The organism is Blautia sp. DFI.3.45, assembly GCF_020593505.1.
Lineage (GTDB): Bacteria > Bacillota > Clostridia > Lachnospirales > Lachnospiraceae > Blautia_A > Blautia_A wexlerae.
In genome coordinates, this window is the sequence record NZ_JAJDMI010000006.1 from 57,672 (window position 1) to 115,342 (window position 57,671).

Sequence of the window (57,671 nt, forward strand, 5' to 3'; positions counted from 1 at the left end):
TCGGTGCAATTATGGATCTTTGCCAGGAACGAAGAGGGCAGTATCTGGGAATGGATTATATGGAAGAAACACGTGCGCTTCTGAAATATAAGCTGCCGTTAAATGAGATTATCTATGATTTCTTTGATGCCCTCAAATCTCGCTCCAGAGGTTATGCTTCTCTGGATTACGAGCTCTGCGGATATGAGCGCAGTGAGCTTGTGAAACTGGATATTCTGGTAAACAAAGAAGAGGTGGATGCTCTTTCCTTTATCGTGCATGCAGATACAGCCTATGAGAGAGGCCGTAAGATGTGCGAGAAATTAAAAGACGAGATTCCACGTCAGCTTTTTGAAATCCCGATCCAGGCAGCTGTCGGAAGCAAGATTATTGCTAGGGAGACAGTCAGAGCCATGCGTAAGGATGTACTTGCCAAATGTTACGGCGGTGATATTTCCCGTAAGAAGAAACTTCTGGAGAAACAGAAGGAAGGTAAGAAACGTATGCGTCAGGTAGGCAATGTGGAGATTCCGCAGAAAGCATTTATGAGTGTATTGAAACTGGATGATAAATAAAGTATGAATGGTAACTGTGAAGGTACTGAACAGTTATCTGTGAATAGTGCTCATCTCAACAGAAGGTTAAAATATTGAAGAAAATGATTAAGCGAAAAACAGTTATACTATGTATGTTATTGCTTGGAATTTCTGTCTCCGGATGTGGGAAAACCAGGGAGGCAGATGAAACGTCCTCCAAAGTGATCCAGATCAGTGTTGCACCGGAAGAGACAAGTCCCACTCCGGCACCGGATCAGGTAGATTCCGCCGCAGTTACCACAAATGGTAATCTGACAATGGTAAATACGTATCTGGCAGAGCAGGATGCAGCAGGTATCTCATCTGCGGAAAGTTCAGACAGCCAAAGTGATGCCGGCAGTACAGATAACAATGTCGGCTCATCAGATAACAATGAGCAGGACAGCAGTACATCAGATACTGAGGAATAGAAAACAGGTCATAACAGGAGCAGATTACAATGGAGAGAAGGAATATCACAGATTCTCCCATGGAAATCTATATCCACATTCCATTTTGCATAAAAAAATGTGATTACTGTGATTTCCTTTCCGGTCCGTCAGGTCCAAAGGAGCAGGCTGATTATGTAGATGCTCTGCTTGAAGAAATCAATGCAGCAGAAGAAGGAAAAGGAAGGAGTGTATCCTCTGTATTTATTGGAGGGGGCACTCCTTCTGTTTTGGATGAGAGATTCATAGGAGAAATTTTAAATCATATAAGACGAAATTTTCAGATTGGGGATCATGCTGAGATCACCATAGAAGTAAACCCGGGGACTGCAGACAGAAACAAACTGCAGGCATACAGAACATATGGAATCAACCGCCTGAGCATAGGCTTACAGTCGCCGGATGACAGAGAACTGAAGATCCTTGGAAGAATCCACAATTATGAGCAGTTTCTGGAGACTTACAGAAGTGCAAGAGAGGCAGGGTTCGACAATATCAATATTGATCTGATGAGTGCGATCCCGGATCAGACTTATGAAGGATGGATCCACAATCTTCGCACTGTTGCAGGACTGGATCCAGAACATATTTCCGCATACAGCCTAATCATTGAGGAGGGCACACCTTTTGCATCGCGGACGCTGAATTTGCCGGATGAAGATGCGGAGTACAATATGTATGAGGCAACAGCACAGATTCTGAGAGAATATGGCTTTGAGCAGTATGAGATTTCCAATTACGCAAAGAAAGGCAGAGAATGCAGGCATAACGTGGGTTATTGGATCCGACAGGATTATCTGGGGTTTGGCCTGGGAGCTTCCTCTCTTTATGGAAAGGAACGTTTTGCCAATACACAGGATATGAAAAAATATCTGGAAAACAGCAGAACTCCGGAAAAAATAAGAGAAAAAGAGCCACCCCTCACCAGAGAGGATGAGATGGCGGAGTTCATGTTTCTGGGACTTCGTATGACCAGAGGAATCTCAAAAGCTGAGTTTGAGCGGCAGTTTGGAAGTGAAATAGATGCAATATACGGGGATGTTCTGAGAAAATATAAGTCAATGGGACTGCTTTTGGAAGAAAACGGAAGGATTTTTCTGAGCAGAGAGGGAATTCATGTAAGCAATTCCGTTATGGCGGATTTTTTGCCGTAAACGCCTTGACGAACAAATGTTCCTGTATTATACTGATGCCATGAGGATTGCGGGGCAGCGAAACTGCGCACAATCCATGAATATCATAACATACGAAAAAGGTGTAACTGTCAAGGTAAGAAACAGTTATTATTTATAAATGAGAAACAGGAGGCCCACAATGGCAGCAGATACAACGAAGAAGCACTTTATCAGGATCAGAGGTGCCAATGTTAATAATCTTAAGAATTTAAGTGTGGATATTCCCAGAGACAAGTTTGTGGTATTTACAGGACTGAGTGGCTCCGGTAAATCTTCACTGGCTTTTGATACCATCTATGCAGAGGGACAGCGCCGTTATATGGAATCTCTCTCTTCCTATGCAAGACAGTTCCTGGGACAGATGGAGAAGCCGGATGTGGAGAACATCGAAGGTCTGCCGCCGGCCATTTCCATTGATCAGAAATCTACCAACCGCAATCCCCGTTCCACAGTAGGAACAGTGACAGAAATCTATGATTATTTCCGACTTCTGTATGCCAGAGTGGGAATCCCTCATTGTCCGAAGTGCGGAAGAGAGATTAAGAAGCAGACAGTTGACCAGATGGTAGACAGTATCATGTCTTTTCCGGAGAGAACGAAGATCCAGCTTCTGGCGCCTGTTGTGCGGGGGCGCAAGGGAACTCATGCAAAGCTTCTGGAGCAGGCAAAGCGAAGCGGATATGTACGTGTGCAGATTGACGGAAACCTGTATGAGCTTTCCGAGGAGATCAGTCTGGACAAGAATATCAAGCATAATATAGAGATTGTGGTAGACCGTCTGATCGTGAAGCCCGGGATTGAGAAGAGACTCTCAGATTCCATTGAGACAGTGCTGGATCTGGCAGAGGGCCTTCTGATGGTAGATACTATGGATGGAAATATCCACAATTTCAGCCAGAGTTTCTCCTGTCCTGACTGCGGTATCAGTGTGGATGAGATTGAACCGAGAAGCTTTTCTTTCAATAATCCTTTTGGTGCCTGCCCGGATTGTCTGGGACTTGGGTATAAAATGGAATTTGATATTGACCTGATGATCCCGGATAGATCTCTGAGTATCCTGGATGGTGCCATTGTGGTCACAGGGTGGCAGTCCTGCACAAATGAGGGAAGCTTTTCCAGGGCAATCCTGGATGCTCTTGCCAGAGAATATGATTTCAGCCTGGCAACACCTTTTGAGGAGTATCCAGAGAAGATACAGGACATTCTGATCAACGGAACTAATGGACATTCTGTAAAGGTTTACTATAAAGGGCAGCGCGGAGAGGGCGTTTACGATGTGGCGTTTCCGGGGCTGATCCGAAATGTGGAGCAGCGTTACAGAGAGACAGGCTCTGATGCCATGAAGCAGGAGTATGAATCTTTCATGCGCATTACTCCATGTAAAACCTGTAAAGGTCAGAGACTGAAGAAGGAATCACTGGCTGTGACTGTGGCGGATAAGAATATTTATGAGGTCACCAATCTTTCCATAGAGAAGCTGAAAGCCTTTCTGGCGGATATGCAGCTCTCCGAGCAGCAGCAGCTTATCGGCAGACAGATTCTGAAGGAAATCAGGGCAAGGGTAAGTTTCCTGTCAGATGTAGGACTGGATTATCTTTCATTGGGACGTGCGACAGGAACTCTTTCCGGCGGCGAGGCGCAGAGAATCCGTCTGGCTACCCAGATTGGTTCCGGGCTGGTAGGAGTTGCCTATATTCTGGATGAACCTAGTATCGGGCTTCACCAGAGGGATAATGACAGACTTCTTGGTTCTCTGATGAAACTGCGTGATCTTGGAAACAGCCTGATCGTTGTGGAGCATGATGAAGATACCATGCGTGCCGCAGACTGTATTGTAGATATAGGTCCCGGTGCAGGGGAGCATGGCGGACAACTGGTTGCCATGGGAACTGCAGAGGATCTGATGAAGAACGAGGATTCCATCACAGGAGCTTATCTGAGCGGAAAATTAAAAATCCCGGTACCTTTGGAGAGACGGAAGCCAACCGGTTTTCTTACTGTCAAGGGGGCGGCAGAGAATAATCTCAAGAATATCGATGTGAAGATACCTCTTGGGATCATGACCTGTATCACAGGAGTTTCGGGCTCAGGTAAGAGCTCTCTGATCAATGAGATTCTTTATAAACGCCTGGCAAGAGATCTGAACCGGGCAAGAGTGATTCCGGGAAAACATAAGGATATTCTGGGAACAGACCAACTGGATAAGGTTATCAATATTGACCAGTCACCTATTGGCCGTACTCCACGTTCCAATCCTGCGACTTATACCGGGGTATTTGACCAGATCAGAGATCTTTTTGCAGCAACAGCAGATGCCAAGGCAAAAGGATATAAGAAAGGACGATTCAGTTTTAATGTAAAGGGCGGAAGATGTGAGGCATGCAGCGGTGACGGTATTATCAAAATTGAGATGCATTTCCTTCCGGACGTATATGTACCATGCGAGGTCTGCAAAGGTAAGAGATATAACAGAGAAACCCTGGAAGTAAAGTATAAGGATAAGAATATTTACGATGTGCTGAATATGACGGTGGAGGAAGCACTGACTTTTTTTGAGAATGTTCCTTCTATTAAAAGAAAGATACAGACTCTTTATGATGTAGGACTTTCCTATATCCGGCTGGGACAGCCGTCCACAGAGCTTTCCGGAGGAGAGGCACAGAGGATCAAGCTTGCCACAGAGCTGAGCAAGCGCAGCACAGGTAAGACTATCTACATTCTGGATGAGCCTACCACAGGTCTGCATTTTGCGGATGTGCATAAGCTGGTGGAGATTCTGAAACGATTATCGGAGGGCGGTAATACAGTAGTTGTGATCGAGCATAATCTGGATGTGATTAAGACCGCAGATTATATCATTGATATCGGACCGGAGGGTGGAGACAAAGGAGGTACCGTAGTTGCTCAGGGAACTCCTGAGGAGGTGGCACAGTCACCGGTTTCCTATACCGGAAAATATGTAAAGAAATATCTGAAATAATCTTGAAATCATATTGCAGGACTTTCTTTTTAAATGGAAGTTGTATATAATAGAAGAGATTATTTATAGCAATTCTCGTAAATAATATATTTTGATCCGGCTTATCAGGATGTGAAGCCCTGTTGGACTGTTTTGATCGCATTATTTTATGGAGTTGTTATAACTAAACCGGATAAGTCCCCGGTAGAGACTGTAAAAAGTAATGATCAGTTGAAGGGGATGAGGAGAACGTAAGAACAGAAAGGGGATTTCCATGCCGACAAGTGATATTGGAATTGACCTGGGAACCAGGAACAGTCTGGCTTATTCTACAGGAAAGGGGCTTGTGCTAAATGAGCCTTCGATCGTAGTTTATGATAAAAATACAGAGAAGATACGTGCGATCGGTGAAGAAGCCCGTCTGATGGAAGGGCGCATTACTTCAGATATGGAGATCATCCGTCCCATCAGACAGGGCGTGATCGTTGATTATACAGTTACAGAGAAGATGTTGAAATACTTTATATCCAGAGCAATAGGAAGAAGAGCTTTCCGCAAGCCCAGGATCAGTATCTGTGTTCCCAGTGGAATTACAGAGATTGAGAAAAAGGCAGTGGAGGAAGCAACCTATCAGGCTGGTGCCAGAGATGTCTATATGGTGGAGGAACCTATAGCTGCGGCAATCGGAGCCGGTGTGGATGTGACCAAGCCCTTTGGAAATCTGGTCGTAGACATTGGAGCCGGAACTTCGGATGTTGCGGTTATCTCTCTTGCGGGGGTTGTGGTTTCCGCTTCTGTGAAAGTTGCAGGGGACACTTTTAATCAGGCTATACTGAACTATGTGAGAAAGAATCATGGACTTTTTATCGGAGAAGATATGGCAGAGAAGATCAAAATTCAGATTGGTACGGCTATAGAGGAATCAAATCCGAGAACAATGGAAGTAAAGGGGAGAAATGTGATCACCGGTCTGCCGAAGACAGTGACACTTACCTCAGAAGAAATACGTGTGGCGTTAAAGGATGCTACAAGCCAGATTGTGGAGACTGTTCATGGAATTCTGGAAAAGACACCGCCGGAACTGGCTGCGGATATTGTAGACAGAGGAATCGTACTTACAGGCGGCGGTGCCCTTCTTCATGGGATGGATACACTGATCGAGCAGAGAACCGGAGTAAGTACACTGACTGTGCAGGATGCAATGAGCGTGGTCGCAGTGGGAACCGGTAAGTATGCAGAGGTAATGGCACGTTTTGACGGATAAAGCAGGAGGTACTGCACAGTGCAGTGCCTTTTTGCGTTGTCAGAGGATCAAAGAAGCAGGAGGTGTGGAGAAAAGCACATGAGTGAAACTGTCACAGGATACATAGATCATGTTATTTTCAGAAATGAAGATAACGGATATACAGTTATGGTACTGAAAGGTACAAAAAAAGAGGAAGAGCTGACCTGCGTGGGAAGTTTCCCTGCGATCACACAGGGGGCATCTATTGAAGCAACCGGAGTATATATCCATCATCCGGTATATGGCAAACAGTTTCAGATCAGTTCTTTTACAGAGAAGATGCCGGAGGATACATATGGAATAGAACGTTATCTGGGTTCGGGCGCCATCAGGGGAATCGGTGCTGCACTGGCTGCCAGGATCGTGCGGAAGTTTGGAGATGATACACTCCGTATCGTAGAAGAAGAGCCGGAGCGGCTTGCAGAGGTAAAGGGGATCAGTGAGAAAAAAGCCCGGGAGATCGCTGCGCAGGTAAGTGAGAAGGCAGAGATGCGAAAAGTAATGATCTTTCTGCAGAAATATGGGATTTCCCTGAACCTGGGCGCAAAGATTTATCAGAAATATAAGGAATCTGTCTATACGATCCTTCAGGAGAATCCTTACAGACTTGCGGAAGATATTTCCGGTGTGGGATTTAAGATTGCTGATGAGATTGCTGCCAGAGTCGGTATTCACGCAGACTCAGATTACAGAATCCGCAGCGGAATGCTGTATACTCTTCTGCAGGCTTCGGGAGAAGGACATACTTATCTTCCGAGGGAACAGTTATTTACAAGATGTGCCAGACTTCTGGGAGTGGATGAATCTTATATGGAGAAACACCTTATGGATATGGTTATTGACAGGAAGCTGGTGCTGAAAGAAAAAAGCGGAGAAACTATCGTTTATCCGGCACAGTATTATTATCTGGAACTGAACACTGCCAGGATGCTTAATGAACTGAATATTGTGTGTCCTGAGGATAAAGAGCTTGTCAGGCACAGAATTGAGCTGATCGAGAAAGAGACAGGAACTGTTCTGGATGAAATGCAGAAGAGAGCAATCACTGAAGCAGCGGATCATGGACTCTTTATTCTTACAGGAGGCCCCGGTACAGGTAAAACGACAACGATCAATGCGATCATCCGCTTTTTTGAGGGAGAAGGTGCAGAGATTCGGCTGGCTGCACCTACCGGACGTGCTGCAAAGAGAATGACAGAGACTACCGGATATGAGGCGCAGACAATTCACCGTCTGCTGGAACTGAATGGAATGCCGGAGGAAGAGAGGGACGGGCATTCAGCTAAATTCGAGAGGAATGCACAGAATCCGCTGGAGGCAGATGTGATCATTATTGATGAAATGTCTATGGTGGATATCCATCTGATGCATTCTCTTCTTCTTGCAGTGGTAGCAGGAACCAGACTGATCCTTGTGGGGGATGAGAATCAGCTTCCGAGTGTAGGCCCGGGCAATGTGCTGAGAGATATTATCCGAAGCAGATGTTTCCCTGTAGTGGAACTGACTAAGATATTCAGACAGGCATCAGAGAGTGATATTGTTGTAAATGCTCATAAGATAAATAAGGGAGAACAGGTTCAGATCAATAATAAGAGCAGGGATTTCTTTTTTCTGAAGAGATATGATGCAGATATCATTATAAGAGTAGTGATCGCGCTGATCCAGGAGAAACTGCCGCGCTATGTAGATGCCAAACCCTTTGAGATACAGGTACTGACACCTATGAGAAAGGGACTTCTGGGAGTAGAGCGGCTGAATCAGATCCTGCAGAGATACCTGAATCCGCCGGAAGACGGGAAATCCGAGAGGGCAGTTGGAGACCGGCTGTTCCGCACAGGGGACAAGGTCATGCAGATCAGAAATAATTATCAGATGGAATGGGAAATCCGGGGACGATATGGGGTTGTCATTGAGAAAGGCGTGGGAGTATTTAACGGAGACACCGGAATCCTCAGGGAAATCAATGAATTTGCTGAGACAGCAGAAGTGGAATTTGAGGATGGACGTTTTGCAATGTACTCGTTCAAACAGCTGGAGGAACTGGAACTTGCATATGCTATTACAATCCACAAGTCTCAGGGATCTGAGTATCCGGCAGTCATACTTCCATTGCTTTCCGGACCACAGATGCTTTTAAACAGGAACCTTCTTTATACCGCAGTTACCAGAGCAAGAAAATGTGTGACGGTTGTGGGAAACGAGGAGACCTTTGCAGAGATGATACGCAATGAAAAACAGCAGAAGAGATACAGTGCACTGGATGAACGGATCAGAGAACTGAGTGAGACTACAGGGGATAATAATACAGATGGTGAAGAATGATATTGCAGACTGTGATCTGATGACTGAATAATAACAGAGAAAAAATTTATTCCGATAATATGAGAAAAACAGAAATACAGAGGATAGCAAAACAAAGAGTAAAATAGTGGAAGGAAATGGAAATGAAACGGTTTCTGAACATAGTTGCTGATATTTTTTACCCGAGATGCTGTCCGGTCTGTCAGAAAATACTGGCAGATCAGCGAAGGATGATCTGTCCGGAATGCGAGAAAGAACTTCGTCCGATTGGTCATCCCAGATGTTATAAATGTGGAAAACCCATAGAAACAGGGGAATACTGCAGAGACTGTCAGAAACACAGGCATATGTATGAACAGGGAAGAGGGATTTTTGTTTATGATGGCATAATGAGAAGATCTGTTACCAGATATAAGTACTATGGATGCAGAGAATACGGTGATTTTTATGCCAGAGCAATGTATCGATATGCACAGAAAGAATTGCGGGAATGGAAGCCGGATCTGATCGTGCCGGTTCCGGTACACAGGTCGAAGGAGCGGCAGAGAGGTTTTAATCAGGCTGCATATCTGGCGGAGAAACTCGGTCATTATACCGGGATTTCCACAGATGTCAATATTGTGCAGAAAGTTTTAAAGACAAAGTCGCAGAAAAAACTGAATGCTTTGCAGAGAAGAAAAAACCTGGAAAAAGCGTTCTGCGTGACCGGAGATGTCAGGGGAAAGAATATCCTGGTGATAGATGATGTGTATACAACAGGAAGTACGATCGATGCAATGGCCGGATGCCTGAAGAGAAAAGGTGCCGGAAATGTTTATTTTCTTACGGTTTGCATAGGCAGGAGATAAGAAAAAACACTTTTCATACATAATGATATATGTTACAATTAATCTGTATGATTATATGAATGATATCAGGTTGTTGCTGAGAACAGAGTGAACAGTAATAGCGGATTATAGCAAAAGGAAAAGCATACAGTAAGGAGTAATTTATGTTAAATGAAGAGAAGATAAAAATCATGAATAAACTTGCCATGTATGAACAGGGGGAAGGAAAGAAATATCTTCCGGTCAGCAGGTACTACCGTAGTGATTATATCGGACTTGCCATGATTAAGAATTTTTTCCTTGTTACGATTGGGTATTGCCTGATTCTGGCCGGTATCGCAGCATATTTTGCTGAATATCTGATAGATAATGTTCATAAGATGAACCTTGTTTCACTGGGCGTGGAAGTTATTCTGGGGTATGTGGCAGTGCTGGTACTGTTTTCTGTCCTGACATATATCCAATATACGGTGAAATACCACAAAGCAAAGAAAAGTGTGAAAAATTATTATGAAGAACTTACACAATTAAGTAAAATCTACGGTCGCGAAGATAAAAAATCTTCAGCCAGAGGAGTTACAGGAGGATATAAAAAATGACAGCATTACTCGAATTAAAACAGCGAATAAAGAATTTATACAGCCAGTATGAGATTTATATCCTGCCTGTCTTACGTTTCGTTCTGGCAATGGTTTATTTCATATGGATCAATACCAATATGGGATATATGAAGCAGATCGATAATATATTTATTGTTCTGATCCTTGCACTGATCTGTTCCATTCTTCCTTCAGGTGTAATGATTTTTGTAGGATTTGCCCTGATGGTCGCACATGGTTATGCACTGGGGATAGAAGTTGCAGGTTTTATGCTTGTGCTGATCCTGTTTATGGCAATTCTCTTCCTGAGATTCAGTTCAGACAATAATTTAGTACTTGTATTTACACCGCTTTCCTTTGGGTTCAGTGTTCCGACGCTTCTTCCTATCGGAAGCGGACTTTTGTGCAATGCGTTTTCTGCACTTCCTGCAGGCTGCGGAGTGATTATTTACTATTTTATCCGTTTTATACGTGTACAGCATAAACTTCTGGAAAACCCGGATGTTGCCATAGCTGACAAATTAAAACTTCTGACAGATGGAATCGTGCAGAACTGGGGAATGTGGATCACAGTGATTGCCTTTATCGCAGTGATTCTGCTGGTGAATCTGATACGTACCCGCTCTTTTGACTATGCATGGAGAATTGCCATTATTGCAGGTGGAGTTGTGTATGTTCTGATGATTATTGCAGGTGGATTTTATTTTAGACTGGATATTGATGTTGTTACGCTGATCATTTATACAGTGATCTCTGTGGTGATAGGATTACTTCTTGAATTCTTTGTATTTGGTGGTGACTATACCCGTACCGAGAGACTGGAATATGAGGATGATGAATATTATTATTATGTAAAAGCAGTGCCGAAAGCCTGTGTCACAACATCTGAAAGAAGTATAAAGAAGATTAACGGAAGTTCTGCAAAGGATGAAAGACCGGCACAGGATAACGTTGTTTCTTATGCGAATCCTATTTTTCATGGTGATGAGAAAGCAGTGACGACAGATGAGGCTGCAGCACCTGTAGAGAGAAAGAAAGATATTGACAGCGTGGATTTTGAGAAGAAACTGGAAGAATCATTAAAAAATCTGTAAAAAGCAGTTTCCGGTAACGATGAGACATACGAGCCAAAATTCCATTGCCGCAGGCAATCTGGAATGAATTTTGGCTACGTTACTGTGAACGGAGTGAACAGTAACACAAAATCCACTGAAAACATTTTCAACGATAAGATATATAAAAATGATAAGGAAAGGAGAGCCATATGCAGGATTTTTCAGGAAATTTGATAGAAACATTATCAAGACTGGCATTTCCTAAGATTGGGATTATAGATATCATACAGATTGCACTGATCGCTTTTTTTGTATATCAGTTCATGGTATGGATCAAATATACTCATGCATATACACTTCTGAAAGGAATACTGGTCGTTCTCCTCTTCATTCTGATCGCGTATATTTTCAGGATGAATACGATTCTGTGGATTTTTTCAAATCTGGCAAGTACACTGATCGTAGGTGTGATCGTTATTTTTCAGCCGGAGCTCAGAAAAGTTCTGGAACAGCTTGGACAAAAGCGAATCATGGCTTCACTGATACCTTTTGATGCAGGTAAAGAGGTGAAGGAAAGATTTACGGATAAAACCATCAGTGAGCTGGTCAAAGCATGTTTTGATATGGGAGAAGTTAAGACCGGAGCACTGATCGTAATTGAGCAGAATGAGCTGCTGACCGATTATATAAGAACAGGTATTAATCTGGATGCAATCCTTACCAGTCAGCTTCTGATCAATATATTTGAACATAACACACCACTTCATGACGGAGCTGTTATTGTAAGAGAGAACAGGATTGTGGCTGCAACATGCTATCTTCCACTGTCTGATAATATGGAACTGAGCAAACAGCTTGGAACGCGGCACAGGGCAGGTGTGGGGATCAGTGAGCAGACAGATTCTGTTACGATCATTGTATCAGAGGAAACCGGTCAGGTATCTGTAGCGCAGGGAGGAAAGCTGACCAGAAGTGTAAACAGTGCAAAACTCAGAGAAATCCTGGTCAGAGCGCAGAATAAGCAGGTTGTAGACAACAGCAAACTTCGCCATTTACTGAAAGGAAGAGTGAAGCATGAAGAAGCGAAAAATAACAGATAATATACCTCTGAAAATCATGTCTGTCGCAATAGCTGTTGTGCTATGGCTGATCGTTGTAAACATAGATAATCCGACAGGAACCAATTACTATACGCTCAATGATGTGGAACTGATCAACAAGGAATATGTGGAATCTTCAGATACCATCGGTAAGATGTGTATGCCGGAACAGAACCAGGATTCCATAAAAGTTGCGATCACTGCAACCAAGAAGATCAGAGACAAGATCAAAGTCACAGACATCTCTGCGGTAGCTGATCTTCAGCAGGCGGTAAGCCTGGATACAAATCCGGTTATGGTTCCTATTACCGTTACCTGTTCTGTACCGGGGGTATCTCCCAGTGATATCAAAGTTACTCCTCAGAATCTCAGTGTAAATCTTGATGAAAAAGAGACACAGGAGTTTGTGGTAAATGTCAGCAGAGGTGATACGAAACCGGGCAAAGATTATGAAGTAGGAAGTCTGACTGCCAGTCCGGAGAAAGTAAGGATTACAGGCCCGAAGACGCTGATCAATAAAATAGATAAGGTAAATGCTTCCATTGAACTGGATGGGAATACAGAGGATTTTACACAGGATGTAAACCTTACGATCATTGATAAGAATCAGGAGGTACTTACCGATTCTGAAATGAATTCATTGCGGATTGAGAATAATGCAAAAGTAACAGTGACTGCAAAATTATGGAAAATCCGTCAGGGAGTGCAGATATCTGCAGATTATGTAGGGACACCGGCTGAAGGATATCAGGTTGGGGCTGTGAGAACAGTGCCGGATACGATCAGTGTAGCAGGCAGTGCAGAAGGTCTTGAAAGTCTTGCGGATAATAATAATGTGATCACTATACCGGAAGACAGTATTGATATTTCCGGTGAATCCGAAGATGTGGAGAAAAAAATCAGTCTTACGAATCTTCTGCCGGACAATGTGAAACTTACCAGTGACTCCAGTGAAGATGTATGGGTGACTGTAAGTATTCTTCCGGCCGGAAGCAGAGAGTTTGAATTTCCGACTAAGAATATAGAGGTTAAGAATAAACCGAAAGATCTGCAGGTAACATTTGAGACTGCGCAGATAGAAGTGAGAATCAAATCAGATAACAAAGATCTGGATGATCTGAATAATGACAAAGACATTAAGGCATCTATAGATCTGGATGGCAAAAAAGAAGGAAGTTATGAAGTCCCGGTTGAGATAGTCTTGCCGGATGGTTATGAGACAGTGGAAGATGTGACTACGGAAGTAGTGATTTCATCAGGGACTGCTGTTGATGACAGTAAGGAAAACAAGGAATAAAAGAATTCTCCACTTACAGAAGGGGTAGTAACAATATAAGAGGAACAGTGAAATGGTCAGTAAAAAAGTGACAGTTAAAAATCCCACAGGTCTTCATCTGAGACCTGCGGGGATTTTGTGCAATGAGGCAATGAAATACCAGTCACAGATAACATTTGTCTACGATGGGGGCATGGCAAATGCAAAGAGTGTACTGAGTGTACTTGGTGCATGCGTAAAATGCGGAAATGAGATAGAACTTACCTGTGAAGGTGTTGATGAACAGGAAGCCCTGGATCATCTTGTTGCTGCTATTGATAGCGGCCTTGGCGAGTAGAAAGCTGCTGTGCACAAACAGAGTGAACAGTAACCATAAAGTAACATGAATAAAAGAGGAGGAACTTATTGTGAAAAGAAGATTAGTTGCGGTTACATTGAGTCTTATTATGACAATGGCAACTGTCAGTGAAGCAGGTGCTGCTGCATTTACTTCACCTGATACAGCTCCGGCTGTTGCCACACAGACAGATGCAGAAGAAGTAAATGTTACAGAAGAAACTTCTGAAACAGAAGCAGACGCTTTTTCAGATGGAGATGATGGGACAGCAGTACCATCACAGGAACAGACAGACGACGCATTTACAGCGGGAACGGATACGGCTGCTGCATTGCCGGACGAGACGCCGTCAACAGCAGATGCTACGGATGCCGTTGGAGCCGCTGTAGTGAAAGCTGAGGACTGGGTAAGCACAGAGAATGGCTTTAAACTGCGCAAACCTGCAAAAAATCAGGATACAGCAAATACAGATGATCAGAAAGCAGCAACAGCAGCACTACCCGATGAGGAGATGCTGTCTGAGACTGACGGATTCTCAGGAGATCAGACAGAATCATCTGAAACAGCAGTGGCTGAAACAGATACAACAGCTGTGACAGCAGAGGTTACAGCAATGGAAACACCAGCAGCAACGGATACAGTGTCTGTAACAAATGAAGAATTTTATACAGTGGCAGACGGAATTGTAAAGATCAGCACAGAGTATAAAGGGGAAACCCATACAGGATATTATCTGTTTGATGAAGAGGGAATCCTTGTAACTGGACAGGCTGAGGTAAAAGAAAAATCTTCAGCTGATGAAGAACCGACATCAGATGCAGCTCAGTCAGCAGGAGAAGATGCCACAGGGGAAGAAACAGAAGCCCAGGCAAATCAGTCCTATTTTACAACTGCAGATGAGGCTGTTGTTTATACCGGATGTGAAGGAGAAGCGATAACTCCATATACATCTACAGTAGGCCAGCAGGAGAAGAGTGTATGGAAATGGACAGGAACATATTTCCAGTACTACGATGAGAATGGTAATCTGGAGACAATTGCACAGCTTGAAGCGAAAGCAAAAGCAGCAGGTACATATACCGGATATTTCAAGATCAATGAGGATTATTACTGCCTTGATTCTGAAGGTAAGCCACAGACAGGAGAGATCACCCTCACAGTTAACGGCGAATCAAACCTGTATTATTTTGATCCTGCAAGCAGCGACATTCCCGGAAAAATGTTCCACAATGGATGGCTTCGTTCAGATACCACTAAGGGAGAGCGCTGGCTGTATTTTAAAAAGGGAAATATTCCGGCAGACATCGGTAAATATTATAAGCGTGGCGTAGTTGCCACAGCTATCCCGGAGAAAGGAACCGGAGATTACTTGCTGGATGCCAATGGATATGTTCTGAAATCAGTGATGAAGAAGGCTCAGAATGGTGCATATTACTGTACCGACAGTAACGGCCAGATTTATAGAAATAAACTTGTAAAATACGGCAATTTCAGATATTATTTTGGCTCAAACGGAAAGCGGGCAACCTGGACAAAGAGATGGGCAAAAGCAGGCGATCATTACTATTACTTTGGAAGTACTCCGGGTCGTGTTGTTGAGAAACATGGCTGGCAGAAACTTGTCAGCACCAGTGGCAAATTCCTTGGCTGGCTGTATTTTGATTCCAAGGGAAATCATTATACGGATAAGTGGACTTCCGCAGGTTATTATTTTAAACCATCAGGAAAGCTTGCAAGCGGTTTGACAGAAATCGATGGAAAGAAATATATATTTGAATCATCTACATCCGCAGAACACAAAGGTAAAGTATATAAGAGCACAATGGTGCGCTATAAAAAGAAATGGTATATCGCATCCTCTAAGGGAAGCCTGTATAAGAGCGGATGGAGAAAATACAGCGGCAATTACTATTATCTTAAAGAATGTGTGGTTCAGACAAATCAGTTTATGAAAAAGAATGGAGTAAACGGTTATCTGGATGCAAACGGTAAATATACAAGAGGATGGGTAATTGTAAGTAATGCTAAAAACCTGGTGAGATATATCGATCCGTCAGGAAACGGATTTGCAAGAAATAAGAGTATGAGAGTTAATGGAATTCTGTATTACTTTGACCGTAACGGATACCGTATCACTGATCTGACAAACAGATACAGAGGACCGTATTCTGTTCAGGTGGACAGAGTAAACGGAGTTATGACTGTTTATGCTGATTCAGCCAGAACAATTCCTGTTAAGACGATCAGGGTATCTGTAGGTTTAGCAGGAACACCAACTCCGACCGGTAACTTTACACTGAGCAGAAGCCTGAGGTGGCAGCCTCTTATGGGACCATCCTGGGGACAGTATGGAACTCATGTAGACGGTGCCGGACAGGGAGGAATCTTTGTTCATTCTGTAGCCTGCGGCCAGGCAAACTCATATAATCTTCCGGCAGTAGAGTACAATAAGCTTGGATCTCCCGCATCACATGGATGTATCAGAACCTGTGTGGCAGATGCGAAGTGGGTTTATGAGAACTGTAATGGCGCACCGATCAGTATTATTGATGGTAAATATAAAGCAGATGATGCAATGAAAGGACCTCTTGGAAAGAAAGCACTGACTCCGTTAAGAGGAGCTGCTAATTTTGATCCTACAGATCCGGCTGTCTGATCCGGATATTTCTGCCAGGATAAATAAACATAATTGCTTATAGAAACGAAATATGCAAAACGGCTGCACAGAGCAAGAAATGTGCAGCCGTTTTTGGGTATATATCAGGGATTATCTTGCGAAAATGTAATATAGTGTGTATAATATGTTAATAGTATTGTAATAAAATGGACGTTTATTAGAAGACAGGAGTAGAAAGATGAAAAGAGATTTTTTAAAAATCAGAAAAAGGCTTATTGTTGGTTGTCTGGCAGCTGCGATAGCTGTAGCGCAGCCTGTAAGCTCTGTTTTTGCAAATCCGCATTATGACAGACGTGATACAGTGGCTGAGGAGGAATTTATTTATTCTGCAAGAACTTCCGGTACAGAGTCATCAAGAAAAAAAGTGAACTCCAAAGCATGGAAAAAGATCAACGGTGTCTGCTATAACGGAAGTGGTGAAATCATTCCGGGTGCGATAACCAGAGGCATGGATGTCTCTGAATGGCAGGGCAATATTGACTGGAAACAGGTAAAGAGGTCTGATATAGATTTTGCGTTTGTCCGGATCTCCTATGGCCTGACTCACGAAGATTATACCTATGATGAGAATATGACAAATGCAGAACTTGCCGGAGTACCCACAGGCACCTATGTGTACAGTACAGCCTTATCGACAACTACCGCATTAAAGGAAGCACAGCTTGCCATCAGCAAAATGCAGGGTTACAAGGTTTCCTATCCGGTCGTATATGATCTGGAGTATGCAAAAGCAAGTAAGCTTTCTGCAAAAACAGTCTCAGAGATGGCACTGACCTTCTGCAATGAAGTGCGCAGGGCCGGATATTATCCAATGGTTTACTGCAATACCAACTGGTATGATAATTACATAGACTGGTCCTTATTATCAGGAGTGGATGTATGGATCGCAAGATATGGGGACACGATTCAGGCACCTGATAAGGAACGGTACAATTATACAATATGGCAGTCCACAGACGGTAACCGGGAAAGCGGACTGAATAGTACCAGCGGACTGGTAGCAGGAATTCCTGCAGGCAATGATGTTGATATGGATTTTGGCTATGTGGACTATACAAAGAAAATTACGCCGAGATGGAAATCTCTGCATTCCTATGTTCCGGCAATGAAACCCGATACAGGCAGCAACGATGGAAGCCAGGAACAGACAGGACTTCATCAGGAAAATGGAAAATACTATTATGTCAATGAAAATGGCGAACGTGTGTCAGATCAGTGGGTAACTGTAAATGGAAAGACCTATTATATCAGTTCTGATGGTTATGCTCTGATGGGAATGAAGAAAGTAGACGGGAAATGTTACTGGTTCCATACAAAATCCGGATATATGTTTAAAAACCGCCGCGTGACCAGATCTACCGGCGATATCTACTATTTTGGAAGCGACGGTGTACGTTGCGAGAATGGAATGTACAAAGTCAGGGAAAAAAGTGGGGAGCACACCTATTATTTCCGGAAAAACGGAAAAGCGTATAAGGGATGGCTGACACTGAATGGTAAAAAATACTATTTTTACAAAGGCAGTTCCGCACTTTCCGGTACGCGTGCCGAGAACATTACACTGACCAGTTCCAACAGGATTGTATCTGTGTTTGATGGAAATGGAGTGTGTACCAGACAATATAAAAAGCGGTAAAAAATATTGAAACATATAAAAAGATCCTGCAGCTGTGGCACTGATGGAAATTCTGCAACAGCTTCGGGATCTTTTTATGAAATTGCCGTAATTAAAGCGTATAGATCAGGATACCTGCAATGATGATCAGGTTTCCCATGATTTTTCCTTTCGTGATTTTTTCCTTCAGAATGAAATGAGAGAGAAGCAGGACAAACACATAGGCGGCAGTATCAATGACAGGACCATAGCGCATATCTACTTTTGTATAACACCATGTATTGAGGAGGAGGATCAGCATATATATGGTGTATGAGAGAATCACCCGGAAATTGAGATATTCCCTGATTCGGTTTTCGTATTTGATATTTGCGCTCTGTTTCAGAAGTATCTGTGAAACAGCGGAAAAAAATGTTCCGCTCAACATGATTAAAATAAATGTTCTATTCATATCTCTGCACCGTCCATACTCCAAATAAAACCACCAGAATACCTATGATATTCTGAATGGAAAGATTTTCATGAAAGATCAGCACTGCCCATATCTGCGACCACAGAAGATAAACACTTTTATTGGCATAGGCAGTAGACAAAGAGAATTTCTTGATGACCTGCTGCCAGGTGATGGCGTAGATTCCGCAGTTGGCTACCATCAGGAACAGGAACAGGTAAAGCAGAGGACTGCTGAGACCATGTTTATTATACTGAACAGATGCAGCTTTGGAAAAAACACTTGTCAGTGAAAACAGCAGGATATTCAGATGAAGTTGTATGTAGTCTTTGAGTTTTGACATAATACCTCCGGGCGATAATGGTATTTTACGGATTTTGTCCAATAGAGCGTGTCTGAAAAATCATTCCCGCAAATTGTGACGCACATCTTGCAGAAAGCCTTTTTCAGACACGCTCTAGCCTGAAAGCTGTCGGACAGTAACTATTTTACATAAAAAAGCAGGGAAGTCAAGGTTTGTGCAGCAGGAATCTTGAAAAGAAATGTTGAAAATGATATGATAAAAATGATTGCAAAAAGATGAAAAGAGAAAGGAAAAGCATATGAGCTTATATTCAGTGGTTGTTCCTGTATATAATTCTGAACATACACTGGGAGAACTATATACCCGTTTGGAGAAAGTATTCCGGGAAACTCTTAAAGAAGACTTTGAACTGATCCTGGTAGATGACGGATCAAAGGACAGATCTTATGAGATCATGACGGAACTCAGAGAAAAGGATCACAGGGTACGGATCATACAGATGGCCCGTAACTTCGGACAGCATCCGGCACTTCTGTGCGGATTTGCACATGTAAAAGGAGAGTTTGTGGTAACAATGGATGATGACCTTCAGCATCAGCCGGAGGAACTTCCGAAGATGGTCAGAACCATGCAGGAGAGACCGGATGTGGATGTTATCATTGCAAGCTATGAAGGAAGAAAGCATGGTCCGATACGCAAACTGGGAACGAAATTTTCTGTATGGGCAACTTCAAAGATGCTGGGAAAAGATCCGGATCTTCAGATCACCAGTTACAGGCTGATCCGCAGATTCCTTGTGGATGCCATGGTAAAAACAAATACATATCTTCCACAGATTGGAAACCTTCTGATCAGGAGTTCTAACCGTATTATTAATGTTCCGGTTCAGCATGCAGACAGAGCTTACGGAAAAAGCGGTTATTCCTTTAAGAGACTGCTGAAAGATCTGATTTATGATATCACGACACATACTGCATTTCCCCTTCTGCTGGTGAGAAATATCGGAATTGTCAGTTTCCTGATAAGTGTAGTTCTGTCGGTCTGTTATCTGGTAAGATATTTTACACTGGGCATATCTGTGCAGGGCTGGACTTCGCTGATGCTGGTTATGCTGGCGTTTTTTGGACTGATTTTGTTATCGATCGGAATTATGGGAATCTATTTAATGAATATTCTTAATGAGGCAAAAAAAATGCCCCATTATGTAATACGTCGGGAGGATACGGACGAATAATGAAGGAAATTGGCGGATATTTTCAGCTGGAAGAGATGCCGGGAGAGGAATATTATCCTGACCTGTACAGGGTCAATCTTGGAAGAACCGCACTGCTGTGGCTTTTGAAGAGCCGCAGGTGCAGGAAAATCCTATTACCGTATTTTCTGTGTGGATCAGTGGTGCATACCTGTCAGGAAAATCAGATAGAGACAGAATTTTATCATCTGAATGAGAAACTGGAAGTTCTGTATCCGAAAGAACAGCTTCCGGAAGGGGAATATCTTTATCTGGTTAATTACTATGGTCAGCTGTCTGATTCCCGGATATCAGAGTATAAAAAGATTTACGGAAACATCATAGTGGACCATACCCATGCATTTTTTCAGAAACCATTAAAAGGGATAGATACACTGTATTCCTGCAGAAAATTCTGGGGTGTCAGCGATGGCGCATATCTGTCAACAGATACCAGCCTGACAGAAAATAAGACTGTCGATTATTCTGCAGAGCGTATGAAACATATTCTGGGGCGTTATGAGCATAATGCCGGAACCTACTACAAAGATATGCTGGAAAATGCGGCAAAATATGACGGGATGGAGCTTCGGCAGATGTCAAAGCTTACACAGAATCTTCTGAAAGCTGTGGATTATGACAGAGCAAAGAAAAAAAGGGAAGAAAACTACCGGATTCTCGGAGAACTGCTTCCATCGGAAAGTATATTTAATCAGACTGTGCCGGAGGGACCTTTTGCATATCCGTATTTCCACGCTGATGGAATGAAACTTCGCAGATATCTTGCCGAAAAGAAGATATTTGTGCCGACTTACTGGAAAAATATAATTGAGAACTCTGAGACAAAAAGTCTGGAATATACCTGGGCTGCCAATATTCTTCCGTTGCCCTGCGATCAGCGTTACAGCGTGGAGGATATGAAATATATGGCTTCGGTTGTCAGAGAATGTGAGGAACGGATATGAAACATAAAGTGTTGATTCTGGGAACGCTCGGAGAATTTACAGAGCTGGTAAAGAAAGCAAAAGAGAAAGGTTATGAGACTGTTGTGTGCGACGGATATGCAGATGGTATTGCCAGAACGTATGCAGATAAGGCTTATACCATTCCTGTAACAGATGTAGATGCTATTGCCCTGATGTGCAGGGAAGAAGGTGTGGACGGGATCATCACATCATTTTCAGATCTGCTCCTGGAGTGTATGGTTAAAATTGCAGACAAAGCAGGACTGCCCTGTTATCTGAAACCGGAACAGCTTTCCTGGTACAGGGATAAATCGGCATGCCGGGATGTTCTGGACAAGCTTGGACTGCCGGCACCGGGATTTCGGAAAATATCTGTGGAACTGCTGAAACAGGGATCAGAAGAAGAAATACAACAGAGTATTGCAAATCTGCAGTATCCTCTGATCAGTAAACCTCTGGATAAATATGGTTCAAGAGGAATCTTTATTATTCATCATTCAGATGAAGTCAGAAAAAAAGCCCTGCAGACAGCGGAATATACGGACTGTCAGGAAATTCTGGTTGAGGAATACAATGACGGTTATGAGTTTAACATGATGACATGGGTAATGGATGGGAAAGTCAATGTGATCAGTATTGCAGATCGTGAGAAAACGGAAATGGAAGAGGGAATGCTTCCGCTCAGCACACGAAATGTTTATCCATCCCGTTTCCTGGCGGAGGTCGAAAAAAGTGCCACAGATATTCTGCAGAATTATATCCGCTATACCGGACAGACGGAAGGTGCATTATCCATGCAGTTTTTCTGGAAACCTGGCAGGGGCATTCAGGTATGTGAGATTGCAGGACGTTTCTTTGGATATGAACATGAGCTGACAGATATGGTTTATGGATTTCAGACAGAGGAACTGCTGCTGGATTATCTTTATGAAAAAGACCGGATAAAGGAGATGTTTGACCGTCATGATATTTATCATCCGGTAAAATATGGGGCTGTACTGTATTTTCAGGGACGACAGCTTCAGATTGCAGATCAGACGGCAGCCTGTGAGCTTGCAAAAGAAAAATGCGTTGTAAAACCCTGGATTTTTTATAAAGAAGGCGAACATGTGATAGAATATGGGCCGAATCCATATCTTGCATTGTATTATATAGAAACAGAAAACCGCAGGCAGCTGGAGATGGAGACTGAGAAATTTTTCAGTGAGATGAGTATCCGGGATCCGGAGGGAAGAGAAGTTGCCTACAGAAATAAGATACCGGAATACGAGAAGGAAAAGAAAACAGATGATTGATTTTAACAGACCTGCTTTTACAGGCAGGGAATTTGATTACATACGTGATGCGGTACAGAGAGGAATGCTCTGTGGGGATGGAGAATATACGAAAAGATGTTCTCGGTGGATGATGGATAAATTTCATGTAAATCATGTAATGCTTACCACATCCTGTACCCATGCTCTGGAGATGGCAGCCCATCTTTGCGACATTAAGCCCGGTGATGAGGTGATCATGCCGTCCTATACATTTGTTTCAACCGCAGATGCCTTTGTGTTAAAGGGAGCAAAGATTGTATTTGTTGATATCAGACCGGATACAATGAATATTGATGAGAAACTGATCGAGGCGGCAGTGACTGAGAAAACAAAAGTGATCGTCCCGGTCCACTATGCAGGGGTTGCCTGTGAGATGGATACCATTATGGAGATTGCAAAAAAATACAATCTGAAGGTTGTTGAAGACGCTGCGCAGGGAGTAGATGCCTGTTATAAGGGAAAAGCTCTTGGTACCATTGGAGATTTTGGGTGTTACAGTTTCCATGAGACAAAGAACTATACTATGGGAGAGGGCGGTGCAATCCTTTTTAACAGGGATGAATATCTGGAGAAGGCAGAGATCCTGAGAGAAAAGGGAACTGACAGAAGTAAGTTTTTCCGCGGACAGGTTGACAAGTACCGCTGGATAGATTATGGTTCTTCCTATCTTCCAAGTGAACTGAATGCAGCATATCTTTATGCACAGCTGGAAGCAAGAGATCAGATTTTTGCCAAAAGAATGGAGATATACAATTATTATCATAAAAATCTGGCTCATCTTGCACAGGAAGGTAAGATCGAACAGCCTTATGTGCCGGAGGAATGCAGCCACAATGCCCATATGTATTATATCAAGGTGCGTGATATACAGGTAAGAACCCGGCTGATTGCTTACCTTCGGGAAAAAGGAATCTGCAGCGTATTTCATTACGTGCCTCTTCATTCTGCACCTGCGGGACAGAAATTTGGAAGATTTTCAGGGGAAGATGTTTATACTACAAAGGAAAGTGAACGTCTGTTGAGACTGCCGATGTTTTATAATCTGGATATGGAGGATGTGAAGTATATCACAGATACCATAGCTTCTTTTGACGGATTCTGATAATCGTGTGCCGCAAGTTTGTTTCAGGAATCAACCTGTCGGTACATCGGACGGAAAACAGAGACATATATTAAGAGGAAATATTATGAAAAAATGGAAATATTTATTAAAGGTTGTTATGGCTGTGGGAGTCATTGCAATGACTGCTGTTCAGATCTGCACTGCTGCGGAAGGAACTGCGCAGGCTGCTGTTTCAGAGGTTACACCCGTATCCATTTCAACTAATGAGATTTCAGGCTGGCCTGCAGGTCCTGAGATCACATCTGAGACAGGGGTACTGATGGATGCAGACAGCGGAACTCTTCTGTACAGCAAGGGCGGAGATGAAATCCGTTATCCGGCAAGTATTACCAAAATCATGACACTGCTTCTGGCGGTGGAGAACTGTTCCCTGAAAGAAGATGTTGTCTTTACGGAAACAGGAACACGTGATATCAGTTGGGATTCCGGCAATATTGGAATGCAGGTGGGAGAAGTGATGAGCATGAGAGCATGCCTTTATGCACTTGTGATCCGCTCTGCAAACGAGGTCGCAGCCCAGATTGCAGAACATGTAGGCGGCACAGAGCAGCACTTTGTAGATATGATGAATGAACGTGCGGCACAGATCGGATGCACGAATACACATTTTGTAAACGCCAGTGGTCTTCCGGATCCTGATCACTATTCTACTGCACATGACATGGCGTTGATCATGCGGGAAGGTCTGAAGAATAAAAAATTCCGCAGGATCATCGGTGCTACAGATTATACGATCAAACCTACGAACATGAACAGTGAGCCAAGGGTACTGCATACGCATCATCCGATGCTTGCCCCGGAGAGCAGTTATCATTATGATGGCTGTATTGGCGGCAAGACAGGATATACCAGTGAGGCCGGAAACACTCTTGTGACAGCAGCAGGGAAGAATGGAACTACCTATATTACAGTGACAATGAAGGCGGCAGACCTTGCAGTTGCCAGTACGGATTCCACAGCACTGTTCAACTATGGTTATCAAAATTTCACAAAAGCACAGGTAAATGGTGGAGAAGTATCAGTTCCAAACGGAGTGACTGTGGATAACCTGACTGTTCAGGAGAATTCACAGAATGGAAATACAGTAGATGATTACTATTATAATGATTATCTTTTGGGAAGCGTTGAAGTTCCGGAAGCTACACCTACACCGGAACCTGCAGTGGATGCCCTTTCTGATACATCCGGAGGAAATACGGATCAGGCGGATCAAAATGAGAAAGCAGATACTGTCGGAGAAGAAAAAACTTCTGCGGGGATGCCGGAACTGCGAAAAATACTTCTGATCATAGGAGCGGCAATGCTTCTTCTTATTATCATTCTGAGCATTGCACTTGCAAAAAAGGAAAAAAGATATTATGGCTAAGTCTGCATATCATGTGGATTTATGCGAACAGATATAACAGAAACACAGAGAAAGCTAAAGAAAAGAGGAAAATAAAATGGGAAAAATCAAAGTTACAGAATGTGGTGGAATTAAGGGATTAAAAGTGGTAGAACCTACAGTTTTCGGAGATGCCAGAGGATATTTCATGGAAACCTACAATTACAATGATTTCAAAGAAGCAGGAATTGATGTCGAATTTGTACAGGATAATCAGTCAAGCTCACATAAGGGTGTACTTCGCGGACTTCATTTCCAGATCAATTACCCACAGGATAAACTGGTACGTGTTGTAAATGGTGAGGTATTTGATGTGGCGGTAGATCTTCGTGAAGGCTCAGAAACATATGGAAAATGGTTTGGAGTCGTACTTTCTGCTGAAAACAAGAAACAGTTCTTCATTCCGAAAGGATTTGCACATGGTTTTCTTGTACTTTCCGAGCATGCGGAATTTGTTTACAAATGCTCTGATTTCTATCATCCAAATGATGAGGGCGGCCTGATCTGGAACGATCCGGATATCGGAGTTGAATGGCCGATTCCGGAAGGAATGGAATTAAGCTTTTCTGACAAAGATACCAAATGGGGAAGCTTTAAAGAGTACCGTAAATAGGAGAATGAGCGATTGAATACAATTTTTTCTTTACCGATGGATATTTATAAGAACAGACGGCTTGTTGCAAAGCTTGCAAAGAATGATTTCAAAACAAGATATGCAGGTTCTTATCTGGGAATTGTGTGGGCGTTTATCCAGCCTGTGATCACGATCCTGGTATACTGGTTTGTATTCTCTGTAGGTTTTCGTTCCGGAACAGGGGATCTGGGAGTTCCTTTTGTTCTTTATCTGGTAGCAGGTATTGTTCCATGGTTCTTTTTCCAGGATGCGCTGATAGGGGGGACAAATTCTCTGCTGGAATACAATTATCTGGTAAAAAAAGTCGTTTTTAATATCAGTGTGCTTCCGGTAGTCAAGATCATTTCTGCTATGTTTGTGCATGCATTCTTTGTGTTGTTTACGATCATCCTGTATGCAGCGTATGGGAAATTTCCTGATTTCTATTATCTGCAGATTATTTATTACAGTGTATGTGTGTTCATTCTGGTATTGGGCTTATCCTATGCCACAAGTGCAATCGTTATTTTTTTCAGAGATCTGACCCAGATCATCAACATTGTGCTTCAGGTAGGAGTCTGGCTGACTCCGATCATGTGGATCGTTGAGGCTTCACCTCTGATGGGACATCCTGTGATCATGAAGATCCTGAAACTGAATCCGATGTATTATATTGTTTCCGGATACAGAGATACATTCCTGATGAAAACCTGGTTTTGGGAACATGCAGGATGGACGGTCTATTTCTGGATATTTACAATTCTGTGTTTCCTGTTCGGAAGCTGGGTATTTAAACGTCTGCGCATTCATTTTGCAGATGTACTGTAACTAGTACAGCGAATATTAATATAGCAGAAACTTAATTTTCGCTGTACTGGTAAGCGTGAAATAAGTCAGAAGAAGATGAAAAACACAGGAACATAACAGAAAGGAAATCACGTGGAGAACAAGAAAGTAATTCAGGTGAAGGATCTCACCAAAATGTATAAATTATATGATAAGCCTTCGGACAGACTGAAAGAAGCGCTGGGGCTTACCAGAAAGAAACTTTATAAAGAGCATTATGCACTTCATGATGTAAATTTTGATATTTATGAAGGAGAATGCGTGGGAATTATCGGAACCAACGGTTCCGGTAAATCCACGATCTTAAAGATCATCACCGGTGTCCTGACTCCCACAGCAGGGGAAGTAAAGGTAGACGGACGAATTTCCGCGCTGCTGGAACTGGGAGCCGGATTTAACATGGAATATTCAGGTCTTGAGAATGTATACCTGAATGGAACCATGATCGGTTTTTCAAAAGAAGAGATTGATGCCAGACTGAATGATATTCTGGAATTTGCGGACATTGGAGACTTTATCCACCAGCCTGTAAAGACTTATTCCAGCGGTATGTTCGTGCGTCTGGCTTTTGCTGTTGCGATCAATATTGATCCGGAGATCCTGGTGGTAGATGAGGCGTTGTCTGTGGGCGACGTGTTCTTTCAGGCAAAATGTTATCACAAGTTTGAGGAATTTAAGAAACAGGGAAAGACGATCCTGTTTGTAAGTCATGATCTTGGAAGCGTTTCCAAGTATTGTGACAGAGTTATTCTTCTGAACAAAGGGGTAAAGATGGATGAAGGTTCACCAAAGCAGATGGTTGACCTGTACAAACAGCTTCTGGTAGGACAGAATCCTGTAAAACAGAATGAATCTGACGGTACAGAGCAGATTGTGGCAGAGGACAGTGAAGGACTGGGAGATTTTCAGGTAAATCCCAATATGCTGGAATATGGAAGCCGTATTGCTGAGATCACAGATTTCAGAGTCATTGATGATAAAGGAAGATGTTCCAATACTGTTGAAAAGGGAAGCTGCTTCAAAATTCGTATGAAAGTCCGGTTTAATGAAGAGATTCAGGAGCCGATCATGGCATACACATTTAAAAATATTCAGGGTACGGAAATCACAGGTACCAATACCATGTATGAAAATGCAAAGATAGAACACTCCGGAAAAGGGGATATATGTACTGTAACATTTACACAGAACATGAACCTTCAGGGCGGTGAGTATCTCCTGTCATTTGGATGTACAGGGTATAAAAACGGAGATTTTACGGTATTCCACAGACTTTATGACGCATGTAACATAACAGTTATTTCCAGTAAAAATACAGTTGGATTCTATGATATGGATTCAAAGGTGGAAGTACGGTGCGAAGAACAGGTCTGAGAATGTTATGATGACAAATATCAGTGCGAAAAAATAATCAGCGCGAGGACTATATATGGAAGAAAAAATCGGGAAAGTAATTCTGGATACCACGTGCTATCCGGGAAAAGATCTATACAGTGATGGTGCGATAGAGGATGAAATGCTTGCAATTTCCAGAGATTTTGCACCGGAAGAATTTAACAGAGTGATCAGTGAGAGAAAGAGCTGGCCAATTCTTTATCATTTTTCTCATATCAGGGAGAATATTCTGAGCTGGATTCCCTTTACAGGAGAAGAGAAGGTTCTGGAGATTGGTTCCGGATGTGGTGCTGTGACAGGAGCTCTCTGTGAAAGGGCGAAGGAAGTTACCTGCATCGAGCTTTCTATGAAAAGAAGTAAGATCAATGCATACAGACATCAGGATCAGGATAATCTTAAGATCCTTGTGGGAAACTTTCAGGAGATCGAGAAAAACCTTACTGAGAAATACGACTATATTACTTTGATCGGTGTATTTGAGTATGGAGAATCCTATATCCGGAGTGAGAATCCCTATGTGGACTTTCTCAGGATCATATCAAAGCATCTGAAGCCGGATGGAAAGATCATTCTGGCCATTGAGAACAGACTGGGACTGAAATACTGGGCCGGATGTACAGAGGACCATTTTGGAACTTTATTCGAAGGAATCCAGGGATACCCCAAAACAAAAGGGGTTAAAACTTTTTCAAGAAAAGAATTTAATGGAATTTTGGAGGAAGCAGGAAACTTAAAAGCCGACTGGTATTATCCATATCCGGATTACAAATTTCCAATGACTATTCATTCAGACAGACATCTCCCTGCAAGCGGAGAGCTGCATATGAGGGACTACAATTTTGACAGACTCCGTCTGGATCTGTTTCAGGAATCTCAGGTGTATAATACACTTTTGAGCAATGATCTTTACCCGCAGTTTGCCAATTCCTTTCTTCTTGTGATCGGAAAAGAACAGCCACAGACAGCACCGGTTTATGTGAAGTTTTCCAATGAGAGAGATCAGAAGCTCTCCATTTATACGGAAATCAGTGAAGCAGCAGATGGGCAGCTGACTGTGAAGAAAGTACCGTCGCAGAAGAAAGCGGCAGCTCATGTACGGAATCTGGGAACTATCTGCGAAGAACTGACCGGAATGTATAAAGAAGAGGAAATTGAAGTAAACCGCTGCCGGATCAAAGGTGACTGTGCGCAGCTGGAATATCTGACAGGTATCACCCTGGAAGATAAGCTGGATCATCTTCTGGAAGAAGGCAGAACAGAGGAACTGGAGAAATTATTCTTCTCTTATATACAGAAAGTAAAGAATATTCATGAGAAGAAACCCTTTGAGAAAACACCGGAATTTGTAAGGGTATTTGGAAATGTAAACCTGCGTTCTGATCTGAAATGTACAGAAATATCCAATATTGATTTTGTTCCTGCAAATATTATCCTCTCTGAGAATAAAGTATCTGTGATCGACTATGAGTGGACCTTTGCATTTCCTGTACCTTCACAGTTCCTGGTTTACAGGATGATCTTTTATTATCTGGAACTGAATGACAAACGAGGAATACTTAAAGAACGGGATTTCTATGAGAAAGCAGGAATCCTGCCTGAAGATATAGAAGTTTATGTGGAGATGGAACATAATTTCCAGCAGTATATTCTGGGTGAGCATACAGCAATGAGAAATATGTATGCCCAGATCTCTCCGGGCCGGGTGGAAGTAGAAGATTATTACAGAGAAAAGAAACAGGAATCTCTGGAAATGCTTCAGATTTTCTGGGATAACGGAAAGAGCTTTAATGAGGCTGATTCTGTGAGATATCTGTTCAGAAACGGGAAAATTCAGACGGAGTTTGAACTTCCGGAGAATACCACAATGCTTCGCCTTGATCCGGGCGAAATGTCCAAGGGACTTAAAATTGTAAAGCTGACATGGGAAGATGAAAGTCAGGTAAAGTTTCACACAGATGGCTGTGAAGTGTCCTCCGGAGAATTCTATTTCGGCGGTGACGATCCGCAGATCATAGTAGATTCTGTTCCTGAGAACAGAAAGTCCATAAAGATTGAGATGGAGATCCTGGACCGGAAAACCACAGAAAAGAAATTCTGGAAAGTATATGCAGAGCAGAAAAGGGCAATGGAGCAGATGAGTCAGGAGCTTGCGCAGAAGAAAGCTCTGGTCGATCAGGTGGAAGGCAGTAAGGCATGGAAAGTGTATCGTGCCATCAAAAGGGTTTAGTTATGGGAAATATACTTTGGAGTGTAGATAAAAAAATATACAGTGACAAAGAAGATCATACTCTGGCCATTACCGGATGGGCGATAACCAGAAATCAGTCAGAATGTGATTTCATTCTTTATGGCTCGGGAAAGGAACTCTTCGTTCCTGAACCTTCGCGTTGTGAAAGAGCGGATGTTGCCAAAGATTTAAAAGAAACAAAAGATATAAAAGAAGTGGGAAATGTCGGATTCACAGTAAAGATACCGGAAATTATAAAACTTGCAGAAGAACATGAGAAACTGCAGCTTGCGCTGAGAGCAGGAGATGAAAAAGAAATCATCTGGGAAGCCACAGCTGCAGAAGTGAAGGACTTTTGTGAGGAAAGTCTTATTGAATATCATATTGATGAGGAACAGATCACACAGGAGAGTATCCTGACAGTCAGAGGCTGGGTTGTAAACCAGCTGGAGCCGGATGAGATATTTGTACAGGGTACAGATGGGAAGGTTCTGGAATGTACGATCACCAGACAAAGACGTCCGGACGTGGAAGAGGCAAAGGGGATTTCCGAAGAAGAGAAAAGAAATCTGGGATTCAGTATTACTGTCAATCTGGAGAATACAAACGATCAGAATATCTGCATCTGTTTCAGGGGAAAAGATGTACAGAAAATTTATACTGTAAATGTAAAAAAAATAAAACGGGAAAATACCGGACTGTATCAGCAGATGAAACTGCTGTCTCTGAAGAACAGGCAGAAGAATCAGGAATATATAAAGAAAAACGGTATTGGAAGATTTATCCGTTATGTGAGAAATTCCCAGCTTAAGGACGGAGATCAGGATTATGAAGACTGGCTGAAAGATCATGTCGCATTCCGAAAGGAATTAAAAAGACAGAGAAATGCTGTTTTTTCTTATTCACCGCTGATCAGTATTGTGATGGTGGTGACGGATACAGATGAACAAAGGTTAAAAAGTGTGATCGATGCTTATACAGAACAGACCTATGGTAACTGGCAGCTGTGTCTTGCAGATGCATGTGAGGGAGAGGAAACAGGAGAGTTTCTGCGGAAAAAATATAAAAAAGAGATCCGCCTTTCCTACAAGAAGGTTACGGAAAACAACGGCATTTCGGGAAATCTTAATGCATCTCTGAAACTTGCAATGGGAGAGTATGTTCTGTTTGCCGGTCAGGAGATCATACCTGAACCTGATGCACTTTTTCAGATGGTCAAAGCGATCACAGAGAAAAAAGCGGATATGATCTATACAGATGAAGATGAGATCAGCGCAGACGGAAAACATTATTCTGAGCCGGAATTCAAGCCGGATTTCAATCTGTTCAGATTAAGGGAAAATAATTATATCGGACAGTTCTGGGCAATCCGGAAGGAAATTCTGGAACAGGCCGGAAAGTTTGATCCGGAATATGATGGTGCACAGGATTATGATATGCTCTTAAGATGCAGTGAGCAGGCAGAGAATATTGTGCATATTCCAAAGATCCTCTGTCATTCCATGAAAGCAGAGAACCTGATCACAGAAGAACAGGAGAAGAAAAACTGGGAAGCAGGCAGAAAGGCACTGGAGGAGCATTACCGCAGGGCGGAGGTTTCTGCAACAGCGGAACTTGCAGACAAGAAGGGATGGTACAGAAGCCATCTGACTATTTCCGGCGAACCGATGATTTCTGTGATCATTCCAAGTAAAGATCACATTAATGATCTGGAACTGTGTATTTCATCCATAGAAGAGAAGACAACATGGAAGAATTACGAGATCATTATTGTTGAGAACAACAGTGTGGAAAAAGAAACCTTTGTATACTATGAGACACTGAAAAACAGATACCCAAATGTAAGGATCCTTACATGGAAAAAAGAATTCAATTATTCTGCGATCAATAACTTTGCAGTAAGAGAGGCGCAGGGAGAATATCTGCTGTTTCTTAACAATGATGTGGAAATCATTACAGAGAACTGGCTTGAAGAAATGCTTCAGCTTTGTCAGCAAAAAGACGTGGGAATGGCCGGTGCGAAACTGTATTATCCGGATGACACCATTCAACATGCAGGAGTGGTAGTTGGTCTTGGTGGAGTTGCTGCCCATGTATTATGTAAACTTCCCCGGGATGCGGAAGGATATATGGGACGTCTGCGCTGTGTGCAGGAGATAAGTGCAGTCACTGCCGCCTGCATGATGGTAAAGACTTCTGTTTTTAAAGCAGTCGGAGGATTTGACGAGGAGCTGAAGGTTGCATTTAATGATATTGATCTCTGTATGAAAGTGAGAAAATATGGAGTGAAAATTGTATTCACACCGTATGCAGAACTGTATCATTATGAATCCAAATCCAGAGGAATGGAAGATACACCGGAGAAACAGCTGCGTTTTTCCAGAGAAGTAAACTGTTTCCGGAGAAAATGGGAAAGAGAGCTCCTGAAAGGAGATCCTTATTATAACCCCAATCTGACATTAAACAACACAGACTGTTCTCTGAGAAAACAGGAGAAGAACGGAGATTAACATGCCTAAGGAAATATTTGAAGTAGTAAGAGAAAGATTTCATTTATCAGACAGGACACAGTATATTGTGCAGGGACACTGGCCGAAAGATGCGGTGATGGAGGCATATCTGGATCAGCACAAACTGAAGGTGTCTGTGAAAGAAAATGAAAATGTAAGTGCACTGGAACGTTTTAAAGATCCGGAGAAAATGCAGGGAATACAGATTACGGCAACTGTTCAGATACCGGAAAATCTGGAGGGGTATCATAAGCTTGTGATCTATGAGAAGTTTTCGGATAAAAAACATGTCTGGTTTTCCATCACTGCCGGTGAACTGGATAAAAAAAGAGATAAACCGCAGGTATATTTTGAAGAAGAGAGTGCAGAACAGGGAACTGTACGGATCAGAGGGTGGGCCATTGCACCGAAGCCTGTGACTGTCCGTATCTTTGATGCGGATAAAAAGCCGGTTGCCGCTGAAATCCAGAGAACAGACAGGGTGGATGTCAACCAGCTGTTTGAAGAAGCACAGGATCCGGGAAAGACAGGATTCTTCTCTGAGATCACCAACGTTTCGGGAAAATGCCTGTATGTAGTGTTTTATGCAGGCGAGAAGAAAACTGTACATGTGGTTCCTCTGAGAAAAGCTGATATTCTGGCAAAGAAATTAGACAAATATGTAGAAAAAGGAATCCGCTACTGGAAATCTCAGGGTGCGGCGGCTCTTGCTGAGAAGGTAGTGACAAAGGTTAAAAATGTACGTCAGGGACCGCCATCCTATCAGAAATGGATCAGACATCATCTGCCGGACAGGAACGAACTGGAGAAACAGAAGAAAACATCCTTTGGATACAGACCCAAGATTTCTTTTGTAGTACCGCTGTATAAGACACCGGAGAAATATCTCAGAAGACTGACAGAATCATTTCAGGAACAGACTTATTCAAACTGGGAACTTTGTTTCTCTGACGGAAGCGGCGCACAGTCACCACTGACGGAATTGTTAAAAGAACTGACAGCGAAGGATAACAGAATTAAATACGTTTCTCATGAGGAGTCGCTTCAGATTTCAGAGAATACCAACAGTGCCATTGAAATTGCAACAGGTGATTTCATTGCCTTTGCAGACCATGATGATGAGCTGACGCCGAATGCATTATTTGAATGTGTGAAAGCAATAAATGAGAAACCGCAGACACTGGTGATCTACACAGATGAAGATAAGATGTCTATGGATGGACATAAATTCTTTCAGCCGCATTTTAAACCGGACTATAATCCGGATTTGCTGTGTACGGTCAATTATATCTGCCATCTGTTTGTGGTATCACGAAAAGTAATTGAAAAAGTTGGCGGGCTGCGAAGTGAGTTTGACGGTGCACAGGATTATGATTTTGTGTTACGCTGTGTGGAAGCAGTAAAGGATGAAGAAATCTGTCATATTCCAAAAATCCTGTATCACTGGCGTTGCCATGAGGACTCCACAGCAGAGAATCCCGAGAGCAAGCTTTATGCCTTTGAAGCCGGAAGACGTGCAGTACAGGCTCACTATGAGAGAACAGGAATCCACGCAGAGGTTTTTAAGGGTGAATATCTGGGGCTGTACAGAACGAAGTTTATCAGAGATCATGATCCGCTGATTTCTATTATTATTCCGAATAAAGACCATATTGATGATCTGAAGAGATGTATGGAATCCATTGAACAGAAATCTACGTACAAAAATTATGAGTACATTATTGTAGAGAATAACAGTACAGATTCTGCTACTTTTGAATATTACAAAAAACTGGAGGCAGAGAATCCGAAGGTTCGCATGGTATACTGGGACGGAGTCTTTAACTATTCTGCCATTAATAATTATGGTGCATCTTTTGCAAAGGGTGAGTATCTGCTTCTGCTTAACAATGATACAGAGATCATTAATCCGGACTGTCTGGAAGAACTCCTGGGTTATTGCATGCGTAAAGATGTAGGCGCAGTGGGTGCAAGACTTTATTATGAGGATGATACGATCCAGCATGCAGGTGTTGTGATCGGTTTTGGCGGAATTGCAGGACACTGTTTTGTCCAGCAGAAGAGAGGTACCACCGGATATTGTCACAGAATTATCTGTGCACAGGATTACAGTGCGGTTACAGCTGCCTGCATGATGGTGAAGAAATCTGCATTTGATGCAGTGGGAGGACTTTCAGAGGAACTGGCTGTTGCATTTAATGATATTGATTTCTGCATGAAGCTGAGAAAGGCGGAATATCTGATCGTGTATAATCCATATGCGGAATTATACCATTATGAATCCAAATCCAGAGGCCTTGAGGATACTCCGGAAAAAGTGGCACGATTTAACAAAGAAATTGCCACCTTTGAGAAAAAATGGCCGGAGATCCTGGAGAACGGAGATCCTTATTATAACCCCAATCTCACTCTGAAGAGCCAGGACTTTTCTCTGAAAAGAATCTGAAGATGAAATTGCTATAAAATGAATGTGAAAGAAGATATGTTAAAGAAAAAGAAAGAGATCAATGAAAAAACAGAAATTTTCATTTTTGTATTTCTGGCGTTTATCCTGCTGACAACCTGGGCGATGACACAGCCTTTTAATTCAGGGCCGGATGAACAGATGAGATATTATGTTGCAGATTACATTTATAAACATCATGGAGCTCTTCCGGGGGGAGATGATCCGGCTGTCAGGAATAAAGTGTGGGGAATTTCCTATGCATATTATCCGGTTGTATCTTATATGGTGTCTGCATTATTTATGAGAATATCCCGGCTTTTTGCAGATCCGGGATACTCCATGTTCAAAATTGCACGTATGGCAGATGTACTGTTTGTCACAGGTGCAGTGTATTTTGTTGTAAAAGCTTCGGGCAAACTGTTTCCGAAAGAAAAATATTCCAGAGAAGTTAGATGGCTGTTTGCAGCACTGGCAGGATTTATGCCGCAGGCAATCTTTGTGGGAACTTATGTGAATACAGACTCACTGGCACTGCTGGCAGCAGCCATGATTCTGTATGCATGGGCCTCTTATCTGAGAGAAGACTGGACATGGAAAAACTGTATACTCCTTGCAGTGGGAATGGCCGTATGTGCATTGTCTTATTATAATGCATACGGTTGGATACTCTGCAGTTTTTTCTTCTTCTGTTTTACGGTATTACTCTGCAGAGAAGAAGCTTTTTCACAGAGAGTTCGTTTCCTTTTCAGCAGAGGAGCAGTGATCGCAGCAGTTACTTTAGTTCTCTGCGGCTGGTGGTTCATCCGTAACGCAGTTTTGTATAACGGAGATTTCCTGGGAAGGAAATCCTGTGCGGAATGTGCGGAAAAATATGCTCAGAAGGATTACAGACCTTCACTGTATCCGACGCCTGCAAAGCTGGGATGGAACTGGAAAGATATTATCCTTTATCAGGATCCCGGCTGGTATCATAACTGGATTCTGACAGTGTGTGTAAGTTTCATCGGTACTTTTGGACAGATGGAAATTTATATGCCATATACGGTCAGCAAACTGTATATGCTGTTCTTTGCTGTTGGAATCATCAGTGTATTTTTTGTAAAAGAGACATTTGATCTGAGAAAAAAAATGTATGTTGCACAGCGGAAAGCAGTTGGAAATGACAGATGGAAGATCAAAACAAAGGTGATATCCCGAGAGTGGAATAAAGAAGGTATTTTCCATTTGATGATGGTATTTCTGATTATGATTCCGGTATTTCTGTTTCTGTATTATGTTTATTACAGTGATAATCAGCCACAGGGAAGATATCTTATGCCTGCGTTATATCCTCTGATGTACTTTGTTACGCTGGGCTGGAATAATATTCTGACAAAAACAGTGAAAAATGAAAAGGTGCGGAGTTTGATATACAGAGTACTGACTGTACTGCTGGTGATTTCGCCATTTGCCTGCTGGGCATTTTTAATCTTGCCTTAAAAGAAATAAAGGGACTGCCGCATGAAAAGCTCTTGCGGAAGTCCCTTAAATTTATCTATTTTATCTATCAAAGAAATGGTTACTGTCTGGTATTCAGAAGTAGACTTCAGGATTTGATCACTTTGATCATCAGGAACAGGAAAAACAGCAGGAATGCTGCCCCGATCGCCCCGATGATATAATAAGGAGCAGTTGTATGGGAAGCAGAATATGCCTGTGCTGCCTCCATATTCTTCTGACCGGTTACTGCGGCATCATTTGTCTGCTGCTCTGCGTCTTCCAGAATCGCAGTTCCTACAGGAGTTCCTCCAAAGTAATACTGGCGTGTGATCTGTCCGTCAGAAGAAGTATCTTCTGTGGTCAGATTATCTTCTGTGGCACCGTTTGGTGCAATGACTGTACCACCGGAAAGACGGTTAAAATCATCGTCTGCGATGGTAAGGGGTGCAAAATTGTCAAAACCATAATTGAGAAGCGCGATCGCTTCATCATCGGTAACACCGGATGCGCCATTTAATACAATGCATACCAGCTTCATGTTATTTTTGGAAGCTTCACATACCAGGGTACTTCCGGAAGCTTCTGTGTACCCTTCCTTACCGCCGATACAGGGTTTATAATAACCGTCGCTGGTGCTGTTTATCATGGTAAAATTGTTTGTAAGTACACGTTCACCGCCGGAAACATTTGTTGCCGGAAGTGTATAGGAAGTAGTTGCTGCAATAGTGCGGAAAGTGTCATTTGCCATAGCTGCTTCCATGATCAGAGCCATATCATGGGCGGTGATATGCTGGTTCTCATCAGGAAGACCGGTAGGATTGGTAAAGACAGTATTGGTGCAGCCAAGTTCCTGTGCCCGGGTATTCATTATCTGTACAAAAGCATCCACAGAACCTCCCACATGTTCAGCTACCTGCAGTGCGATATCATTGGCAGAGGCAACCATGATGGCATATAAACATTGTTCCATGGTGAAAACCTCATCTAACTGTGAGGAAATATTGGCTCCTCCGTCAGTAACACCGGAAACACCGGTTGCAGTCATGGTTACCTGTTCATCCAGACTGCTGTTCTCAAGAGCAACCAGGCAGGTCATGATCTTGACTGCGCTTGCAGGGTAAAGGGGCTGATCTGCATTTTTGGAATACAGGACTGTGTTAGTGGAAGTTTCCATTACAATTGCTGCGGCAGACGAAATATCGGAAGCCTGGGGCCATCCGTCGATACCGTTGGTGACTACGACAGACGGATCTGCTGTCTGTGCGGCGGCGTCTGTATTCTGAGCTGTTTCTTCAGCAGCAGATACCGGAAACTGTGAAAACATGGTGACAGCACCAAGTCCCAGAGCCAGCAGGGCTGCAGTGATTCTTTTTTTCTTTATCATCATGGTATATAATACTCCTGTACATAAAAATGTTGAAAAGTAACTGTTCATTGTATGTGAACAGTTACATAAAAACGATAACATAAAAACAATAACAGTATAACACATTTCTCTCCTTTCTTGCAAAAAATATCATACAATGTTAAAATAAAAAATCATAGTAAAAATCGAGGTTATCATATGAGTAAAAAACCATCTGCAGGAGGAAAAATCCAGTGGACGAAAATGTTCAGGAAGCTTTCCCCCTATACGATCCGGAAAGGGTTCCGCTACATGAAGCATTATGGACTAAAGGAATTCTGGATCAGGCTGCATGAACGTTTTGAACCGGAAGAAGTACCATATGGTCCATGGTACCGGGCTTACATTCCGACGGAGGAAACACTGGAAACACAGAGGAAACAGAAATTTGATTATTCACCGCTGATCAGCATTGCAGTTCCGGCTTATCAGACACCTGTAGAATTTTTGAGACAGATGATAGAATCACTGATCGTTCAGACTTATTCAAACTGGGAGCTGTGTATCGTAAATGCAAGTCCTGACAATGAGGAGATGCAGAAAGTACTGGCAGAATATTCAGCCGGAGATTCCCGGGTAAGATTCTGCAATCTCAAAGAGAACCTTGGCATTGCAGAGAACACAAACCGCGCGTTTGCAATGACAAAAGGTGAATTTGTGGGGCTTCTTGACCATGATGACCTGCTGGCACCCAATGCATTATATGAGATCGTGAAAATACTGCAGGATCATCCGCAGGCAGATGCGCTTTATACAGACGAGGATAAGGTTACAACAGAACTGGACGAGCATTTTCAGCCACATCTGAAACCGGATTTTAATCTGGATCTCCTGCGTTCCAATAATTATATCTGCCACTTTTTTGTAGTGCGAAAGAGTATTGTAGAAAAGGCCGGAGGTTTCCGAAAAGAATTCGACGGAGCTCAGGATTACGATTTTATCTTCCGCTGTACGGAGAATGCCGGAGAGGTTTTACATGTTCCGGAAATCCTGTATCACTGGAGAACACACAAAGCCTCCACTGCAGATAATCCTGCCAGTAAAATGTACGCATTTGAAGCCGGCAAGAGAGCAATAGAAGCTCATCTTGAGAGAACAGGTACAGAAGGCGAGGTAAGCCATACACAGGATCTGGGCTTTTACCGGGTGAAATATCCGGTGCAGGGAAAACCTCTGGTGTCTGTTATCATACCAAACAAAGACGAGAAAGAGACTCTTCAGACCTGTCTGGAAATGCTGGAGAAGAATACCGGTTATCAGAATTTTGAAATCATAATCGTGGAGAATAACAGTACCACTGATGAGATTTTCCGATATTATAAAGAGCTTTCCGGAAACCGGAAGATCCATCTTTTGAGATGGGGAAAAGAATTTAATTATTCTGCCATCAATAACTTTGCTGCGGCACATGCAAAGGGAGAATATCTGCTTTTCCTGAATAATGATGTAAAATCCATCAATCCGGACTGGCTGGAAGAAATGCTTGGAGTGTGTCAGCGTCCGGAAGTGGGCGGTGTCGGAGCAAAGCTCATTTATCCGGATAATACAATCCAGCATGCAGGATGTGTGATCGGAATGGGCGGTATTGCGGGGCATATGTTCGTAGATATGCCTGCGGACCATACCGGCTATCTGCATAAGGCATCCCTTCTTCAGGATATGAGTGCAGTGACTGCCGCCTGTCTGTTGATGAAGAAAGAGGTTTTTGAGCAGGCAGGAGGATTTACAGAAGAACTGGCTGTGGCATTTAATGATGTGGATCTTTGCCTGAAAGTAAGAAAAAACGGCTATCTGATCGTATATGATCCCTATGCGAAGCTTTATCATATGGAATCAAAGACCAGAGGAGCTGAAGACAGCAAGGAGAAAGTGCGCCGTTTTCAGACGGAGATTGAATATATGCGATGTCACTGGATAGACATTCTCAAAAACGGAGATCCCTGTTATAACAAAAACCTGTCTCTTACCAAATGGAATTATTCTCTGAAGCCAATCCCGGGAATGGAGACAGAAGCAGGACAGAAAAAAGAGAAGACAGGGAGGAAATCATGCAGGAAGTATCAGTGATCATTCCGAATTTTAATGGGATGGCTTATCTGGATGGCGTACTTGCAGGTCTGGAGTGTCAGACTGTAAGCAATTTTGATGTAATTCTTGTGGATAATGGATCCAATGACGGAAGCTGCGCTTTTGTTGCTGCAAGGTATCCATGGGTCCATCTGATCGAACTGCCGGAGAATTTCGGATTCTGTAAAGCGGTCAATGAAGGGATCAGAGCATCACGTTCACCTTATGTACTGCTTTTAAACAATGATATTGAAGTAACGGAGAATTTTATAGAAGAAATGCTGTCAGCCATCAAAAGGCATCCCAAAGCTTTCTCCTGTGCTGCCAGAATGATTCAGTTTCATGACAGGGACAGGCTGGATGATGCAGGAAACTATTACTGCGCGCTTGGATGGGCTTATGCAAGAGGTAAGGGGAAAAATATCCATACCTATGAAAAGGAAGAGAAGATTTTTGCTTCCTGTGCAGGAGCTGCTATTTACAGAAAGAAGATCTTTGATGAGCTGGGATATTTTGACGAAGAACATTTTGCATATCTGGAGGACATGGACGTGGGATACCGGGCCAGGATCTACGGATATGAAAACTGGTATGCACCTGATGCCATGGTATACCATGTGGGAAGCGGTACCAGCGGATCCAGATATAATCAGTTCAAGATCCGGTATTCTTCCAGAAATAATATTTATCTGATATACAAAAATATGCCGGTGTTACAGATTATTATCAATCTTCCGTTTCTTGTTGCAGGATTTGGAATCAAAATTCTGTTTTTTACGCTGAAAGGATTCGGAAGAGAGTATATTGCGGGAATTAAGAATGGATTCCAGATCAGCAAAAAAAATCATAAAATACCTTTTAAATTTCAAAATCTGTCAAACTATTTTGGGATTCAAGTTGAATTGTGGGTGAATATCTTCAGGCGTTTGTGCGGATGATAAGAAAGAAAGATAAATTTTTATTGCTTTTATAAAACAACTATTATAATATAGAAACGATAAAAAAATGAGGTGACAAAAGATTGCTAAAGGACAATGAAAAGAATTTCAGTCGTCTCCATATGATCATTGATGCAATTGTACTGGTACTGTCATATTTTCTGGCATGGCTGATCCGTTTTGTTGGTCCTATGGCAGCAACAGCAGTCAGAACCAGAAGCTTTCAGCAGTATATGCTGATGCTGGTTTTTATTGTACCGGTTTATCTGTTGTTGTATCAGGCTTTCACATTGTATACTCCCATGCGGATGCAGGGGCGTCGGCTTGTATTGGCTAATATTGTAAAGGCCAACTCGCTTGGGCTCCTTATTCTGATGTTTACATTTTACATGATAGATGAGAGCGATTTTTCCCGTTCTACTTATATTATGTTTTATGTAATCAATATTGTGCTTCAGTGGTGTGCCCGAATGTTGATTTTCGCTCTTCTGAGAGATATGAGAGAGAGGGGACTGAATCAGAAACAGATGATCTGTGTGGGATACAGCCGCGCAGCAGAGGAATACATTGACAGAGTTCTTGCCAATCCTCAGTGGGGATATGTGATCCGCGGAATACTGGATGACAATGTTCCGGCAGGAACAGAGTACAAGGGAATCAAAGTTCTTGGAAGGATTGCCAATCTGAATATAATACTTCCGGAGAACCGGCTGGATGAAATAGCGATCACTCTGGGCTTAAGTGAATATTACCGCCTGGAAGAGATTGTAGCACTGTGTGAAAAATCTGGAGTACACACCAAGTTTATCCCGGATTATAATAAGATCATTCCGACAAAACCATACACAGAAGATATACTGGGACTTCCGGTTATCAATATCCGTTATGTACCGTTGAACAATACATTCAATGCACTGGTCAAGCGGGCGATGGACATTGCAGGGTCTATTGTTGGAATCATAGTAACCTCACCGCTGATGCTGTTAATGTGTGCTATCATTAAGCTGACATCACCGGGACCACTGATCTATAAACAGGAGAGGGTTGGACTTCATAACCAGACTTTTCGGATGTATAAGTTCCGTTCCATGGAAGTACAGCCGGAATCGGAAGAGAAGAAGGCATGGACAGTAAAGAATGACCCAAGAGTAACACCCATCGGAAAGTTTATGCGTCACACCAGTATTGATGAACTGCCACAGCTTTTCAACATACTGAAGGGTAACATGAGCCTTGTGGGACCACGACCGGAGCGGCCGTTTTTTGTAGAGAAATTCAGAGAAGAAATCCCGAGATATATGGTGAAACATCAGGTTCGCCCGGGACTTACCGGCTGGGCTCAGGTGAATGGTTACCGCGGAGACACATCCATAAGAAAAAGAATCGAATATGACCTTTATTACATTGAAAACTGGAGCATAGGGCTGGATATCAAGATTATATTCCTTACATTTTTCAAGGGATTTATAAACAAAAATGCATATTAAGATAAGGGGAAAAAGTCATGGCTAAACCAGGAAAAAAGAAAAAAGTACTGTTTGTGCTTGAGATCATTGTACTGCTGCTGTTTATTGGCGGGCTGTATGTGTATGGACAGATTTCTTCCAGGCTGGATAAGATCGAGCAGCCGGAACTGAAAAAGGAAAAAATAGTCGTAAACCAGGAAGCACCAAAGATGACAGGATACAAGACCTATGTGCTGTTTGGTATTGATACCAGAGGGGAAGGCTCCCAGTATTCTGCACAGAACAGTGATACCATGATCATTGTGAGTGTAAACAACGATACAAAAGAAGTGCGTATGGTTTCCGTATACAGAGATACACTTCTCAATGTTGGAGATGATACCTATACGAAGGCAAATGCAGCCTATGCGCTGGGTGGTCCGGAACAGGCGATCACCATGTTAAATACAAACCTGGATCTGGATATTTCCGATTATGCGACGGCTGATTTTTCCGCACTTGTAGAAGTGATAGATGATCTTGGCGGTCTTGATATTCCGTTATCTTATGCGGAAATTGAACATATGAATAACTATTGCGTGGAAACATCCAAGCTGACAGGAAAAGACTACACTCCGCTCGAGAAACCGGAGCCAAAGCCGGAAGATCAGGAAGCAATTGTAGGAACTTATCATCTGAACGGCGTACAGGCGACATCCTATTGCCGTATCCGTTATACTGCAAGTCTGGATATGGGACGTACAGAGCGTCAGAGACGAGTACTTGGAATGCTCTTTGATAAGGCGAAGATAGCAGGTCTTTCTTCTATCTTTAAGATTATGGATGATGTATTCCCGATGGTTACAACATCTCTTTCAAAGCAGGATATTCTGGGACTTATTCCGACTCTGATCGGATATAAATTTACAGACAGTACGGGATTCCCGCAGAAGTTTAAATTCTCCAATATCAAGGGAAGTATTATTGTTCCTACTGATCTTGAGAACAATGTAGTTGAACTTCACAAGTTCCTGTATGATGATCAGGATTATACTCCGTCTTCTGAGGTAGTGGCCCGCAGTAATAAGATACTTGAGATCGTCGGCGGAGAAAGTAAGCTGGATGATGCAGCCAAGACTACGACACAGGACACTGATACCACAAATGCAAATGACACTTTTGTATGGTCCGGCGATAATACCTCCGGCAGTACGGATAACAGCGGCGATTATGATTATGACAATGATTATGATAACGGTGGTTATGATGGAGGTTATGATAATGGCGGCGGAGATTATGGCGGCGGTGGCGATTATGATAACAGTGGTGATGACGGCAGTTATGATAATGGCGGCGATGACACCGGCAGTGACACTGGTGGTGGAGACTACGACGGCGGCGATGACACCGGTGGAGATGAGACCGGCGGCGACGATGGATTCAGCGATGATTCTGGAGCAAGTTCTGAAGAACAGTAAGAGGGAACTGCTATAAAAATATAAATAATAGAAAAGAGGACCATCTGTTGGAAAGGATGGTCCTCTTTTCAGATAAGGAGTGTTGAGGATGACGCATAAGGAAAAATATAATGACACTGCGACAGTTGATGTAATCATTCCTGCCTATCGTCCCGGCAGAGAATTTGGAGAACTGCTGCACAGGCTGGAAGAACAGGAATACCGTCCTCGCAGGATTCTGGTTATGAATACGGGAGAGCAGTACTGGAACAGAGAATGGGAGAAATGTCCGATCCTTGAGGTTCATCACCTGGAACAGAAGGATTTTGATCATGGCGGAACCAGAAGAAGGGCAGCAGAACTTTCGAATGCAGATATTATGATCTTTATGACACAGGATGCTCTCCCTGCTGACAGAAAAGTAATTGGAAATCTTGTCTGTGCTGTCAGTGAAAATCCGGGTGCAGGAGCAGCCTATGCAAGACAATTGCCTAAGGCAGACTGTCGCTTTCTGGAACGTTATACCCGTTCTTTTAATTATCCGGAGCAGTCCTCGGTAAAGTCGCTGGCTGATATTGATAAGTACGGGATCAAGACCTATTTCTGTTCTAATGTGTGTGCGGCCTATGATAAAGGGATTTATCTGAAAACAGGCGGTTTTACAGAGCGGGCGATTTTCAATGAAGATATGATCTGTGCCGGAACAATGATTCAGAAAGGCTATTCAGTTGTCTATGCGGCAGATGCGAGAGTGTATCATTCCCATAATTATTCCGGAAGGCAGCAGTTTCACAGAAACTTCGATCTGGGAGTATCCCAGGCAGAGCATCCGGAAATTTTTGAAGGAGTACCTTCTGAGGGGGAGGGAATCCGTCTGGTAAAAAGAAGCCTGGGCTATCTGATAAGGACGGGACACTTCTGGCTGATTCCTCAGCTGATCTGGCAGAGCGGAATGAAATATGCAGGATATTTTCTGGGGAAAAGATACAGAAAACTTCCCCGGAAAGTTGTTCTTGCATGTACCATGAGTCCATATTACTGGAACAGAAAATAAAGGTAAGAGGATGACCTTAAGACACGCCAATTTACGATAATTGTCACATTTTGAACACAATTAATTGATATACTGATTCCAGAGTTCAGGAGAAGAATTGCTGTAACTGTGCAGAAATAAAACAGTTACAGATCATTGTTTATTTCGGGGAGTGTTCCGATAAACAGTAATACAGGAACAGAAGGGAGCAGATTACATGAATGATGAAAGAAACCTGGGTGAAAAAACAGATGATTCCGGTCAGCAGCCCAGATATGAACATTATCAGTTCCATGAAGAACAGAGAACTGTTTTGAAACCATCCGGTCCCTCTGGACACAGAAGAAATCAGAATTCTTTTCAGAAAAAAGCAGGGGCGACAATCGCACTGGCTGTGATCTTTGGCCTGGTGGCGGCAGTTGTATTTCAGGCGGCAAATTTTGCAGCAGACAGATTCCTGAATACAGGTAAGTCTTCGGTGCAGATTAAAACTACAGACAGTGTGGATCTTCAGGAAACGGCATCAGATGACAGCACTGCCGATAAGGTGCTGTCTGACTCTGAGAATGGAACAGTAGCAGCAGTGGCTCAGGCTTCCATGCCTTCTGTAGTTGCGATCACTACTGTCAGTGTTCAGGAAATACCAAGCTTTTTCGGATATAGTTCCCACCAATATAAGAGTGCGTCAACAGGTTCAGGGATTATCGTTGGAGATAATGATGATGAGCTTCTGATCGCAACGAATAATCACGTGGTGGATGGAGCTACAACTCTGAGTGTCTGCTTTATCGGGGATGATGTGGCAAATGCAGAGACAGAGACTGTGAATGCGGGAGATAATGGAGATCTGAATGTAGAGGATGCGGTCAGTGCCAAGATTAAGGGTACAGATGCTGATAATGATCTGGCAGTAGTTGCGGTGAAGAAATCGGATATCCCTGAGGACACTTTAAATCAGATCAAGATTGCTCAGATAGGAAGTTCGGATGATCTGGCAGTAGGGCAGCAGGTAGTTGCGATCGGTAATGCGCTTGGATATGGTCAGTCTGTAACATCAGGCTGGATAAGTGCATTGAACCGGACGATTTCTACAGATGACGGAACGAACAGTACAGGACTGATCCAGACGGATGCGGCAATCAATCCGGGTAACAGTGGTGGTGCACTTTTGAATATGAAAGGCGAGCTGATTGGCATCAATTCTGCAAAATACGCAGACAGTGCTGTGGAAGGTATGGGATATGCCATTCCTATTTCCAAGGCAAAGCCTATTCTGGAAGAACTGATGAATCGTGAGACCAGGGAGAAAGTAGACAGCAGCAAAAAAGGATATCTGGGAGTAAGTCTTGCAAATCTGACCACAGAGGCAATTGAGATGTATAATATGCCCACAGGTGCTTTTGTAAGAAGTGTGGAGGATGATTCTCCGGCACAGGAGGCAGGTATCTGTAAAGGCGACATCATCGTAAAATTCGACGGACAGAAAGTCAGTGATGGTGATGATCTGCTGGATAAACTGCAGTATTATAAATCGGGAGAGAAGATTGAGGCAGTTATTGCAAGAGCCACTAATGGGGAATATGAAGAAAATACTATAGAGCTGACTCTCGGCACCAGACCGGACAATGAATAAAACAAAAGACATCGCCCATGCGGCGGTGTCTTTTATAATATTATCAGTGAACAGTAACCCAGGCAGGATTCTTTTTGTGTTTATAAAACTTTCATTTTGTTATAAGGGAATTGTATGATATAATTCAGTTAAATAAGCGTAATGATCCAGCAGCCTGCTATCCTGCAGGAGCACTGTACTGTTACGAATAAGAGGATATAGAAAGGAGTCATTATGAGCGAGAACTATAATGATGATGAAATAATAGACAGCAGCGAAGATACAGAGAAAAAGAGAAACAAATCCGAAAAATTCTGTTTTCTCTGCCGCAGACCTGAGAGCAAGGCCGGTCCGATGATCGAACTTCCCAATAACATACATGTCTGCACGGATTGTATGCAGAAGAGCTTTAATTCTATGAATCAGCAGTTTAATGAGGGTAAGTTCAATTATTCTGACCTGTTGAATATGCCGAATGTGAGCATGATCGATCTGGGCAGCTTCCAGAATCCGGTGCAGCAGCCAAAGAAAGAAAAAAAGAAAAAGAAACAGGAAAAACCGGTTCTGGATCTGAAAAATATTCCTGCTCCCCATAAGATCAAAGAAACCCTTGACCAGTATGTGATCGGTCAGGAGAAAGCCAAGAAAGTAATGTCTGTAGCGGTTTACAATCACTATAAACGTGTGGCAACAGATACAATGGATGAGATTGAAATTGAGAAATCTAATATGCTGATGATCGGACCAACCGGATGCGGTAAAACCTATCTGGTTAAAACCCTGGCGAAACTTCTGGATGTGCCGCTTGCAATTGCAGATGCCACTTCTCTTACAGAAGCCGGTTATATTGGCGATGATATAGAGAGCGTTGTTTCCAAACTTCTGGCGGCGGCAGATAATGATGTGGAGCGTGCCGAGCATGGTATTATTTTCATTGATGAGATTGATAAGATTGCCAAGAAGAAGAACACCAACCAGAGAGATGTCAGTGGTGAGGCAGTGCAGCAGGGAATGCTGAAGCTTCTTGAGGGAAGTGAGGTGGAAGTTCCTGTAGGTGCAAACAGCAAAAACGCAATGGTACCGCTTGTAACTGTTAATACACGTAATATTCTGTTTATCTGTGGCGGTGCTTTTCCTGATCTGGAGAATATCATTAAAGAAAGGCTGAACAAGCAGGCATCTATCGGTTTTTATGCAGACCTGAAGGATAAATATGATAATGATCCTCATCTGCTTCAGAAAGTAACAGTGGAGGATATCCGCAGTTTTGGAATGATTCCGGAATTTATCGGACGACTTCCGATCATCTTTACTCTGGACGGATTGAATGAGGATATGCTTGTGAAGATCCTGCAGGAGCCGAAGAATGCGATTCTTAAACAGTATCAGAAACTTCTTGCACTGGATGAAGTGAAACTGGAATTTGAAGACGGGGCGCTTCATGCAATTGCTGCGAAAGCACTGGAGAGAGATACAGGTGCCAGGGCACTTCGCGCGATACTGGAAGAGTATATGCTGGATATCATGTATGAGATTCCGAAAGATGACAGCATAGGAGAGGTTGTGATCACAAGAGAATACATAGAAGGAAACGGTGGTCCGAAGATCCTTCTTCGCGGACAGGAGCCGATCCTGCTGGAGGGTAGTCATTAATTAAAATAGTTTTGTTCTTGCATTATGAGGACAATAATGGAAGGGAGTAAATATTATGGGAACAGATTTTTTTGATGGATTAGTTAAGACATTTTCAAAAACAACGAAGGAACTGGGAAAGACAACAAGAGAATTAGGTGCCCGCGCAGAGCAGACGATCGAGGCACAGAAGATAAGAAGTAAAATCACAGGAGAAGAGCGCATTATTGAGAAAATCAAAGTTGATATCGGTGATATTGTTTACAGACGACATTCTCAGGGTGATGGAATTGATAGTGAGTTAAGTGCTTTATGTCAGGAGATTGATCAGCATTATCTGAAAATCAGGGAGTATAAGGATAATGCTGCGAACCTGAAAGGAGAGAAAATCTGCCCGTCCTGCGAGCGGGAGGTAGATATTAATGTAAGTTTCTGTCCGTATTGCGGAACGTCATGCCCGACTCCGGAACCGGCGAAGAATGTGGAAAATGACACTGTATCTTCAGATGAAGATGAAGATGGGAGTAATGAGCCGGAAGAAACACCGGCAGAAGAATTACAGCCGGAAGAACCAGAGACAGAGAAAACAGCAGAAACAGAACCAGCACAGGAACAGCCGGTGGAAGAAACACCAGTGGAAAAAGAAACAATGGAAGAGAAGTAAGTAACTGCAGGGTAAATTATTTTTACAGATTTACCAGATAATTACAGTATAATTAAAAATATGTTGCAAATTGATATGGAATATGATAATTTTATATCGTATCAAAAGGTATGAAAATTACGAACAGGAGAGGGAAAGATGAAAAACAGAAAATTAAATCAGTTATTAGTCGCAGGAATGATCAGTGCAGCTATGATGACTTCTGGTATCAGCGTTCAGGCTGCTGATTTTAGTGATGATACATCAACAGTAGAAGAACAGTCTGTTGGCTCAGCAGAAGAGGAAGCTCCGGAGGTAGAGGACGGATCTGAATTTCAGTCCGATGCTGCTGAAGCATCATCAGCAGTAGCAGTCAGTTCAGCGAACTTCCCGGATGCAAAGTTCCGCCAGTATGTTTTAGACAATATTGATACAGACAAGGATAAGAAACTTTCAGCGGCAGAGATCAAAGCAGCCAAGACGATTGATGTTTCAGGACTTGGAATTTCCAACCTGAAAGGTATTGAACGTTTTACCTATGCGACAGATCTGTTTGCGGCAAATAACAAACTTACTTCTGTAAATATTACAAAGAATACAAAAGTTGCATATCTGAATCTGAGTAATAACAGTCTTGCAGGAACTCTGGATCTCAGCAAATGCACAAATCTTCGTGTAGTGAAGTATGGAAGCAATAAACTGACAAAGGTAGTAATGCCTTCCAAGAAATATCTGAAGAATCTGGATTTCGTAGATGCAAGCTCCAATAAATTTACCACACAGGCAAATGCAGGACTGAACATCGGAGATACTGATTATGTAAAGAGTCTTTCAGAAGTCAATGCCTCCAATAATGCCATCACTTCATTTAACTGTGCCGGATTTCAGGGAATCCTTGATCTTAGAAACAATAAGATCACAAATCTGAAACTGGAAAACAGCAAGGAAGGATCTCAGGTAGTTTCCTTATACCTTGACGGAAACTCACTGAGTAAGACACCTTCTATTGACTTTACACCGGAATGGATTGCCGTACCTCAGCAGTTCAGCTGTGATGCAAAGGTTTCATCCAAGGTCAAAATGCTGAAGGCAACTGCATCCATCACATCTGCAACATGGGATCAGATCGTGGTAAACGTTGGTTCCAGTACAGATGATGCTTCTTACAAACTGGAGAAGAAAACAGGCAACGGTGCATATGAAACTGTTAAAACATGGGATAATGGTGATCTGGCTGACGCAGAGTTCGGAGAAGATTACACAGATAATGTGATTTCTACAGGAACAGTCTACACATACAGAGTTACAGCAACTGTACAGGTAAAAGATGCCAATAAGAACCTCAGATCCTGGTCAAATTCCGCAGAAGTGAAAGCTACAGCAACAGGTACAAAGCCGGCAATCTCTGTGAAGTCCACCAAAAAAGGTGTGGCAACCGTAAGCTGGAAGGCTGTTGCAGGTGCAGACGGATATGATGTTTACTGTGGATCATCCAAGAAATCCCAGAAGGGTACGGTTGTAAAAGGAACTACAAAGCTGACCGCAAATAAGACAAAACTGACAAGTGGTAAAACTTATTATTTCAGAGCACGCGCATATAAGATGGTAGGATCTGCAAAGGTATATACAGGTTACAGCGCAGTGAAGAGCGTGAAAGTCAAATAATACAAAAATAATTGAGAACAGTATAAAATCAAGCCGGCGATGTGAGAGCAGATATCTTTTACAGAGCCGGCTCTTTGATTATGGCAATTCCGTAAAATACTGTGGACAGTCCGGTATTGCTATAGATGAATTGTTATAGATGGGAGGAATGTCATGTGAAATATATCAGAAAGAGTTTCTTTTTATTTTGGTTGATAGCGGTAATGCTGTTTGGAACAGTATCGGCATCCGCAGCATCTGCAAAACCGGAAACACCGGTATTGTCCGGAACAGCAGCCGGAAACAGAGTGACTCTGAACTGGAATAAAGTAAAGAAGGCCTCCGGCTATCAGATTTTTCTGTATTATAAAGCCTACGGAAAATACAAATGCGTGGAAAGGATCAAGAACAGGAACATTACCAGTTTTACACTGACAGGTTCTGAAGATAAGCTCTACACTTATAAGATACGTTCTTATCTGAAACAGGGAAACAAAACTCTGTACAGCCCATCATCGAAAGCACTGGAGATAAAAACAGCTCCCGGAAAACCTGTGATCACCCGGATAAGAGTGAGAGAAGAAAGCGGAACCCTGATCAAATGGAAAAAAATCAAAACTGCAGAAGGATATCAGATATTCCGGTCAGAATCCGAGGACAGAGGATATAAAAGAATCAATATAGTTTCCGGCAATACAACATTCAGTTATGCAGATACAGGTGCTGTTTCAGGAAAGACTTATTATTACAGAATACGGGCATATGTACGAAATCAGGGAAATGTTGTATATTCTGAACTGAGTGATCCGGCAGAGGCGGTAATGCGAAAGACTATTATGATCGGAGATTCCAGAACAGATATGATGAAAGATGTTGTGGAGAACGATAACATCACATGGATATGTGAGGTTGGAATGGGGTATAAATGGCTTAGAGATACTGCCCTGAAGACCTTGCAGGAGCAGATGAAAGGAAATGAAGATATTTTTGTCTGGCTTGGTGTTAATGATGTATACAATATTTCAAATTATATCAGTCTGCTGAATGAGGAGATTCCAAAATGGAAAGCGCAGGGAGCGGATGCCTATATTGTGGCAGTGGGACAGATAACCAAAGATCCTTATGTAACAAATGAGGAAATCGAAGATTTCAATGCCAGAATGAAAAAAGAAGTTGCCGGTGCGAAATATGCAGATCTTTATTCTTATCTGAAAAAGCAGGGATATAAGACAACAGACGGAACTCATTACGATAATGAAACCACATGGAAGATTTACCGTTATCTGATGTCTTTTGTGTCATAAGAACAGAAAAAAAGGAAACTGTATCAGTTTCCTTTTTTGAGTAAAAAAATAATGCAGAAGATGGGACTTGAACCCACACGATATTGCTACCACAGGCACCTGAAGCCTGCGCGTCTGCCAATTCCGCCACTTCTGCATTTCTTATTTATCAATCGCTCTCTCGCGACTGCTCATTTATAATAACCGATGTATGGATAAAAGTCAATAGCTTTTTTGAAATTTTTTTAATTTTTTTTACAGTATCATCAAAACGCACAATTTGTTACGTAGAAGTGTAAGCTTCTTCTGATAAACTGCGGAGCAGTTATCCGGTGTAGAGTTGCACAGAGAAGAGGATGATTTAAATTTTATAGAGGTATTTGGATGTGAGAAAGCAGTGAATGCATGTGATTGGATCTGCCTGAAATTACAAAAAAGTTTTTAATATCAACTTAATTATTTTTAGTACCTTATAAGGTTGAAAAAAGCACTTTGCTGTGATACAATCTTGAAGATTTAGGAAAAAATAAGTGATAGACACAATATAAAGATAAGAAAGGGAGATTGTATGAAAGCATTTCTGATATTAGAAGATGGCCATGTGTTCAAAGGTACAAGCATTGGTTCAACGAGAGACGTTATCAGCGAAATCGTCTTTAATACTTCCATGACCGGTTATCTGGAAGTAATGACCGACCCTTCCTATGCAGGACAGGCAGTATGTATGACTTATCCCCTCATTGGGAATTACGGAATTTGTTATGATGACCAGGAGTCATCAAAGCCATGGGTGGACGGCTTTATTGTCCGCGAATTATCCCGTGTCCCAAGTAATTTCAGAAGCGTGGACACGATTCAGCATTTCTTAACAAAGCATGATATTCCAGGTATTGCCGGAATTGATACCAGAGCCTTAACGAAAATCCTTCGTGAGAAAGGTACCATGAACGGTATGATCACCGTCAATGAAAATTATGATTTAGATACAATTATCCCCCAGTTAAAAGCATATACAACAGGTAAGGTAGTAGAGAAGGTAACATGCCGCGAGAAAGAGATTTTAAAAGGCGACGGTCCGAAAGTAGCACTTCTTGACCTGGGAGCTAAGAGAAACATTGCACGTTCCCTGAATGAAAGAGGATGTGAGGTTACAATTTATCCGGCACTGACACCTGCGGAAGAGATTCTGGAGACAAATCCGGATGGCATTATGTTAAGTAACGGCCCTGGAGATCCAAAGGAATGTACTTCTATTATAAAGGAAATAAAAAAATTATATGATTCTGAAGTTCCGATCTTCGCAATCTGTCTTGGACATCAGCTTATGGCTCTTGCAACAGGCGGAGATACTCATAAGATGAAATACGGACACAGAGGCGGAAATCATCCGGTCAAAGACCTTGCAACAGGACGTGTTTACATTTCTTCCCAGAACCATGGTTATGTAGTAGATGCTGAGGGACTTGAAGAGAAAAACATTGCAAAACCTGCATTCGTTAACGTCAATGACGGCACAAACGAAGGTATGGCATACGAAGGAAAGAATATCTTTACTGTACAGTTCCATCCTGAAGCATGCCCGGGACCGCAGGATTCCAGTTACCTGTTTGACAGATTTATGGATATGATGGGAGGAAATAAATAATGCCAAGAAATAAAGACATTAAAAAAGTACTTGTAATTGGTTCCGGCCCGATTATCATCGGCCAGGCAGCAGAGTTTGACTATGCAGGAACACAGGCATGCCGTTCCCTGAAAGAAGAAGGCATTGAGGTTGTTCTTCTTAACTCCAACCCTGCAACCATCATGACAGATAAAGATATCGCTGACAGAGTTTATATCGAGCCTCTGACAGTAGAAGTAGTAGAACAGCTTATCCTGAAAGAGAAACCGGACAGCGTCCTTCCTACACTGGGCGGCCAGGCGGGATTAAACCTTGCCATGGAGCTGGATGAGAAAGGTTTCCTCAAAGAACACAATATAAGACTGATCGGTACAACTGCCCAGACAATCAAGAAAGCGGAGGACCGTCAGGAATTTAAAGATACCATGGAGAAGATCGGTGAGCCGATTGCAGCATCCAAGGTTGTTACAACAGTAGAAGATGGTCTTGCATTTACAAACATCATTGGTTATCCGGTAGTTCTCCGTCCTGCTTACACACTCGGTGGAAGCGGCGGCGGTATCGCTCATAATGAATATGAACTTCGTGAAATCCTAGAGAATGGTCTTCGTCTTTCACGTGTAGGTGAAGTTCTGGTAGAGCGCTGCATCGCAGGATGGAAAGAGATTGAATATGAAGTAATGCGTGACAGTGCAGGAAACTGTATCACAGTCTGCAACATGGAGAACATTGATCCGGTTGGTGTCCACACAGGTGACTCTATCGTAGTTGCTCCATCTCAGACACTGGGAGATAAAGAATATCAGATGCTCCGTACTTCAGCCCTGAACATCATCACAGAACTTGGAATCACAGGTGGATGTAACGTTCAGTACGCTCTGAAACCGGACAGCTTTGAATACTGTGTAATCGAGGTAAACCCGCGTGTAAGCCGTTCCTCTGCACTTGCAAGTAAGGCAACAGGTTACCCGATCGCAAAGGTTGCAGCAAAGATTGCTCTGGGTTACACACTGGATGAGATCCCGAATGCGATCACAGGAAAAACATATGCAAGTTTCGAGCCAATGCTTGACTACTGCGTAGTGAAGATTCCGAGACTTCCATTTGACAAATTTATTACTGCAAAGAGAACCCTTACGACTCAGATGAAAGCTACCGGTGAGGTTATGAGCATCTGCCATAACTTTGAAGGCGCTCTGATGAAAGCAATTCGTTCTCTGGAACAGCATGTAGACAGCCTTATGTCCTACGATTTTACACAGCTTACAGATGAAGAACTTCTGGCAGAACTGGAAATCGTAGATGACCGCAGAATCTGGAAAATCGCAGAAGCAATCCGCCGCGGTATGCCGCAGTCCATGCTTCATGACATTACCAAGATTGATATCTGGTTCATTGATAAGCTGGCAATCCTTGTTGGAATGGAAAATGCACTTAAAACCAGAAAGCTTACAAAAGAGCTTCTTCTGGAAGCAAAGCGCATGGAATTTCCGGATTATATCATTGCTCGTCTGACAGGTAAAACAGAAGAAGAAATCAAAGCTCTTCGTGAAGAATACCAGATCAAAGCAGCATACAAGATGGTTGATACCTGTGCTGCAGAGTTTGCGGCAGCAACACCATATTACTATTCTGTATACGGCGATGAAGGCACAGAGAATGAAGCAGTAGCAACACCGGATAAAAAGAAAATCCTGGTACTTGGTTCCGGTCCGATCCGTATCGGTCAGGGTATTGAGTTCGACTTCTGTTCCGTACACTGTACATGGGCATTTGCAAAAGAAGGCTATGAGACCATCATCATCAACAACAACCCGGAAACAGTAAGTACAGACTTTGATATTGCAGATAAACTGTATTTCGAGCCTCTGACACCGGAAGATGTTGAGAATGTAGTAAATATTGAGAAACCGGACGGAGCAGTTGTACAGTTCGGTGGTCAGACAGCTATCAAATTAACAGAAGCACTGACAAAGATGGGTGTTAAGATTCTCGGAACATCTGCTGAGAACGTAGATGCAGCAGAAGACCGTGAGCTCTTTGATGAGATTCTTGAAAAATGCGAAATTCCGAGACCAAAAGGACAGACAGTATTTACTGCTGAGGAAGCTAAGAAAGCAGCAAATGAGCTGGGTTATCCTGTTCTGGTTCGTCCTTCCTATGTACTTGGTGGTCAGGGCATGAGAATCGCTGTAAGTGATGAGGACGTAGAAGAGTATATCGGTGTGATCAACCAGATCGCACAGGAGCACCCGATCCTTGTTGATAAATACCTGATGGGTAAGGAAATCGAAGTCGATGCTGTATGCGATGGCGAGGATATCCTGATTCCTGGTATTATGGAACATATCGAGCGTGCCGGAATCCACTCCGGTGACAGTATTTCCGTATACCCGGCTAAGACCATCAGCGAGAAAGCAAAAGAGACAATTGCAGAATACACCAGACGTCTTGCAAGAGCCCTGCATGTTATCGGTATGATCAACATCCAGTTCATTGTTCTTGGAGATGATGTATATGTGATCGAGGTTAATCCTCGTTCCAGCCGTACTGTACCGTACATCAGCAAGGTAACAGGAATTCCGATCGTTCCTCTTGCAACGAAGGTAATACTTGGATACAAGCTGAAAGACATGGGCTATGAACCGGGACTTCAGCCGGAAGCAAAACACTATGCGATCAAGATGCCTGTATTCTCATTTGAGAAGATCCGCGGCGCTGATATCAGTCTTGGACCGGAAATGAAGTCAACAGGTGAGTGCCTTGGTATTGCTGAGACATTCAATGAAGCGCTTTACAAAGCATTTATCGGAGCAGGTATCCGTCTTCCGAAACATAAAAACATGATCATCACTGTTAAAGACGAAGACAAACAGGATATCATCCCGATCGCAAGAAGATTCGAAGCACTTGGATACAGAATCTATGCTACACTGGGAACTGCAAAAGTCCTCAAAGAAAACGGAATCAAAGTTATCCGTACAAATAAGCTGGAGCAGCCTGCACCGAACCTTATGGACCTTATCCTTGGTCATAAGATCGACGTTGTCATTGATACTCCGCCACAGGGCGTAGAACATCAGAAAGATGGTTTCGTCATCAGACGTAACGCCATCGAGACAGGTGTCAATGTCCTTACTTCTCTGGATACAGCAGAAGCACTGGCAACCAGCCTTGAGAATACAGACCTGAACAATTTATCTCTTATTGATATTGCTACGATTGCAAGAAGATAAAGAACTGATAAATAATATGAAATGATGAAAAGCAGCCGTAATTTTCTCTGTCGGAGAAAAGGCGGCTGTTTTTATCTTATAGAATCAGCAGGAAAAATATAGATTACAGTTGTATCAGTGGCATGGTGTGTAATATAATCATATGAGTATTTACAGTGAGTCAGATAGATATATGTGGGTCTTTTGCATTACTTATTATCTGGCAGAAACCTGTCTGATCCGGTTGAAAATCGTTGTAAATAAGAATAACAACAAAAAAGAAAACAGGAAGGGAAAGATTATGGATTTTATTGAACTGTTAAAGGTCATTTTCCTTGGGATTGTAGAGGGAATCACAGAATGGCTCCCGATCAGCAGTACCGGACATATGATCCTGGTGGATGAGTTCCTGAAACTGAATGTGACAGAGGATTTTAAGAATCTGTTTTTCGTAGTGATCCAGCTTGGCGCGATCCTCGCGGTTGTAGTTCTCTACTGGAACAAATTGTGGCCGTTTTATATCAGACCAATTTCAAAGAAACAGCAGGCAGTGCTTAACAGGCATGGTGCAGTATCCAGAGGAATTCTTACTTTTGTGGAGAAGTTCTGTGATAAAGAGAAATGGGTACTCTGGTTTAAAATTATAGTAGCCTGTATACCGACGATTGTTATCGCACTTCCGTTTAATGATGTCATTGAAGAGAAATTTAATAACTATGTAGTAGTTGCCATTGCGCTGATCGTATATGGTATCCTCTTCATTGTCATTGAGAATTATAACAAGAGAAGAAGACCAATCTGTACAAATCTGGAAAATCTGTCATTTAAGACTGCACTCATCATCGGTCTGTTCCAGGTACTCTCCGTAGTTCCGGGTACATCCCGTTCAGGTTCCACCATTATCGGTGGTATCCTTGCAGGAACCTCCCGTACAGTAGCAGCAGAATTTACCTTCTTCCTGGGAATCCCGGTCATGTTCGGAGCCAGTCTTCTGAAAATCCTGAAATTCGGTTTCTCTTTCACAGGAACAGAGGTGATGATCCTGATCGTGGGAATGGTAGTGGCATTTGTAGTTTCCATTATCGCGATCAAATTCCTGATGGGATACATAAAGAAACATGACTTTAAGGCATTCGGATGGTACAGAATCGCACTTGGTATTCTGGTGCTTGGA

The 57,671-nt window shown here is 42.7% G+C and carries 43 protein-coding genes and 1 tRNA gene (2 of these 44 cut by a window edge); 40 read left to right on the plus strand and 4 right to left on the minus strand.

The window, feature by feature from the left end:
* From lepA to LJE09_RS03695, 14 genes are all read left to right on the plus strand, one after another.
* Positions 1-554: the final stretch of a translation elongation factor 4 gene (lepA, locus tag LJE09_RS03630; RefSeq protein ID WP_025578511.1), read on the plus strand. Its footprint begins 1,255 nt before the window's first position; only the last 554 of its 1,809 coding nucleotides appear in the window; its start codon lies off the left edge, out of view; it ends in the stop codon at positions 552-554.
* 74 nt (positions 555-628) lie between these two features.
* On the plus strand, positions 629-985 hold the full coding sequence (locus LJE09_RS03635; RefSeq protein ID WP_227310969.1) for a hypothetical protein: 357 nt from the start codon (positions 629-631) through the stop codon (positions 983-985).
* Between the two features lie 29 nt (positions 986-1,014).
* Entirely contained in the window at positions 1,015-2,157 is a 1,143-nt protein-coding gene (hemW, locus tag LJE09_RS03640) for a radical SAM family heme chaperone HemW (protein ID WP_227310970.1), read from the plus strand.
* 160 nt (positions 2,158-2,317) lie between these two features.
* Positions 2,318-5,158 carry an excinuclease ABC subunit UvrA gene (gene uvrA / locus LJE09_RS03645; protein ID WP_227310971.1) on the plus strand — a complete coding sequence of 947 codons (2,841 nt, stop codon included), beginning with the start codon at positions 2,318-2,320 and terminating at the stop codon, positions 5,156-5,158.
* Between the two features lie 253 nt (positions 5,159-5,411).
* Positions 5,412-6,401: a rod shape-determining protein gene (locus tag LJE09_RS03650; protein ID WP_008706145.1), complete on the plus strand. Its 990-nt coding sequence runs from the start codon at positions 5,412-5,414 to the stop codon at positions 6,399-6,401.
* 78 nt (positions 6,402-6,479) lie between these two features.
* Positions 6,480-8,744 (plus strand): SF1B family DNA helicase RecD2, encoded by a 2,265-nt coding sequence (gene recD2 / locus LJE09_RS03655; protein WP_055151091.1) that lies wholly within the window; start codon positions 6,480-6,482, stop codon positions 8,742-8,744.
* A gap of 122 nt (positions 8,745-8,866) precedes the next feature.
* The gene (locus LJE09_RS03660; protein WP_055059797.1) at positions 8,867-9,571 is read left to right on the plus strand and encodes a ComF family protein; all 705 of its coding nucleotides are present in this window, start codon (positions 8,867-8,869) and stop codon (positions 9,569-9,571) included.
* Between the two features lie 143 nt (positions 9,572-9,714).
* Positions 9,715-10,149 (plus strand): hypothetical protein, encoded by a 435-nt coding sequence (locus tag LJE09_RS03665; protein ID WP_008706141.1) that lies wholly within the window; start codon positions 9,715-9,717, stop codon positions 10,147-10,149.
* Complete coding sequence (locus LJE09_RS03670; RefSeq protein WP_008706140.1) at positions 10,146-11,243, plus strand: hypothetical protein; 1,098 nt, start codon at positions 10,146-10,148, stop codon at positions 11,241-11,243. The genes LJE09_RS03665 and LJE09_RS03670 overlap by 4 nt, the downstream gene beginning before the upstream one ends.
* A 170-nt stretch (positions 11,244-11,413) precedes the next feature.
* Complete coding sequence (gene cdaA, locus LJE09_RS03675; RefSeq protein ID WP_022380116.1) at positions 11,414-12,304, plus strand: diadenylate cyclase CdaA; 891 nt, start codon at positions 11,414-11,416, stop codon at positions 12,302-12,304.
* Positions 12,279-13,601, plus strand: a complete 1,323-nt coding sequence (locus tag LJE09_RS03680; RefSeq protein ID WP_008706136.1) for a CdaR family protein — start codon at positions 12,279-12,281, stop codon at positions 13,599-13,601. The genes cdaA and LJE09_RS03680 overlap by 26 nt, the downstream gene beginning before the upstream one ends.
* 52 nt (positions 13,602-13,653) lie before the next feature.
* Positions 13,654-13,917, plus strand: coding sequence for an HPr family phosphocarrier protein (locus tag LJE09_RS03685; RefSeq protein WP_022380118.1), 264 nt, complete (start codon positions 13,654-13,656; stop codon positions 13,915-13,917).
* 70 nt (positions 13,918-13,987) lie between these two features.
* Positions 13,988-16,573: a L,D-transpeptidase family protein gene (locus tag LJE09_RS03690; protein ID WP_055053015.1), complete on the plus strand. Its 2,586-nt coding sequence runs from the start codon at positions 13,988-13,990 to the stop codon at positions 16,571-16,573.
* Positions 16,574-16,772: 199 nt separating this feature from the next.
* Positions 16,773-18,230 (plus strand): glycoside hydrolase family 25 protein, encoded by a 1,458-nt coding sequence (locus LJE09_RS03695; protein ID WP_008706131.1) that lies wholly within the window; start codon positions 16,773-16,775, stop codon positions 18,228-18,230.
* Positions 18,231-18,321: 91 nt separating this feature from the next.
* Here LJE09_RS03695 and LJE09_RS03700 read toward each other — a convergent pair whose 3' ends face one another.
* Both LJE09_RS03700 and LJE09_RS03705 read right to left on the minus strand, forming a co-directional pair.
* Positions 18,322-18,660 carry an EamA family transporter gene (locus LJE09_RS03700; protein ID WP_008706130.1) on the minus strand — a complete coding sequence of 113 codons (339 nt, stop codon included), beginning with the start codon at positions 18,658-18,660 and terminating at the stop codon, positions 18,322-18,324.
* On the minus strand, positions 18,653-19,003 hold the full coding sequence (locus LJE09_RS03705) for a hypothetical protein (protein ID WP_008706128.1): 351 nt from the start codon (positions 19,001-19,003) through the stop codon (positions 18,653-18,655). The genes LJE09_RS03700 and LJE09_RS03705 overlap by 8 nt, the downstream gene beginning before the upstream one ends.
* Positions 19,004-19,065: 62 nt before the next feature.
* On the opposite strand from LJE09_RS03705, the gene LJE09_RS19105 reads away from it, so the two are divergent.
* The 13 genes from LJE09_RS19105 to LJE09_RS03765 all read left to right on the plus strand — a co-directional run bounded on the left by LJE09_RS19105 (position 19,066) and on the right by LJE09_RS03765 (position 36,499).
* The gene (locus LJE09_RS19105; RefSeq protein WP_420313958.1) at positions 19,066-19,143 is read left to right on the plus strand and encodes a DUF6783 domain-containing protein; all 78 of its coding nucleotides are present in this window, start codon (positions 19,066-19,068) and stop codon (positions 19,141-19,143) included.
* A gap of 119 nt (positions 19,144-19,262) precedes the next feature.
* A complete protein-coding gene (locus tag LJE09_RS03710; protein WP_008706126.1) occupies positions 19,263-20,198 on the plus strand; it encodes a glycosyltransferase family 2 protein in 936 nt (311 codons plus the stop codon).
* Entirely contained in the window at positions 20,198-21,160 is a 963-nt protein-coding gene (locus tag LJE09_RS03715) for a hypothetical protein (protein WP_008706125.1), read from the plus strand. The genes LJE09_RS03710 and LJE09_RS03715 overlap by 1 nt, the downstream gene beginning before the upstream one ends.
* Positions 21,157-22,455, plus strand: coding sequence for an ATP-grasp domain-containing protein (locus LJE09_RS03720; RefSeq protein ID WP_020993493.1), 1,299 nt, complete (start codon positions 21,157-21,159; stop codon positions 22,453-22,455). Before LJE09_RS03715 ends, LJE09_RS03720 begins: the two co-directional genes overlap by 4 nt.
* Positions 22,448-23,578 (plus strand): dTDP-4-amino-4,6-dideoxygalactose transaminase, encoded by a 1,131-nt coding sequence (rffA, locus tag LJE09_RS03725; RefSeq protein WP_055053014.1) that lies wholly within the window; start codon positions 22,448-22,450, stop codon positions 23,576-23,578. The genes LJE09_RS03720 and rffA overlap by 8 nt, the downstream gene beginning before the upstream one ends.
* An 85-nt stretch (positions 23,579-23,663) precedes the next feature.
* Positions 23,664-24,965, plus strand: a complete 1,302-nt coding sequence (locus tag LJE09_RS03730; protein ID WP_020993492.1) for a D-alanyl-D-alanine carboxypeptidase family protein — start codon at positions 23,664-23,666, stop codon at positions 24,963-24,965.
* Positions 24,966-25,041: 76 nt separating this feature from the next.
* Positions 25,042-25,596 (plus strand): dTDP-4-dehydrorhamnose 3,5-epimerase, encoded by a 555-nt coding sequence (gene rfbC, locus LJE09_RS03735; protein WP_008706119.1) that lies wholly within the window; start codon positions 25,042-25,044, stop codon positions 25,594-25,596.
* Positions 25,597-25,608: 12 nt separating this feature from the next.
* Positions 25,609-26,424, plus strand: a complete 816-nt coding sequence (locus LJE09_RS03740) for an ABC transporter permease (RefSeq protein ID WP_008706116.1) — start codon at positions 25,609-25,611, stop codon at positions 26,422-26,424.
* 111 nt (positions 26,425-26,535) lie between these two features.
* Positions 26,536-27,816, plus strand: coding sequence for an ABC transporter ATP-binding protein (locus tag LJE09_RS03745; RefSeq protein ID WP_008706114.1), 1,281 nt, complete (start codon positions 26,536-26,538; stop codon positions 27,814-27,816).
* Positions 27,817-27,871: 55 nt separating this feature from the next.
* Positions 27,872-30,064, plus strand: coding sequence for a class I SAM-dependent methyltransferase (locus LJE09_RS03750; RefSeq protein ID WP_008706113.1), 2,193 nt, complete (start codon positions 27,872-27,874; stop codon positions 30,062-30,064).
* A gap of 2 nt (positions 30,065-30,066) precedes the next feature.
* Positions 30,067-32,574, plus strand: coding sequence for a glycosyltransferase family 2 protein (locus tag LJE09_RS03755; RefSeq protein ID WP_082433139.1), 2,508 nt, complete (start codon positions 30,067-30,069; stop codon positions 32,572-32,574).
* A 1-nt stretch (position 32,575) separates the two neighbouring features.
* Positions 32,576-35,020, plus strand: a complete 2,445-nt coding sequence (locus tag LJE09_RS03760; RefSeq protein WP_055199723.1) for a glycosyltransferase family 2 protein — start codon at positions 32,576-32,578, stop codon at positions 35,018-35,020.
* Positions 35,021-35,038: 18 nt separating this feature from the next.
* Positions 35,039-36,499, plus strand: a complete 1,461-nt coding sequence (locus tag LJE09_RS03765) for an ArnT family glycosyltransferase (RefSeq protein ID WP_227310973.1) — start codon at positions 35,039-35,041, stop codon at positions 36,497-36,499.
* A gap of 106 nt (positions 36,500-36,605) precedes the next feature.
* Here LJE09_RS03765 and LJE09_RS03770 read toward each other — a convergent pair whose 3' ends face one another.
* Entirely contained in the window at positions 36,606-37,886 is a 1,281-nt protein-coding gene (locus LJE09_RS03770; protein WP_227310975.1) for a D-alanyl-D-alanine carboxypeptidase family protein, read from the minus strand.
* 177 nt (positions 37,887-38,063) lie between these two features.
* On the opposite strand from LJE09_RS03770, the gene LJE09_RS03775 reads away from it, so the two are divergent.
* The 10 genes from LJE09_RS03775 to LJE09_RS03820 all read left to right on the plus strand — a co-directional run bounded on the left by LJE09_RS03775 (position 38,064) and on the right by LJE09_RS03820 (position 51,679).
* Positions 38,064-39,971 (plus strand): glycosyltransferase family 2 protein, encoded by a 1,908-nt coding sequence (locus tag LJE09_RS03775; protein WP_055199724.1) that lies wholly within the window; start codon positions 38,064-38,066, stop codon positions 39,969-39,971.
* Entirely contained in the window at positions 39,953-40,909 is a 957-nt protein-coding gene (locus tag LJE09_RS03780) for a glycosyltransferase family 2 protein (protein WP_055199725.1), read from the plus strand. The genes LJE09_RS03775 and LJE09_RS03780 overlap by 19 nt, the downstream gene beginning before the upstream one ends.
* 83 nt (positions 40,910-40,992) lie before the next feature.
* Positions 40,993-42,396 carry an undecaprenyl-phosphate glucose phosphotransferase gene (locus tag LJE09_RS03785; protein ID WP_119243291.1) on the plus strand — a complete coding sequence of 468 codons (1,404 nt, stop codon included), beginning with the start codon at positions 40,993-40,995 and terminating at the stop codon, positions 42,394-42,396.
* A gap of 17 nt (positions 42,397-42,413) precedes the next feature.
* Positions 42,414-43,832, plus strand: a complete 1,419-nt coding sequence (locus LJE09_RS03790) for an LCP family protein (protein WP_119243290.1) — start codon at positions 42,414-42,416, stop codon at positions 43,830-43,832.
* An 88-nt stretch (positions 43,833-43,920) separates the two neighbouring features.
* Positions 43,921-44,865: a glycosyltransferase family 2 protein gene (locus LJE09_RS03795; protein ID WP_227310977.1), complete on the plus strand. Its 945-nt coding sequence runs from the start codon at positions 43,921-43,923 to the stop codon at positions 44,863-44,865.
* 196 nt (positions 44,866-45,061) lie between these two features.
* On the plus strand, positions 45,062-46,477 hold the full coding sequence (locus tag LJE09_RS03800) for a S1C family serine protease (RefSeq protein WP_055057585.1): 1,416 nt from the start codon (positions 45,062-45,064) through the stop codon (positions 46,475-46,477).
* Between the two features lie 213 nt (positions 46,478-46,690).
* Positions 46,691-48,109 (plus strand): ATP-dependent Clp protease ATP-binding subunit ClpX, encoded by a 1,419-nt coding sequence (gene clpX / locus LJE09_RS03805; RefSeq protein ID WP_008706095.1) that lies wholly within the window; start codon positions 46,691-46,693, stop codon positions 48,107-48,109.
* Positions 48,110-48,164: 55 nt separating this feature from the next.
* Entirely contained in the window at positions 48,165-48,752 is a 588-nt protein-coding gene (locus tag LJE09_RS03810; RefSeq protein ID WP_055059808.1) for a DUF7575 domain-containing protein, read from the plus strand.
* A 138-nt stretch (positions 48,753-48,890) separates the two neighbouring features.
* Entirely contained in the window at positions 48,891-50,396 is a 1,506-nt protein-coding gene (locus LJE09_RS03815) for a fibronectin type III domain-containing protein (protein WP_055059809.1), read from the plus strand.
* A 155-nt stretch (positions 50,397-50,551) separates the two neighbouring features.
* Positions 50,552-51,679 carry a fibronectin type III domain-containing protein gene (locus LJE09_RS03820; RefSeq protein WP_227310978.1) on the plus strand — a complete coding sequence of 376 codons (1,128 nt, stop codon included), beginning with the start codon at positions 50,552-50,554 and terminating at the stop codon, positions 51,677-51,679.
* 52 nt (positions 51,680-51,731) lie between these two features.
* Here LJE09_RS03820 and LJE09_RS03825 read toward each other — a convergent pair.
* A tRNA-Leu gene (locus tag LJE09_RS03825) sits at positions 51,732-51,815 on the minus strand.
* Positions 51,816-52,226: 411 nt separating this feature from the next.
* Between LJE09_RS03825 and LJE09_RS03830 the strand changes: the two genes are divergently transcribed.
* The 3 genes from LJE09_RS03830 to LJE09_RS03840 form a co-directional block, all read left to right on the plus strand.
* Complete coding sequence (locus LJE09_RS03830; RefSeq protein ID WP_055059811.1) at positions 52,227-53,303, plus strand: carbamoyl phosphate synthase small subunit; 1,077 nt, start codon at positions 52,227-52,229, stop codon at positions 53,301-53,303.
* Positions 53,303-56,518: a carbamoyl-phosphate synthase large subunit gene (carB, locus tag LJE09_RS03835; RefSeq protein ID WP_008706090.1), complete on the plus strand. Its 3,216-nt coding sequence runs from the start codon at positions 53,303-53,305 to the stop codon at positions 56,516-56,518. Before LJE09_RS03830 ends, carB begins: the two co-directional genes overlap by 1 nt.
* A 280-nt stretch (positions 56,519-56,798) precedes the next feature.
* Positions 56,799-57,671 carry the 5' portion of an undecaprenyl-diphosphate phosphatase gene (locus LJE09_RS03840; protein ID WP_055053079.1) on the plus strand. The gene runs 36 nt beyond the window's last position, so the window shows 873 of its 909 coding nt (coding positions 1-873); the start codon lies at positions 56,799-56,801; the stop codon falls past the right edge of the window.

Bases quoted from the DNA above. Each gene is read 5' to 3' on its own strand.
- LJE09_RS03790 (WP_119243290.1), top strand. From the start codon at position 42,414: ATGGCTAAACCAGGAAAAAAGAAAAAAGTACTGTTTGTGCTTGAGATC.
- LJE09_RS03670 (WP_008706140.1), top strand. From the start codon at position 10,146: ATGACAGCATTACTCGAATTAAAACAGCGAATAAAGAATTTATACAGC.
- LJE09_RS03660 (WP_055059797.1), top strand. From the start codon at position 8,867: ATGAAACGGTTTCTGAACATAGTTGCTGATATTTTTTACCCGAGATGC.
- LJE09_RS03685 (WP_022380118.1), top strand. From the start codon at position 13,654: ATGGTCAGTAAAAAAGTGACAGTTAAAAATCCCACAGGTCTTCATCTG.
- cdaA (WP_022380116.1), top strand. From the start codon at position 11,414: ATGCAGGATTTTTCAGGAAATTTGATAGAAACATTATCAAGACTGGCA.
- LJE09_RS03765 (WP_227310973.1), top strand. From the start codon at position 35,039: ATGAATGTGAAAGAAGATATGTTAAAGAAAAAGAAAGAGATCAATGAA.
- rffA (WP_055053014.1), top strand. From the start codon at position 22,448: ATGATTGATTTTAACAGACCTGCTTTTACAGGCAGGGAATTTGATTAC.
- LJE09_RS03780 (WP_055199725.1), top strand. From the start codon at position 39,953: ATGCAGGAAGTATCAGTGATCATTCCGAATTTTAATGGGATGGCTTAT.
- LJE09_RS03650 (WP_008706145.1), top strand. From the start codon at position 5,412: ATGCCGACAAGTGATATTGGAATTGACCTGGGAACCAGGAACAGTCTG.
- recD2 (WP_055151091.1), top strand. From the start codon at position 6,480: ATGAGTGAAACTGTCACAGGATACATAGATCATGTTATTTTCAGAAAT.
- LJE09_RS03695 (WP_008706131.1), top strand. From the start codon at position 16,773: ATGAAAAGAGATTTTTTAAAAATCAGAAAAAGGCTTATTGTTGGTTGT.
- LJE09_RS03770 (WP_227310975.1), bottom strand. From the start codon at position 37,886: ATGATGATAAAGAAAAAAAGAATCACTGCAGCCCTGCTGGCTCTGGGA.
- rfbC (WP_008706119.1), top strand. From the start codon at position 25,042: ATGGGAAAAATCAAAGTTACAGAATGTGGTGGAATTAAGGGATTAAAA.
- LJE09_RS03775 (WP_055199724.1), top strand. From the start codon at position 38,064: ATGAGTAAAAAACCATCTGCAGGAGGAAAAATCCAGTGGACGAAAATG.
- clpX (WP_008706095.1), top strand. From the start codon at position 46,691: ATGAGCGAGAACTATAATGATGATGAAATAATAGACAGCAGCGAAGAT.
- LJE09_RS03795 (WP_227310977.1), top strand. From the start codon at position 43,921: ATGACGCATAAGGAAAAATATAATGACACTGCGACAGTTGATGTAATC.
- LJE09_RS03730 (WP_020993492.1), top strand. From the start codon at position 23,664: ATGAAAAAATGGAAATATTTATTAAAGGTTGTTATGGCTGTGGGAGTC.
- LJE09_RS03680 (WP_008706136.1), top strand. From the start codon at position 12,279: ATGAAGAAGCGAAAAATAACAGATAATATACCTCTGAAAATCATGTCT.
- LJE09_RS03800 (WP_055057585.1), top strand. From the start codon at position 45,062: ATGAATGATGAAAGAAACCTGGGTGAAAAAACAGATGATTCCGGTCAG.
- LJE09_RS03710 (WP_008706126.1), top strand. From the start codon at position 19,263: ATGAGCTTATATTCAGTGGTTGTTCCTGTATATAATTCTGAACATACA.
- carB (WP_008706090.1), top strand. From the start codon at position 53,303: ATGCCAAGAAATAAAGACATTAAAAAAGTACTTGTAATTGGTTCCGGC.
- LJE09_RS03755 (WP_082433139.1), top strand. From the start codon at position 30,067: ATGGGAAATATACTTTGGAGTGTAGATAAAAAAATATACAGTGACAAA.
- LJE09_RS03810 (WP_055059808.1), top strand. From the start codon at position 48,165: ATGGGAACAGATTTTTTTGATGGATTAGTTAAGACATTTTCAAAAACA.
- LJE09_RS03700 (WP_008706130.1), bottom strand. From the start codon at position 18,660: ATGAATAGAACATTTATTTTAATCATGTTGAGCGGAACATTTTTTTCC.
- uvrA (WP_227310971.1), top strand. From the start codon at position 2,318: ATGGCAGCAGATACAACGAAGAAGCACTTTATCAGGATCAGAGGTGCC.
- LJE09_RS03830 (WP_055059811.1), top strand. From the start codon at position 52,227: ATGAAAGCATTTCTGATATTAGAAGATGGCCATGTGTTCAAAGGTACA.
- LJE09_RS03705 (WP_008706128.1), bottom strand. From the start codon at position 19,003: ATGTCAAAACTCAAAGACTACATACAACTTCATCTGAATATCCTGCTG.
- LJE09_RS03665 (WP_008706141.1), top strand. From the start codon at position 9,715: ATGTTAAATGAAGAGAAGATAAAAATCATGAATAAACTTGCCATGTAT.
- LJE09_RS03750 (WP_008706113.1), top strand. From the start codon at position 27,872: ATGGAAGAAAAAATCGGGAAAGTAATTCTGGATACCACGTGCTATCCG.
- hemW (WP_227310970.1), top strand. From the start codon at position 1,015: ATGGAGAGAAGGAATATCACAGATTCTCCCATGGAAATCTATATCCAC.
- LJE09_RS03715 (WP_008706125.1), top strand. From the start codon at position 20,198: ATGAAGGAAATTGGCGGATATTTTCAGCTGGAAGAGATGCCGGGAGAG.
- LJE09_RS03720 (WP_020993493.1), top strand. From the start codon at position 21,157: ATGAAACATAAAGTGTTGATTCTGGGAACGCTCGGAGAATTTACAGAG.
- LJE09_RS03760 (WP_055199723.1), top strand. From the start codon at position 32,576: ATGCCTAAGGAAATATTTGAAGTAGTAAGAGAAAGATTTCATTTATCA.
- LJE09_RS03815 (WP_055059809.1), top strand. From the start codon at position 48,891: ATGAAAAACAGAAAATTAAATCAGTTATTAGTCGCAGGAATGATCAGT.